We start from the raw sequence: 56575 nt of genomic DNA, 5'->3' as shown, positions 1-56575 counted from the left end.
TGCGGGAACTCCCGGCGCAGGCCCTTGGCATACGCATACCAATCCAGCGGATGCCGGCTGACCGTGCTCAGCCCGTAGTAACGCTGGGTGTCCTGCAGCAGCGCCTGCATGCCGGCGGCGAGCAGCACCAGCCCCACTCCGGCTGCGATGGTCCGCGCCGGCGTGCGTGCGCGGCCGATCCGGCCATGCCGCCACGGCAGCTCCACCCAGCGGTACGAGGCCAGCGCCAGCAGCGCCACCAGCAGCAGCGCCGCGGCCCTGGTCGAGGCCGATTCCAGGCCGACGGTCCAACGCAGCAGCACGAACACCGGCCAGTGCCACAGATACAGCGAGTAGGACACGCGGCCGATCGCCACCGGCACGCGATGGGCCAGCGCGCGGCGGGTCCAGCCGGCGGGGGCACCGTGCAGCAGCGCCAGCAGACCGAGCGTGCCCAGCACCAGCCACAGCCCGTCCGGCCACGGCGAGTGGCCGGGACGCGCACGCCACAGGCCGACCGCGACCGCGCCCAGCGCCGCCGCCAGCAGCGGCGAGCGCCAGGTCCAGGCGCCCGGCGGCGGCGCCTGCGTGCCGGCGTCGAAGCGTCCGCGCAATGCCAGCACCTGGTACAGCAGCACGCCGCTGCCGAGTTGCCAGAAGCGTGCGGTGGTCAGGTAGAACGCCGCCGCGGCATCGCCGGCATCGCGACTGCGCAGCCAGGCGAACGCCAGCGACGCAGCCGAGGCCAGCGCCACCAGCAGTGTCGACCACAGCCGGCCGCGGCCGCCGCGGTTCCAGGCCAGGAACAGCAGCGGGAATAGCAGATAGAACTGCTCCTCCACGCCCAGCGACCAGGTGTGGGTGTACGGATTGAATTCGGCCTTGGGCGAGAAGTAGTCGTTGCCGGTCGCGGCCAGCACCCAGTTGCTGAGGCCGACGAAGGCCATGCGCCCGGTCTTGGCGCTGGTCTCGCTGAGCCAGGACTCGGGAATGAACAGGCCGCTGGCCAACGCCGTGAGCAGCAGGCACGCCACCAGTGCCGGCGCGATGCGGCGCATGCGCCGCGCGTAGAACTGCGCGAACACGCCCAGCTGTCCGGCCGCCGGCAGGCGCTGCAGCGAGGCGCTGACCACGAAGCCGGAGATCACGAAGAACATGTCCACGCCGGCGAACCCGCCCGGCAGCCATGCCGGGTCGAGGTGATAGGCGATCACCGCCAGTACCGCGATCGCGCGCAGCCCGTCCACGTATGGCAGGTAGCCGCCCGCGTGCGGCGGCGCGCGCAGACGCCCGGCGTCCTGCGTGCCCGTCCCTGGCAGCGCCACGCTTACCAGACCAGATCGTCGGGGATCTGGTACTTCGGGTCGGCGTAGGGGTCTTCCTCGGCAGGCGCGTTCGGGTCGACCCGCAGCGCCACCGCCGCCGGGAAGATCGCTTCGGCCTGGTCGAGCAGCGCCGCGGTCACCAGCAAGTAGCGGCCGTTCTGCTGCAGCACGCCCAGTTCGCCGGCGTTGAGCGCCTTGAGCTGGTCGGCGGTGACGTAGATGCGCTTGATCTTGCCGCCATAGGGGAAATGGCGGGCGATGTCGGCCTCGGCGTGGTTCAGCGCCTGGCCCTTGAGCAACTCGTCGAGCTTGGCCCGCGCCTCACGGCGCAGGCGCGCTTCTTCCTGTTTCTGCCGCTCGGCCTCGATGCGCTCGTCCTTCTCGCGCTGGGCGCGGATCGCGTAGGCCTTGGCCAGATCGATGTCCTCGCGGCTACGCGGCGGCCGCGCCGGCTGGCCAGCCGCGCCCTGCGGCTTGCCGTGGCCATTGCCGTGCGGACGGCCACGCCCGCCGCCGGGCTTGCCGGCACTGGGCGCGCCACCGGGAGCGCGCTCGCCGCGCGCCCCGGCCGGTGCCGGGCGCTGGCCCGGCCGTCCCTGCGGCCGCGGCGCGGCAGGCGGGGCCTTGCGTTCGGGTTTCGGCGCAGGCTTGAAGCCCAGGCCCAGCAATTGCTCGCGGAGGGTATCGCTCATCGGGACGGCATCGGTCGGTTCGGGGGATCAGTAATGCGGCGGCGGCGGTTCGTCGGCCGGGTCGGCGTAGAGCGTGCTGCGCACCTTGCCCAGATCCTCGAGCAGGTGACGCAGCAACTCGGCGTTGCGCTGGCTTTCGATCCGCGCTTCGGCCAGGGCATCGCTCATTTCCGCCAGCGCCTGCTCATGGAAGGAGAGGCGCGTTTCCAGCTCGATCAGGCGGTTCTCCAGCAACCGATCCTGGGTGGAAAAATCATGCTGCATGGATCGAACGTCCGCGGCCGATGCCGTAGTACGCCAGGCCGAAGCTCTCGATTTCCTGCGGATCGTAGAGATTGCGGCCATCGAACACCACCGCATCGCCGATCAGTTCCTTCATGCGGGTGAAGTCCGGGCTGCGGAACTGCTTCCATTCGGTGACCACGGCCAGCGCATCGGCGCCTTCCAGCGCGTCGAAGGCATCCTCGCAGAAGTGCAGATCGTCGCGCTCGCCGAAGATGCGCTTGGCCTCGTCGGTCGCCTCCGGATCGTAGGCGCGGACCGTTGCGCCCGCTTCCCACAGTTGCGCCAGCAGGCGGCGGCTGGAGGCGGCACGCATGTCGTCGGTGTTGGGCTTGAACGCCAGGCCCCACACCGCGAAGGTCTTGCCCTTGAGCGACTGCGCCGCGCCGTAGTGGCGCTGGATCAGTTCGTACAGATGGCCCTTCTGCGCCTCGTTGACCGCCTCCACCGCATCCAGCAGCCTGGGCGCGTGGCCGTACTGCTGCGCGGTGCGCGCCAGGGCCTGCACGTCCTTGGGGAAACACGAGCCACCGTAGCCGGCGCCCGGGTAGATGAAGTGCCAGCCGATGCGCGGATCCGAGCCGATGCCCTGGCGCACCTTCTCCACGTCGGCGCCGACGCGCTCGGCGATGTTGGCGATCTCGTTCATGAAACTGATCTTGGTCGCCAGCATCGCGTTGGCCGCGTACTTGGTCAGCTCGGCCGAGCGCACGTCCATCTCCACGATGCGGTCGTGGTTGCGGTTGAACGGCGCGTACAGGCGACGCAGGCGCGCGGCCGAGCCGGGCTTGCTGCTGCCGATGACGATGCGGTCCGGACGCATGCAGTCGGCGACCGCATCGCCCTCCTTCAGGAACTCCGGATTGGAGACCACGTCGAAGTCGATCGCTTCGCCGCGCGCCTCCAGTTCGGCGGCGATCGCCGCACGCACCTTGTCCGCGGTGCCCACCGGCACCGTGGACTTGTTGACCACGATGGTCGGCCCCTGGATGTGCTGGCCGATGGTGCGGGCCACCGCCAGGACGTACTGCAGATCTGCGCTACCGTCCTCGTCCGGCGGCGTACCGACGGCAATGAACACGATATCCCCATGCGCGATGGCGCTGGCCGCATCGGTGGTGAAGAACAGCCTCCGTGCGGCGTGGTTGGCCTTGACCATCGGCGAGAGGCCAGGCTCGTAAATCGGGACCACGCCCTTGTTGAGCCCATCCACTTTGGCCTGGTCGATGTCTACGCACACCACGTGGTGGCCGACTTCGGCCAGACAGGTTCCGGTGACGAGCCCGACATAGCCGGTGCCGAATATCGCTACGCGCATGTAATCTCCTTTCGGTTATTGAAGGATGTTCAAAAGTTCCACGTCGAAGGTCAACATCGCATCCGGGCCGATCGGGCCGCCCGGCGTTCCCTGCGGGCCGTAGCCCAGGTTGGACGGAATCCAGAAGCGGTACTTGGATCCCACCGGCATCAGCGCCACGCCCTCGCTCCAGCCCGGCACGACCTGGTTGAGCGCGAACTCGGCCGGCTGGCCGTTCTTGTACGAACTGTCGAAGACGGTGCCGTCGAGCAGCTTGCCTTCGTAGTTCACCCGCACCTTGCTGGTGGAGGTGGGCCGCGGGCCGCTGCCTTCGCGCAGCACCATGTACTGCAGGCCGGACGGGGTGGTGATCACGCCCTTCTGGTTCTTGTTCTGCGCCAGGAAGGCATTGCCTTCCTGCTTGTTCTTGGTCGCCACCGCGGCCTGCTTGGACGCACCGAAGGCCTGCAGCGTGGCCATCGCCTGCTCCTGGGTCATCGCGGTCTGGCCCTTGGCGAACACCGTGCGCACCGCGCCCATCAGCGTCGGCAGGTCGATGTCGTTCTGGATCCGCGCCAGCGACGGACCGACCGCACGGTCGCCCAGCATCAGGCCCACGTTCTCCTTGGACACCGGCGGCGGCTGCGTGCCCGGCGCCATGCCCGGCACCGGCTGGCCGTTGCGCGCGGCCAGCTGCGTGCGCAGCGCGGTATCGGTGGCCTGGGTCTGCTCATCGGACAGCAGCGGCTTGCCCTGCTTGAAGGCGTTCTCGATCGCGCGCTGCATCGCGTCCACGTCGATGTCCTGGGCGATGGGCTCGAACGAGCGCGCCACATCCATGCCGATCGCGTAGCTGACCTTCTGCTTTTCCGTGCTCAGCGTCGTCGCCGTGCTGCCGGCCGCCGGCGCCTGCGCGGACGCATGACCGGCGACCATCGCCATCCCCACCACCAGCGACGCCACGGCGCCGCGCATTCCCATCTTCATTCGCTACTTTCCCTGGAAGTGAACTGTGTACTGGATGCGCCGGGGTGGCGCGGAGGCCGGCATTGTCGCACGCGCGGCCGAGATGTTGACCCGCTTTCAGTGCGACGCCGGCTGCGCTTTCAGTTCGCGTTCGATGGCACTGCGCAAGGCCGGATCGTCGGGCGTGACCTTGCTCGGAAATTGCGCGACCACGCGTCCGTCGCGCGCGATCAGATACTTGTGGAAATTCCAGCCCGGCGCCACACCGGTGGCCTGGGTCAGTTGCTTGTACAGCGGCGTCGCGTCGTCGCCGATCACATGCACCTTCTCGAACATCGGGAACTTCACCCCATAGGTGAGCGTGCAGAATTCCTGGATCTGCTTCTCCGATCCGGGCTCCTGGCCCTTGAAGTCGTTGGACGGGAAGCCGAGCACGCTGAAGCCCTGCGCCGCGTACTGCTGCTGCAGCTTCTCCAGGCCGTCGTACTGCGGGGTATAGCCGCACTTGCTGGCGGTGTTGACCACCAGCAGCACCTTGCCGCCGTAGGTCTTGTTCAGGTTCACCTTGTCCTTGCCGGCCAGCGGGCGGTAGTCCCGGTCCAGCAAGGAGCCCGCCCAGGCACTGCCGACGGTGCCGGCAGCGGCCAGGATCGCGAGGAAAAACAGACGCTTGGAAATTTTCATGAGGCACCGTCAGAGAAAAGGGGAAGTCGCGGGCAACCAGGTCGGAAGTTGGGTCCGCAGCGTGTTGACATGCCGTGTAACGGTGTTATAGTTAAATACAACACCACTCACCCAGAGCAGGTCCCACGATGAACCTCAAACGCCTCCAGCGCAGTCTTCCGGCCCTGGTCATCGTCGGCACCCTGCTCTGCGCGAGCTGGATCGGCGCCCAACGCCACCAGGGACGGCCGCTGGATTATGGCGCCAGCACGCCGCACGACGACAGCGCCGCCGGCGCCGCACCCACCACCGTCCCGGCGGTGCGGCGTCTGCGGGCCTCGCTGTCCGTGCCTTATTTCTCCTTCGCGCGCACCCTGCGCCCACGGAGCTGACCATGAGCGATATCCAATGGAGCGACGGCGCTCCGATCTACCGCCAGCTGAAGGACCGGGTCATCGCGATGATGCTCGACGGCATCCTCAAGCCCGGCGACGCTCTGCCCTCGGTGCGCCAGGTGGCCGCCGAATACCAGCTCAACCCGATCACCGTCTCGCGCGCCTACCAGGAACTGGCCGACGAGGCCCTGGTCGAGAAGCGCCGCGGGCTGGGCATGTTCATGACCGAGGAAGCGGCGCAGAAGCTGCGCGGCAGCGAACGCGACCGCTTCCTCAACGAAGAGTGGCCCCTGGTGCTGGAACGCATCCAGCGCCTGGGCCTGACATTGGAAGACTTGTTGCCACCGGGGAAAACGCCATGACTGCCGCTGTCGCCGCATCCGAATCCGTCGTCTACGCGCAGGGGTTGCGCAAGACCTACAACCACAAGCCGGCCCTGGCCGATGCGTCCTTCACCATCGCGCCCGGCCGCATCGTCGGCCTGATCGGCCCCAACGGCGCCGGCAAGACCACCGCATTGAAGGCGGTGCTGGGCCTGACCGCCGTGGAAGGCGAACTGCGCGTGCTGGGGATGGACCCGCGCAAGCAGCGCGACGCGCTGATGAACCAGGTGTGCTTCATCGCCGACGTGGCGGTGCTGCCGCGCTGGATGCGGGTGAGCGAGGCGATCGACTTCGTCGCCGGCGTGCATCCGCGCTTCGATCGCGCCAAGTGCGAGCGCTTCCTGGCCAACACCAAGCTCTCGCCCAAGCTGCGGGTGCGCGAGATGTCCAAGGGCATGATCGTGCAGTTGCACCTGGCGCTGGTGATGGCGATCGACGCGCGCCTGCTGGTGCTGGACGAGCCGACCCTGGGCCTGGACATCCTGTACCGCAAGGAGTTCTACCAGCGCCTGCTGGAAGACTACTTCGACGAGCAGAAGACCATCGTCATCACCACCCACCAGGTGGAGGAGATCGAGCACATCCTCACCGACGTGCTGTTCATCCGCGACGGCCGCATCGTGCTCAGCGCCGACATGGAGCACATGGCCACCCGCTACACCGAACTGCTGGTGCCGGCCGAGCGCATCGAGGCGGCGCGCGCCTTGCAGCCGATCGACGAACGCGGCCTGCCGTTCGGCAAGTCGGTGTTCCTGTACGACGGCGTGCCGCAGGCGCAGCTGGCCGCACTCGGCGAAACCCGCACTCCCGGCCTGGCCGACCTGTTCGTCGCCATCATGAAGGGCACCTACGCATGAACGCTCCCGCCAAGACAATCTCTCCCGTGTCCACCTTCACGTGGTTGCTCAAGCGCGAATTCTGGGAACACCGCGGCGGCTTCCTGTGGGCGCCGGTCATCACCGGCGGCATCGTCGCCACGCTGTACACGGTACTGTCGATCATCGGCAGCATCGCCGGCCGCAACCATGGCGGCAGCTCGCGCCTGAACGACGTGCAGTGGGACGGCCAGGCCCAGAACGCCCACCAGATCATCGGCGCGGTCGGCGACGGCACCATGCTCGCCGGCGTGGTCCTGGCCTGCATCGTGGTCGGCTTCGTGGTGTTCTTCTATGCGCTGGGCGCGCTGTACGACGACCGTCGCGACCGCAGCGTGCTGTTCTGGAAGTCGCTGCCGCTGTCGGACACCAGCACCGTGCTGTCCAAGGCCGCCTGGGCGCTGTTGCTGGCGCCGCTGCTGGCGATCGGCGTCGGCCTGCTGATCGGCCTGGCGCTGTGGGTGGTCACCGCCCTGACCCTGTCGGTCAACGGCATCCCGCAGAGCACCGCGGTGTTCACCGAATCGCACCCGCTGCGCATCATCGGCATGGTCCTGGCCGCGCTGCCGGTGCAGGTGCTGTGGTCGTTGCCGGCGATCGGCTGGCTGATGCTGTGCTCGGCCTGGGCGCGCAGCAAGCCGTTCCTGTGGGCGGTGCTGATCCCGATCCTGGGCTGCGTGACCGCCAGCATGATGGGCATCCTGCCGATGCTCAACGTCAACCACAACCTGATCTGGTACACCGTGGTCTATCGCGGCCTGCTCAGCGTGCTGCCGGGCAGCTGGGGTCCGGTGCTGAACGAACAGGTGGCCGAAACCCACATCAGCGGTCCGCAGGACCTGGTCAACGCGATCCATCTCGGCGACACCTGGGTGCTGTTCCGCGATCCCGACCTGTGGATCGGCGCCGCGGTCGGCGTGGCCTTCATCGTCGCCGCGATCTACGTGCGCCGCTGGCGCGACGAAGCCTGATCGCAACGCCGTCTCTCTTCCCATTTCCGCAAGGAGTTTCCCGATGTACAAGACCCTCGCCGTGTGTGCCCTGCTGTCGCTGCCGGCCATCGCCATGGCCGACGACTGCAAGTATTCCGAACCGCGCGAACTGAAGCTGGACCTGGCCGGCGTCAAGTCGGTGCTGCTGGACGTGCAGCAGAACGACCTCAAGCTCACCGGCGCCAGCGGCGGCGACTCCACCCTGCGCGGCCGCGCCTGCGCCTCCGACGCGGACATGCTCAAGGAGTTGACCTTGCGCCAGCGCCACGACGGCGACACCCTGGTGGTGACGCTGAAGCACGAGGGCAAGATCCACGGCATCAGCGTCGGCAACCGCTACGCCTATCTCAACGTCGCCGGCAGCATCCCGGCCAACCTGCCGGTGCAACTGCAACTGGGCTCGGGCGATGCCGAGATCAGCGGCGTGGCCTCGCTCGACGCCAAGATCGGCTCCGGCGACCTGCATGCGCAGAACATCCGCGGTGCGGTCAGCGCCACGGTCGGCTCCGGCGACATCGAACTGCGCAATGTCGGCAGCGTGGCCCTGCCGACGCTGGGCTCGGGCGACGTCAAGGCCGACCAGGTCGGCGGCGACGTCAAGGTCGGCACGGTCGGCTCCGGCGACCTGACCGTGCACGGGGTGCGCGGCGGCGTGCAGGTCGACAGCGTCGGCTCCGGCGACGTGCAACTGCGCGATGTCAGCGGCAGCGTCGCGGTGCAGACCGTGGGTTCCGGCGACCTGGATGTCGGCACCGTCGGCGGCAACCTGAGCGTGCAGAAGGTCGGCAGCGGCGACGTCACCCATCACGGCGTGCGCGGCAGCATCAACCTGCCCAAGCCGCGCTGATCCGACGCGCCACTTTCTCCCTTCCGCACGAGGACCCGCCCATGCAATTCCGTTCCCTGTCCCTGGCCGGTGTCGCCCTGGCCGTGCTGTTCTCGCTCAGCGCCTGCCAGCGCTCGGCCTCGTCGAACGACCGCGTCGTGGTCGACCACGGCGGCGCGCAAAGCCTGACCTTCCTCAACGGCGACCTCACGCTGAAGGCCAATGGCCAGCCGCCGGCCACCATCACCCGCGACGGCAAGCTGCTGATCGACGGCAAGCCGGTCGCCCTGGACGCCGAGCAGCAGCGCCTGCTGCTGGCCTACCGCGGCCAGATCGAAGCGGTGGGCAAGCAAGGCGTGGAGGTCGGCAAGGCCGGTGCGGCGCTGGGCGTGAAAGCGGCCGGCGATGCGATCAGCGGCGTGCTCAGCGGCGACACCGACCATATCGGCGAGCGGGTCGAGGCGCAGGCCGACAAGATCAAGCAGGCCGCGCTGAAGATCTGCGACCAGGTCGCCGCGCTGCGCGCCGCGCAGGATGCACTGATGGAAAAGGTGCCGGCGTTCCGTCCGTATTCCACGCTGGAAGACAGCGACGTGCGCGACTGCAAGCATTCGGCGGCGTAATCGGCGGCAGCCACGCTGCCGCGACCATCGTCCACGAGCGCCCGCTGAGTCCGCGCTCCACCCGGCAGTCGTGCAATCGCCGGGCGGGTCGCGGTCTCAACGGGCGTAGCGTTTTGCGCCGGCCACGCAGACCATCGCGACCAAGGTCACCGCCAGCATGGTCCAGCTCACCGTTTCGTGCAGCAGCAGCGCGGCCAGGCCCAAGCCGATGAAGGGCTGGAACAACTGCAGTTGCCCGACCGCCGCGATCCCGCCTTGCGCCAGGCCGCGGTACCAGAACACGAAGCCGATCAACATGCTGAACAGCGAGACATAGCCAAGGCCGAGCCACGCCGGCATGCGCACAGTGCCGAACGACGCGGGCTGCGTCAGCAAGGCCAGGGACACCATCAGCGGCAGCGATAGCACCAGTGACCAACAGATGACCTGCCATCCGCCCAGCGTGCGCGACAGGCGCGCGCCCTCCGCATAGCCCAGCCCACACAGCACCACTGCGGCCAGCATCAGCAGATCGCCCTGCCACGAGGCGTCGATCCCGCCGATCGCCGCATAGCCGACGACACTGCAGGCACCGGCAAGCGAGAACACCCAGAACGGTGGACGCGGGCGTTCGCCGGCGCGCAACACGGCGAAGACGGCGGTGCACAACGGCAGCAGGCCCACGAACACGATGGAATGCGCCGAGGTCACATGCTGCAGCGCCAGTGCGGTCAGCAGGGGAAATCCGGCCACGACCCCCAGCGCCGTCATTGCCAAGGCGGGGAGCTCGGCGCGGCGCGGACGCGGTTGCCGAAACCCGAGCAGGAGCGCCAGCCCAAGCGCGGCGGCAATGCTGGCGCGTGCGCAGGTCAGGAACACGGGGGAAAAATCGGCGACCGCGACGCGCGTTGCGGGCAACGACCCCGCAAAAATCATCACGCCGATACATCCATTGATCCAGTCACCGGTGGTTTTTTCCATGCGCTTCTCCTTCTGCATCGCCGCTGCAGTAGACGCCCCGCGGGACCGATCCGGCCAGATACGATCCAATACGGTTTCGCAGTACTGTTATGGCTCAAGACCCAGTACAGCTGACGACAGTGGACAGACCTGAAGCGCCCGGCACGCGCATCGATGCGGTGATGGCCGACATCCGCGCCCGCATCGCCAACCGCACCAGCCTGCCGGGAGCGCGCCTGCCCTCCGTGCGCGCGCAGGCGCGCGCGCTGCGGGTGTCGGTGTCGACGGTGGTGGAAGCCTATGAGCGGCTGGCGGCCGAGGGCGCGATCACGGCGCGCCCCGGGTCGGGCTTCTATGTGGCCGGGTCGGTGGCCCCACTGGCGCTGGCGCAACTCGGCCCGAAGCTCGACCGGCAGATCGATCCGCTGTGGGTGTCGCGGCAGTCGCTGGAAGCGGATGCGCGCGTGCTCAAGCCCGGCTGCGGCTGGCTGCCACCCGAATGGCTGTACGGCGCGGGCATGCGCCGCGCACTGCGCACGCTGGCGCGCGCCGACACGCAGGAACTGACCGAGTACGCCACACCCCTGGGCCACCCCGGCTTGCGCCAGTTCCTGTCGCGACGGCTGGCGGGCAATGGCGTGCAGGCGCCGCCCGAACAGATCCTGCTCGCCGAATCGGGCACGCATGCGATCGACCTGATCGGCCGTTTCCTGCTCTCGCCCGGCGACACGGTGCTGGTCGACGACCCGTGCTACTTCAATTTCCATGCCTTGCTCAAGGCGCATCGCGTGCAGGTCGTGGGCGTGCCCTATACGCCGAACGGACCGGACGTGGCGCACTTCGAAGCGGCGCTGCGGGCGCATGCGCCGCGGCTGTACATCACCAATTCGGGTATCCACAACCCCACCGGCGCGACGCTGTCCGCGACGACGGCGCACCGGCTGCTGCTCCTGGCCGAGGGCTCGGACCTGGTGATCGTCGAGGACGACATCTTCGCCGACTTCGAGACCAGCCCCGCCCCGCGGCTGGCGGCCTTCGACGGCCTGGCGCGGGTCATCCAGCTCGGCAGCTTTTCCAAGACGGTGTCGGCGTCGCTGCGTTGCGGCTACATCGCCGCACGTGGCGACTGGATCGAAAGCCTCGCCGACCTGAAGATCGCCACCAGCTTCGGCGGCGGCCGGCTGGCGGCCGAGGCCGTGCTGATCGCCCTGACCGACAGCGGCTACCGCAGGCACATGGAGACCTTGCGGCGACAGTTGGCGGAACAGATGGCCAAGACCGTGGCGCGGCTGCAGGGCCTCGGCATCCGGCCTTGGCTGATCCCGCAAGCAGGCCTGTTCCTCTGGTGCAGGCTGCCCGAGGGCATGGAGGCCGCCGCCATCGCGCACGCCTGCCTGCAGGAGGGCGTGGTGCTGGCGCCGGGCAATGCGTTCAGCCAGTCGCTGAGCGCGGGCGATTTCCTGCGCTTCAACGTCGCGCAATGCACCGACGAGCGGATGTTCAGCGTGCTCGCGCGCGCCATGCAGTCCGCTTCGAACTCACGCAGCTGATGCGCGGCCCGCGCGCCTCGGCACGACCGCAGCCGCCGCACGTTCTAGAATGCCCGCACTCCCCCACTGCATCGCCTCCATGAAGAAGACGCTGTTCGCCTGGTTCTCGCTGCTGTCGCTGTGCCTGCTGCTCGCCGCCTGCGGCGGACGCGGCGGCGAGACCGCCTCCTCGCGCGCCGAGCGCAGCAAGCCGCGGGTGGCGGTGGACAGCATGAACGTGATGCTGCGCCGCGCCCCGGCCGCCAACGCCACCATCGGCCCTGATGGCAGCCTGCGCATCGACGACATCGAGCTGCCGCTGCCGCCCGCGCAGCGCACCGAACTGCAGCAGTTGTTCATGCACCTGCAGATGCAGCGCCAGCGCACCCTGGAGACCGCGGCGCCGGACCCGAACATGCGCTCGGTCGGCTTCGCGCCGACCCAGGAGATCACCGAAGCGCAGGCGGCGGTGTTGCGCGACATTCCCTCGCTGCAGCCGTACCGCGACAGCTTCGGCAACCTGCAGGCCGAGCGCCGCTGAGGCGTGCTCGCGCGCGCAAGTGCCGGCACAAGAGCGCCTCCAGTAACGATGGAGGCCTTCCTGTAGGAGCGGCTTCAGCCGCGATGGGCCTTCCCGATAACGCCCATCGCGGCTGAAGCCGCTCCTACACAGGGGCTTGCGATGCGGTGTCTGGGCGCGATGTGGGAGGGACTTCAGTCCCGACGGCTGTCAGGTTCAACCGCCAGCATGCGCTCCGTCACGGCTCAGCCACCGCCCCCCGCACCGGCATGAATACCGCCTTCGGTCAGCGCAGCCGGATCCAGCAACCGGCGCAGTTCGTCCTCGCCCAGGCCGCTGTCTTCCTTCGCCACCTCCAGCACCGGCCGGTTCTCCTTGTAGGCGCGCTTGGCGATCGCCGCGGCCTTCTCGTAGCCGATGATCGGATTCAGCGCGGTGACCAGGATCGGGTTGCGGTCCAGCGCCTCGCGCACCCGCTCCTCGCGCACCTTGAGCCCGGCGATCGCCGAATCGGCCAGCAGCACCGACACGTTGCCCAGCAACTGGATCGACTCCAGCAGGTTGGCGGCGATCAGCGGCAGGGTCACGTTCAACTGGAAGTTGCCGGTCTGCCCGGCCACGGTGATCGCGGTGTGGTGGCCGATGACCTGCGCGCAGGCCATCACCGTGGCCTCGGGAATCACCGGATTGACCTTGCCCGGCATGATCGAGCTGCCCGGCTGCAACGCCGGCAATTCGATCTCGCCGAGGCCGGCCAGCGGCCCGGCATTCATCCAGCGCAGGTCATTGGCGATCTTGATCAGCGCCACCGCCAGCGCATTGAGCTGGCCGGACAGTTCCACCGCATCGTCCTGCGCGGCCAGGCCCTCGAACTTGTTCTCGGCGCTCTCGAAGCTAACGTCGGTCAGCGCCGACAGCGCCTTGGCGACCTTGCCGCCGAAGCGCGGATCGGCGTTGATGCCGGTGCCGATGGCGGTGCCACCCAGTGGCAGCCGGCGCAGGCGCTTGAGGCTGTCGTCGATGCGCGCCTGCGCCGACACCAGTTGCGCCGACCAGGCACCGAACTCCTGGCCGAAGGTCAGCGGCATCGCGTCCATCAGGTGGGTGCGCCCGGTCTTGACCACGCCCTGCAGTTGCTTGGCGCGCTTGTCGATGGTCTTGCGCAGGTGCTTGAGCGCGGGGAGCAGGTGCTCGCGCGCAGCGAGCAGCGCAGCGACGCGGATCGCGGTCGGCACCACGTCGTTGGAACTCTGGCCGAGGTTGACGTGGTCGTTGGGGTGCACCATCGGCAGCGCCTTGCTGCCGTTCTTGCCCTCGCCCTTGGCGCTGCGGTTGGCCAGCGTGGCGATGACCTCGTTGGCGTTCATGTTCGACGAGGTGCCCGACCCGGTCTGGTAGATGTCGATCGGGAAGTGCGCGTCGTGGCGGCCGTCGGCCACCTCCAGCGCCGCGGCCTGGATCGCCTTGGCGACGGCCTTCGGCAGCAGGTCCAGGTCAGCGTTGACCCCGGCCGCGGCGGCCTTGATCAGGCCCAGCGCGCGGATGAAGCCGCGCGGCATCGGGCGCCCGGACACCGGAAAGTTCTGCACCGCACGCTGGGTCTGCGCTCCCCACAAGGCCTCTGCAGGCACCTGCAGTTCGCCCATGCTGTCGTGTTCGACCCTGAATGTGTCACTCATCGCGCAATCTCCGCATCTGCAAAAAGGAATCCATCGGCGCCGTCGTCGGACGTCCGGGGAGGCAGGCTGGCGGGATGGCGGCTGGCGCACGCATTATCCGCGGCGCAGCGCCCGGCGTCAGCAGTGTGCGCCGGCGGATGTTAGGAATGTCTGGAGGCGTGCCTGGTGCGCGCCCGCGGTGATCGGCGGATGCAGGCAGCCAACGCGGTGCCCGCCGACGGTCCGCAGTGGCCGGCCGAAGCGCCGGCAAGACGCGGCGACACTCGGGCGGCCATGGCGACCGCCGCGGCAGGACCGGCGGCATTGCGCCGCCGGCCAGGACGCTTACTGCTGCCGATTGCTCTGGAACACCAGGTCGTTGTAGCTCTTCATCAGGCGTGCCGGCGAGCCTTCCGGAGCGACGATCGGATTGTCCAGGGTGCGCTGCTCGAAGGCGCTGTACGGAACCTTGTCCGCCACCCGCTTGATCCGCGCCTTGGATTCCTTGCGGAAATCCTCCGCGGCTCTCTCGAAACCGCTCCAGTCGGACTTGCCCGGCTCCTGGTTGGCGACCTTGGCGTGCGCCTCGTCGGACAGGCGGTTGAAATCGGCCACCAGCGCCGTGGCCTTGGCGGTGTCGAAGTCGTCGTCCTGCATCAGCCCGACGATGTCCTTGGCCTCGAGCATCATCGACAACCGGTAGAAATCGCGGGTACGGCCCTCGGCCTTCTCCATCGCCTTCAACTGCTCGCGCTGCGCGGCGTCGTTCTGCGCCTCCAGTTCGTGGCTGAAGGCGTCGCTGGCCTCGTGGAATTCGGACAGCGCGGCCATCAGCGGCGCATGCAGTTGCTTGCCCTTGGCGAACTGATCGTCCTGGTAGTCCTCACGGTCGTAGTAGTCGCGGGCCTGGTTGGCCAGCGGCTGCAGCGTCTTCAACGCGGCCAGATAGCGCTTGGCCGCCGCATCCAGCGCCGGCAACGCCGGCTTGGCCGCGATCGCCTCGGTCATCGGCGCGTCGCACTGCTTCATGGCGTATTCGTCGATCGGGGCGGGCCCGTACACGCTGGTTTCCTTGCCGGTGGGGCCGGCCTTGGGGTCGGCCATCCAGCGCACGTACTGCTGCGCACCTTCGTGGATGGATCCGTCGACCTTGTTGAAGCACTCGATGTAGGCGTTGAGCTTGCGGGTCAACGCCTGGTCCGCTTCGTCGGCGGCGGCGTCTGCGGGAGCATGGCTGGCATCGGTGTCGGTCGGCGTGGCCGAGGGCTTGCCGCCACAGGCGGTGAGGAAAACGGACACAGCGGCGGCCAGCGCCGCAAGACGCAAAGAAGATGTCATGGGGAAATAGCGAGGTTGAAAACGGTTACAGAAAGTCTAGCAAACGAAAAGATCGTCGCGGCGTGATGGTTGAGTGCGGGGATTCGGGAGTGGGGATTGGGGATTGGTAACAGCGGTTCTGCGCGTCGATCCATGGTGCATGTCGCTGCGCTGCCTTGTGACCGAATACGCGAGACGGCGCGTGCGGGCGCCGCCATCGCGGCGCATCGGCTAGACTCCGATGACGTATCACCGACGGAACTCTCACGCCGCCATGGGCGACGATTCAGACTGTAGATGCCGGCGCACGCTGCGCCGGGCCACGCTCCCCGCCGTTTCGATCCTGCCCGCCTGGCGCTCTGACGCTCCAGCGACGCGCGCTGGGGAACGCACATGATCGGCAACCTGCTGCTGTTGGCGCTGGCGATGCTGCTGGTGCTGCTCAACGGCTTCTTCGTCGCCGCCGAGTTCGCCCTGGTCAAGCTGCGCCACACCCAGGCGGTGGGGCTGGCCGAGCATCACGGCTGGCGCGGGCGCCTGCTGCTCAACGTGCACGGCCACCTCGACGCCTACCTGTCGGCCTGCCAGCTCGGCATCACGCTGTCCTCGCTGGGCCTGGGCTGGGTCGGCGAGCCGGCCTTCGCGCACCTGCTGCAGCCGTTGTTCGACCTGCTGGGGCTGAGCGAAGAGGCGGCGCGCCTGAGCGCCTTCGTCATCGCCTTCAGCGTCATCTCGTTCCTGCACATCGTGCTCGGCGAACTCGCCCCCAAGTCGATGGCGATCCGCCGCCCGGAGCGCATGTCGCTGTGGACCGCGGCGCCGCTGTACCTGTTCTACTGGGCGATGTATCCGGCGATCTGGCTGCTCAACACCAGCGCCAACGGCTTGCTGAAGGCCGTGGGCTGGGGCGAGGTCGAGCATGCCTCGCACCGCTATTCGCGCGAGGAACTGAAGCTGATCGTCGGCCGCCAGCACCCCGCCGGCGGCGCACCCGACCACGAACTGACCCTGATGAGCCACGCGCTGGAGCTGCCGGAACTGGTGGCGGGCGATCTGATGCGCGCGCGCGACCACCTGCGTGCGCTGCGCGAGGGCATGCCGCTGGAGGCGGTGATGGCCGAGTTCGCCGACAGCCGCTACAGCCGCTATCCGTGGTTCGACCGCCACAGCGAGCAGGTGCTGGGCATCCTGCACATGAAGGACCTGCTGGTGGAGATCGCCCGCGGCCGCCGCAGCGACGACCTGCGCCCGCTGCTGCGCCCGGCCAACCTGATCGCCCTGGAGACGCCAGTGCCGCTGGTGCTGGAGCGCTTCCGCACCGGCGCCACGCACATGGCGCTGTGCGTGGACGAGCACGGCCGCATCCTCGGCTACTTCACCCTGGAAGACCTGCTGGAAGTGGTGGTCGGCGACATCGAGGACGAGCACCCGCACGTGGTCAAGGACGCGCCGACCCGCGGCGCCGACGGCAGCGTGCTGGTGGCCGGCTCGACCTCGATCTTCCGCCTCGAACGCCTGCTCGGCCGCGACCTGCGCGCGCCGGAGCACCTCAACTCGGTGGGCGGGCTGATCGTGCACCAGTTGCAGCGCCTGCCCGAGGAAGGCGAGCGACTGGAGATCGACGGCCACCTGTTTACGGTCAAGCGCATGGCCGGTCACCGCATCCAGGCGGTGACCGTACGCCTGGCGCCGGCCGAGGCCGCGCCGACGTAGAATGGCGCCCCCGCCGACACCACCCCACGCCCCCGCCATGTCCGATTCCGCCCTGCTCGCCCTGTCCCCGCTCGATGGCCGCTATGCCGGCAAGGTCGACGCCCTGCGGCCGATCTTCTCCGAATACGGCCTGATCAAGGCGCGGGTGAAGGTGGAGATCGAATGGCTGCTGGCGCTGGGCGCCGAGCCGGGCATCGCCGAGCTGGCCGCGTTCTCGCCGGCGGCGGCGCAGCGCTTGCGCGCGCTGGCCGAGGGCTTCGGCGTGGAGCACGCGGCGCGGGTCAAGCAGATCGAGCGCACCACCAACCACGACGTCAAGGCGGTGGAGTACTTCATCAAGGAGCAGCTCAAGGACGACGCCGAACTCGGCCCGGCCCTGGAGTTCGTGCATTTCGCCTGCACCAGTGAGGATATCAACAACCTCAGCTACGGGCTGATGCTGGAGCAGGCCCGGCGCGAGGTGCTGCTGCCGACCCTGGACGCGGTGATCGCGACGCTGCGCGCCCTGGCCCATGCGCAGGCCGCACAGCCGATGCTCTCGCGCACCCACGGCCAGACCGCCTCGCCGACCACCCTGGGCAAGGAGATCGCCAACGTGGTCGCCCGCCTCGAGCGCCAGCGCCGGCAGATCGCCGCGGTCGAGCTGACCGGCAAGATCAACGGCGCGGTCGGCAACTACAACGCCCACGTCGCCAGCTACCCCGACGTCGACTGGCCGACCTTCGCGCAGCGCTTTGTGGAAAGCCTGGGCCTGGTGTTCAACCCCTACACCACCCAGATCGAGCCGCACGACAACGTCGCCGAACTGGGCGACGCCACCCGCCGCGCCAACACCGTGCTGATCGACCTGGCGCGCGACATCTGGGGCTACATCTCGCTGGGCTATTTCAAGCAGAAGCTCAAGGAAGGCGAAGTCGGCTCCTCGACCATGCCGCACAAGGTCAATCCGATCGATTTCGAGAACGCCGAAGGCAACTTCGGCATCGCCAACGCCCTGTTCGAGCACTTTTCGGCCAAGCTGCCGATCAGCCGCTGGCAGCGCGACCTCACCGACTCCACCGTGTTGCGCGCGCTCGGCACCGCCTTCGGCCATACCCAGGTGGCACTGGACTCGCTGGCCAAGGGCCTGGGCAAGCTGACCGTGAACCCGGAGCGCCTGGACGCCGACCTGGATGCCGCCTGGGAAGTGCTGGCCGAAGCCGTGCAGACGGTGATGCGCCGCCACGGCCTGCCCAACCCCTACGAACAACTCAAGGCGCTGACCCGCGGCCAGGGCATCACCGCCGACTCGATGCGCGCCTTCGTCGAGACCCTGGACCTGCCCGAGGACGCCAAGCAGCGCCTGCGCGAGCTGACCCCGGGCGGCTACGTCGGCCTGGCCGAACGGCTGGCGCGCGACATCTGAGCCGCGTCCCGTCCATCCTGGGTTAATCGGCCAGGGGCATGCTGGTGACTCACAGCAGAGCCCCGCGATGAAACGCACCCCGTTGTTTGTGTTGCCGCTGCTGGCCCTGGCCGGCTGCGCGCAGGCGCCACGCCCGCCGGCCGGCGATGGCGCGCACACCGCCGCCCCGCGCACCGTGGTCATGCAGGCCGCGCCGCCGATCGCGGCGGCGCCGTCGGCCGGCGACATTGCCGATGGCGACGAGCGCGACGCCGAGGCGCCGATCCGCATGGCCGCCTCGGCCAGCGGCGACATCGATTGCGACGGTCGTGACCTGAACATCGTCGGCCGCGACGCCACCCTGGTGCTGCACGGGCACTGCGCCACCGTCAGCCTGTTCGGCCGCAACGGCAACCTGCAGATCGAACGGGCCGACACCCTGCGCGTGCTCGGCGACAACGCGCAGGTGACGGTGCACGGCGACGCCGGCCAGGTCGCGCTGTTCGGCCGCCACGGCCGCTTGCAGATGGCGCGCATCGCCACGCTGGAGGTGTCGGGCGACCAGAACCAGTTGCAGGCCAGCGCGATCGGCGCCATCGCCCTGCAGGGCAACGACAACGCCATCGTCCAGCGCAGCGGCACGGCCCAGGTCGACGACAGCGGCCGCGACAAGCGTATCCTCGACCAGTAACGCCCAGCGCCTCGCCCGCTGCGACGCGGCCGCCACGCGCCGCGGACGTCCCGAACCGCCGGCGGCGCACACCCTGCATGCACGCATGCGCCAGAACCGGATTGCCGGATCGCCACCGCCTTGGCCGACGGCGATCCGCCAAGCCCGCCGCGATGGCCCCACGGGCCAAACCGGCGGACAATGGCCGGGTCCGGCCGGCGCCGCCGCGCGCCCGCCCTTTCCTTCCGCGTTGCAAGGACCCCACCGCACATGGCTGCCCGCAAGACCGCCGCTCCCGCCTTCGAACTCCACGCCCGCCCCGGGCAACCGCTGGGCATGCCCGCCGCGACCTTCCTGCGCGATTACTGGCACAAGCGCCCGCTGCTGATCCGCAACGCCTTCCCCAACTTCGTCTCGCCGATCGAGCCCGGCGACCTGGCCGGCCTGGCCTGCGAAGAGGCGGCGCTGTCGCGGCTGGTCGAGCACGACCGCGCCAACGACCGCTGGCGCGTGCGCAGCGGCCCGTTCCAGGAGCACGAGTTCCCCGGCATGCCCGACCACGACTGGACCCTGCTGGTGCAGGACGTGGACAAGTGGGACCCGGACATCCGCGCCCTGCTCGAGCAGTTCCGCTTCCTGCCGCGCTGGCGGGTGGACGACGTGATGGTCAGCTTCGCCGCGCGCGGCGGCTCGGTCGGCGCGCACGTGGACCACTACGACGTGTTCCTGCTGCAGGCCCACGGCCACCGCCGCTGGCAGATCGACGCCAGCGCCGCGCTGGGCCGCCCGGCGCCGCCGACCGACTTCCGCGACGACGTGGAACTGAAGCTGCTGCGCCAGTTCGAGCCGACCCACGACTGGGTGCTGGGACCGGGCGACATGCTGTACCTGCCGCCGCTGGTGCCGCACCACGGCGTCGCCGAAGACGCCTGCCTGACCTTCTCGGTGGGCATGCGCGCGCCGTCCTCGGCCGAGTTGATCGCCGATTACCTGGACACGCTGATCGACGGCGCCGACGAGGCATTGCGCTACCACGACGAAGACCTGCAGGCGCCGGCCGATCCCTACGAGATCGATGCGGCGGCGATGGGCCGGGTGGTCGAGGCGCTGAACGCGCTGCGCATGAACGACCCGGACAAGCTGGGCGCCTGGTTCGGGCGCTTCATCACCACCTACCGCGCCGCCGGCGAGATCCTGCCGCCGGCCGGGCTGCCGCCGGCGGCGGAGATCGCCGCAGCGCTGGAACAGGGCTTGGTCCTGCAGCGGCATCCCTGGGCGCGGCCGGCGTGGCGGCGCGCCAGCCGCGGCGCCATGCTGTTCTGCAGCGGCCTGGAGTTCGCCCTGCCGGTCAAGGACGCCAAGCGCCTGGCCGCGGCCGAGCACATCGACGGCAGCGACTACGCGGCGCTGTCGGCAGCCGGCAGGCAGACCCTGCTGGAACTGATCGAAGGCGGCTTCTACCAGCCGCTGGAGGCCGAGGACGCCACCGGCGAGGACGCCGACGCGGCCTGATCCGACCATGCCCGGTCCCGGTTTCCGCATCGCTGCGCTGGATCCCGTCCACGACGGCGCCGAACTGCGCGCGCTGCGTGCCGCGGCCGGCACCGTCGCGGACCCGGCCGACCCCACACGTGGAGCGCAGGACGCGCTGGGCGAGCACCTGGTCGCGCGCAGCGACGACGGCCAGCTGGTGGGTGCGGCCCGGCTCGGCGCGGACCGGCGGATCGCCGCGCTGATCGTGTTGCCGGCCTGGCGTGGACGCGGCGTCGGCGGCGCGCTGCTGCGCGGCCTGATCGCGCAGGCACAGCAGCGGGGCTGGCCACAGCTGGAGCTGCATGCGCCCGCCGCGACACTGGCATTCCATGCCCGCCACGGCTTCCTGCCGCCGCCGGGCGGCGTGGCCGCCTCCGCGGAGGCGGTGCCGCTGCGCCGCCGCTTCGACGGCGCGGTGGCGGTGGAGGACGCGGCGATGGCGATCGCCGCCAGCATCGCGGTGCTGGCGCAGGCCCGCCGCCAGGTGCTGATCCACAGCCGCATGCTGGATCCCGGCCTGCTCGACGATGCCCGCGTGGTGGAACAAATGCGACGCTTCGCGGTCGCCGCGCATGCCAAGCAGGTGCGCGTATTGCTGCACGACGCGGCCGCGCCGCAGCGTGCCGGCGCCCCCTTGCTGGCGCTGGCACAGCGCTTGCCCAGCGTGTTCCAGTTCCGCGAAGTCAGCGATCCGGTGGACCGCAGCGACGCCACCGCCTACCTGGTCGACGACGGCGGCGGCTACTACTTCCGTGGACTCGGTCACCGTTACGACGGCGAGACCGACCTGCTCGGTGTCGGCCGCGCGCGCCAGTTGCGCGCCACCTTCGACCGGGTCTGGGAGCGCGCCCGGCCCTGCAGCGAACTGCGCGCACTGGGCTGGTGAGGCGGCGGCGACCGCACCGCCGCAACTGCCACGGATGAACCGGGATCGGCCTTGACCACGCCGAATGCACACCCCGGCTGGTTCATGGGGGTATAATTTTTGCGCTTGATTACGCCCGCGCGGCCCTCGCGTCCGCCGGTTCCTGCCGCAAGCCACCCCAAACAAAGCGACCGCACCCCACCATCGTGGACAATCTACTCAAGCAGTTTGCGCAGTCATCGCAACTCGCCGGCGGCAATGCCGCCTATATCGAAGACCTGTACGAACAGTATCTGGTCTCTCCCGACAGCATCGATCCCAAGTGGAAAACCTACTTCGACGGCTTCCAGGGCCGCGATGCTGGTGACGTTCCCCACTCTGCGGTCATCGCCCACATCGCCAGCGCCGCGCGCCAGGCCGCCAACAGCGGCACCGGCCCGAGCGGCGACGAGCGCGAGCGCCATGTCGGCCGCCTGATCACCGCCTACCGTTCGCGCGGCCACCTCGGCGCGCGCCTGGATCCGCTGGGCCTGACCCCGCCGGTGAACCCGCCGGACCTGGGCCTGCCGTTCCACAGCCTGTCGGAAAGCGATCTGGGCAGCGAGTTCAGCACCGGCGGCCTCGGCGGCCAGCCGCGGATGAAACTGCGCGACCTGCTGGCGCGGCTGAAGGCGACCTACACCGGGTCGGTCGGCAGCGAGTTCATGCACATCTCCGAGTTCGAACAGCGCCAGTGGATCTACCAGCGCCTGGAGAACGCGGGCGGCAACATCGCCGGCGACGCCGCCAGCCGCCGCCGCACCCTGGAGCGGATCACCGCCGCCGAGGGCCTGGAGCGCTACCTGCACACCAAGTACGTCGGCCAGAAGCGCTTCTCGCTGGAAGGCGGCGACTCGCTAATCCCGATGATGGACGTGCTGGTGCAGCGCGCCGGCAACGACGCGGTCAAGGACATCGTGGTCGGCATGGCCCACCGCGGCCGCCTCAACGTGCTGGTCAACACCCTGGGCAAGAACCCGCGCAAGCTGTTCGACGAGTTCGAAGGCAAGTTCGAGCACGCCCACGACGACCGCGCCCACACCGGCGACGTGAAGTACCACATGGGCTTCTCCGCCGACGTGGCGGTGGCCGACGGCAAGTCGGTGCACCTGGCGCTGGCGTTCAACCCCTCGCACCTGGAAATCGTCGACCCCGTGGTGGTCGGCAGCGTGCGGTCGCGCCAGGAGCGCTACGGCGACGCCGCGCGCAAGTCGGTGCTGCCGGTGATCATCCACGGCGACGCCGCGTTCGCCGGCCAGGGCGTGGTCATGGAGCTGTTCCAGATGTCGCAGGCGCGCGGTTTCGCGGTCGGCGGCACCGTGCACATCGTGGTCAACAACCAGATCGGCTTCACCACCAGCGCCCGCGACGACGCCCGTTCCACGCTGTACTGCACCGACGTGGCCAAGATGATCGGCGCGCCGGTGTTCCATGTGAACGGCGACGATCCGGACGCGGTGGCGTTCGTGGCCAACCTGGCCTACGACTTCCGCCAGCAGTTCAACAAGGACGTGGTCATCGACCTGGTCTGCTACCGCCGTTGGGGCCACAACGAGGCCGACGAGCCGGCGGCCACCCAGCCGGTGATGTACCAGACCATCCGCAAGCACAAGACCACCCGCGAACTGTACGCCGCCCAGCTGGAAAGCGAAGGCGTGCTGCAGGCCGGCGAGGCGCAGGCGCTGGTCGACGGCTACCGCAACAAGCTCGATTCGGGCGAGTACACCACCGAGCTGGCGACCCGCAAGCCCGACGAATTCGCCATCGACTGGTCCAAGTACCTGTCGGGCAAGCTGTCGGACAAGGTCGACACCACGGTCAAGCGCAAGACCCTGGACCAGCTGGCCAAGATCATCACCACCATCCCGGGCGGCGTCGAGCTGCACCCGCGTGTGGCCAAGATCTACGAGGACCGCGTGAAGATGGCCGCCGGCGAACTGCCGGGCGACTGGGGCTTCGCCGAGAACCTGGCCTACGCCACCCTGCTGGGCGAAGGCCACAAGCTGCGCCTGGTCGGCCAGGACGCGGGTCGCGGCACGTTCTTCCACCGCCACGCGATCCTGCACGACCAGAAGACCGACAGCTACTACCTGCCGCTGCGGCAGCTGGTGGAGAACCCGGAAGACGCCACCGTGATCGACTCGCTGCTCAGCGAAGAGGCGGTGATGGGCTTCGAGTACGGCTACTCCACCACCGATCCCAACGCGCTGTGCATCTGGGAAGCGCAGTTCGGCGACTTCGCCAACGGCGCGCAGGTGGTGATCGACCAGTTCATCGCCGCCGGCGAAGCCAAGTGGGGCCGCATCTCGGGCCTGTCGCTGTTCCTGCCGCATGGCTACGAAGGCCAGGGCCCGGAGCACAGCTCCGCACGCCTGGAGCGCTTCCTGCAGCTGTGCGCGCTGGAGAACATGCTGGTCTGCGTGCCGACCACTCCGGCCCAGGCCTTCCACATGATCCGCCGGCAGATGCGCATGTCCACGCGCAAGCCGCTGGTGGTGATGACGCCCAAGTCGCTGCTGCGCCACAAGCTGGCGGTGTCGACCCTGGAGGAACTGGCCGGCGGCGAGTTCCAGCACCTGATCCCGGACGCCAAGGCCGATCCGAAGAAGGTCAAGCGCGTGGTCGCGTGCTCGGGCAAGGTCTACTACGACCTGCTCGAGGACCAGACCAAGCGTGGCCAGGACGACGTCGCCATCCTGCGCGTGGAGCAGCTGTATCCGTTCCCGCGCGAGCTGCTGTCGGCCGAACTGAAGCGCTACGGCAATGCCACCGACCTGGTCTGGTGCCAGGAAGAGCCGCAGAACCAGGGCGCCTGGTACCAGATCAAGCACCACCTGCAGGCCTGCCTGGCCGACGGACAGAGCCTGCACTACGCCGGCCGTGCCCGTTCGCCGTCTCCCGCCGCCGGCCACTTCGCCGAGCACGTGGAAGAGCAGCTGAAGCTGGTCGCCGATGCGCTGTTGAATCCGTTCAACGACCAAGTCGCTGAATAAACACCCTTTCACACTTCAAAAAAGACACCACTAGGACGCCCCCTGCAATGGCCACCGAAGTCAAAGTTCCGGTACTGCCCGAATCCGTATCCGATGCCACCATCGCCAGCTGGCACAAGAAGGCCGGCGAGGCGGTCAAGCGCGACGAGAACCTGGTGGACCTGGAGACCGACAAGGTCGTGCTGGAAGTGCCCTCGCCCGTCGATGGCGTGCTGAAGGAGATCAAGTTCGAGACCGGCGCCACCGTGACCAGCTCGCAGATCCTGGCGATCATCGAGGAAGGCGCGACCGCCGCTGCGGCGCCTGCCGAGGCCAAGGTCGCCGAGGCACCGAAGGCCGAAGCGCCCAAGGCCGCCGCCGCGGAAGCGCCGAAGGTCGCCAAGGCCGACGCGCCGAAGGCCGCCGGCGATGTGTCCAGCCTGCCGCCGGGCGCGCGCTTCAGCGCCATCACCGAAGGCGTGGATCCGTCGCAGGTCGAAGGCACCGGCCGCCGCGGCGCGGTGACCAAGGAAGACATCCTCAACTACGCCAAGAACGGCGGTGCCGGCAAGGCCAGCGGTGCGCGTCCGGAAGAGCGCGTGCCGATGACCCGCGTGCGCAAGCGCATCGCCGAGCGCCTGATGCAGTCGAAGAACTCGACCGCGATGCTGACCACCTTCAACGAAGTCAACCTGGCCAAGGTCTCGGCGGCGCGCAAGGAACTGCAGGACGAGTTCCAGAAGGCCCACGGCATCAAGCTCGGCTTCATGAGCTTCTTCGTCAAGGCCGCGGCCAACGCGCTGCAGCGCTTCCCGCTGGTCAACGCCTCGATCGACGGCGACGACATCATCTATCACGGCTACAGCGACATCTCCATCGCCGTGTCCACCGACAAGGGCCTGGTCACGCCGGTGCTGCGCAACGTCGAGCGGCAGTCCTTCGCCGACATCGAGCAGGGCATCGCCGACTACGCCAAGAAGGCGCGCGACGGCAAGCTGAGCCTGGAAGAACTGCAGGGCGGCACCTTCACCGTGACCAACGGCGGCACCTTCGGCTCGCTGCTGTCGACCCCGATCATCAATCCGCCGCAGAGCGCGATCCTGGGCATGCACGCGATCAAGGAGCGCCCGATCGCCGAGAACGGCCAGGTCGTGATCGCGCCGATGATGTACCTGGCGCTGTCCTACGACCACCGCATCATCGATGGCAAGGACTCGGTGCAGTTCCTGGTCGACATCAAGAACCAGCTGGAAAACCCGGGCCGGATGCTGTTCGGTCTGTAAAAGCCGGGAATCGGGAATGGAGAGTGGGGAATGGGACAAGCGCCCATTTCCCTGCCCTGTTCCCGCCTGGACCTGGATGGGAGGCGGCAGGCGCATGCGCTTTTGCGATTCCCCATTCCCTATTCCCCATTCCCGTGTGAGCGAATGAAATGAGCGAACAATACGACGTCGTCGTCATCGGTGCCGGTCCCGCCGGCTATCACGCGGCCATCCGCGCCGCCCAGTTGGGCCTGAAGACCGCGTGCATCGACGCGGCGCTGGGCAAGGACGGCAAGCCGGCGCTGGGCGGCACCTGCCTGCGCGTGGGCTGCATTCCGTCCAAGGCGCTGCTGGATTCCTCGCGCCAGTTCTGGAACATGGGCCACCTGTTCGGCGAGCACGGCATCAGCTTCAAGGATGCCAAGATCGACGTCGCGGCGATGGTCGGGCGCAAGGACAAGATCGTCAAGCAGTTCACCGGCGGCATCGCGATGCTGTTCAAGGCGAACAAGATCACCCCGTACTACGGCTTCGGCGAACTGCAGCCGGGCAACGTGGTCAAGGTCAAGCAGCACGACGGCAGCGAAGTCGAGCTGAAGGGCACCAACGTGATCCTGGCCGCGGGCTCGGATTCGATCGAGCTGCCGTTCGCCAAGTTCGACGGCGAGACCATCGTCGACAACGTCGGCGCGCTGGATTTCACCGAAGTGCCCAAGCGCCTGGCGGTGATCGGCGCCGGCGTGATCGGCCTGGAACTGGGCAGCGTGTGGAAGCGCCTGGGCGCCGAGGTCACCATCCTCGAGGCGCTGCCGGACTTCGTGGCCCTGGCCGATGCCGAAGTGGCCAAGACCGCGCTGAAGGAATTCAAGAAGCAGGGCCTGGACATCAAGCTCGGCGCCAAGGTCTCCAAGACCGAAGTCACCGGCAAGGGCAAGAAGCAGGAAGTCGTCGTCACCTACAGCGATGGCGAAGGCGAGAAGACCCTCAACGTGGACAAGCTGCTGGTGGCCGTCGGCCGCCGCGCCGCCACCAAGGGCCTGCTGGCCGACGGCACCGGCGTCAAGGTCAACGAGCGCGGCCAGATCGAGGTCGATGCGCACTGCCACACCGGCGTGGACGGCGTGTGGGCGATCGGCGACTGCGTGCGCGGGCCGATGCTGGCGCACAAGGGCTTCGAGGAAGGCATCGCGGTCGCCGAACTGATCGCCGGCCTGCCCGGCCACGTCAACTTCGACACCATCCCGTGGGTCATCTACACCGAGCCGGAAATCGCCTGGGTCGGCAAGACCGAGCAGCAGCTCAAGGCCGAGGGCGTGCCGTACAAGGCCGGCAGCTTCCCGTTCGCGGCGATCGGCCGTGCGGTGGCGATGGGCGAGCCGGCAGGGTTCGTCAAGGTCATCGCCCACGCCGAGACCGACCGCGTGCTGGGCATGCACCTGGTCGGCGTCGGCGTCTCCGAACTGGTCCACGAAGGCGTGCTGACCATGGAGTTCAACGGTTCGGCCGACGACCTGGCGCGCATCTGCCACGCCCACCCCACCCTGTCCGAAGCGATCCACGACGCGGCCATGGCGGTGAGCAAGCGGGCGATTCATAAGGCCAATTGAGGCCGGGATTGGGGATTCGGGAGTGGGGATTCGCCAAAGCCGCTTCCCTGCCTCCATCCCCGATCCTTTATCCCACAGCGCCGGGCACATGCCCGGCGTTGTGCTTTGCGGATCGCCCCACGCATGAAGCCGATCAAGCGATGATCCGCGCCCACTCCGGCATCATCAGCACCCCGACCCACTCACCGCTTTTACGAATCCCCAATCCCGAATCCCGAATCCCGAATCCCATGAAAAGCATCTGCGTCTACTGCGGCTCCAACGCCGGCAACAAGCCCGCCTATGTCGAACGTGCCACCGAATTGGGCACCCGCATCGCCGAGCAAGGCCTGCGACTGGTCTATGGCGGCGGCAATGTCGGTCTGATGGGCACCGTGGCCAATGCAGTGCTCGCTGCTGGCGGCGAGGTCACCGGCGTGATTCCCAAGCAACTGGCCGACTGGGAAGTGGCGCACCGCGGCCTCACCGAACTGGAGATCGTCGGTTCGATGCACGAGCGCAAGTCGCGCATGTTCGATCTGTCCGATGCCTTCGTCGCCCTGCCCGGCGGCTTCGGCACCATGGAGGAAATCTTCGAGATGCTGACCTGGCGCCAGCTCGGCATCGGCAACAAGCCCTGCGCCTTCCTCGACGTGGAAGGGTTCTACGCGCCGCTGATCGGCATGATCGATCGCATGGTCGAAGAGCGCTTCCTGCACCCGGACCAGCGTGCCGACCTGTGGTACGGCAGCGACATCGACACGATGCTGGGCTGGATGCGGGACTACACGCCGGCGCAGGCTTCCAAGTGGATCGACGAGAAGCGACGCAACGCGTTGCGCTGAGACTCCGAGAGCAGCAACGTCATGACGCGTGGCGACGCGTCATCCATCTCGGCGCCCGATTGTTCCCGCGGCGCGGATCGACGAAAAGCGGCGCAGCGCGTTGCGCCAAGGGAATCGGATCCACTGCAAGCGCTTGGGGCGTGGCAGCCCGTTAGGTCACCGACGTGTCCTGTAGAAGCGGCTTCAGCCGCGACGGGCGTTCTCGGTAAAGCCCATCGCGGCTGAAGCCGCTCCTACGCGGCGACCCGCCATGGCGACACCTTCAGTCGCTCCAGCGTCGGAAGCGCGAATCCAACAAACGCGCCATAACGCATCGCGCTGCGCCCAACGAGCGCGTGGGGACAGCGTGTGCCGGGCGCATGGCGCCGCACTCCACGTTCGATCGCCTCAAAGCTGCTGCGGTGCGGCGGCCGGGCGGCCCAGCAGATAGCCCTGCCCGTAATTGCAGCCCAGCTCGCGCAATGTCGCCAGTTGCTGCTCGGTCTCGATGCCCTCGCCCACCGTCTCGATCCCCAGGGTGCTGGCCAGGGCAAGGATGCCGCGCACCAGCGCGTGGCTGCCGGTGCCGCGTTCGTCCTGCAGGCCGGCGACGAAGCTCTGGTCGATCTTCAGCACCGAGATCGGGAAGCGATGCAGGTAGGACAGCGCCGAGAAGCCGGTGCCGAAGTCGTCCAGCTGCGCCAGCACGCCGCGCTCGCGCAGTGCCTGCAGGATGGCCAGGGTGCGCGGGGCGTCGTCGAGCAGCGCCACCTCGGTGATCTCCACGCGCAGGCGGCGCGGGTCGGCGCCGGCGCTGTCGATCAGCCCGAACAGCCGCTCGGTGAAGTCCGGCGAGCGAAAGTGCCGCGGCGAGACGTTGACCGAGACGTAGCCGCCCTCGCTCTGTGCCAGGCGCCGGATCACCTGCGCGTACAGCAGCCAGTCCACCTGCTCGATCAGGCCGCTCTCCTCGCCCAGATCGATGAACTGGCTCGGCACCAGCAGCCCACGGCTTTCGTGGCGCCAGCGCAACAGCGCTTCGTGGCCGATCACCTCGCCGTCGTGCAGGCGCACGATCGGCTGGTAGAACGGCTCGAAGTCGCGATTGTTGATCGCACGGCGCAGGTCCGCCTCCAGATCGAGGCTGCGCAGCGCCGCCTCGCGCATGGCCTCGTCGAACACCACGCAGCGGTCCTGGGTCTGCGCCTTGGCCCGGTACATCGCCGCGTCCGCGTCGCGCAGCATCTCCTCGCCGTTGTGGTAGCGCGGATGCCAGGCCGCGATGCCCAGGCTGCCCGAGGGGAACAGTTCGCGGCCAGCCACCCACATCGGCTGGCCGAGCACATGCAGCAGGCGCCGCGCCAGTTCGCGCGCACCGTCCAGGCCGTGCTCGCTCGGCGTCAGCACCGCGAACTCGTCGCCGCCCAGGCGCGCCACCACGTCCTGGCCGCGGATCGTGGAGACGATACGCTTGGCCACCTGCACCAGCATCTCGTCGCCGGCGGCGTGGCCGATGCTGTCGTTGACCAGCTTGAACCGGTCCAGATCCAGAAAGAGCACGGCGAAGGTCTTGCCGCCGCCGCGGGCACGCGAGATCGCCTCGCTGAGCCGGTCCAGCAGATGCGAGCGGTTCGGCAACCCGGTCAGCGCATCGTGCAGCGCCTGGTGGGTCAGCCGCTGCTCGGCGCGCCAGCGCTCGGCGATCTGCGCCAGCAACTGCTCGTTGACTTCGGCCAGTTCGCGGGTGCGCTCCTCCACGCGCTGCTCCAGTTCCGCGTGGGCCAGCCGCAGCCGTTCCTGCGCGCGTTGCCGCGCCAGGCCGCTGCCGACGTTGTGCGCGACGAAGGTGAGCAGGCGCTGGTCGTGTTCGGTGAAACGCACCTTGGCGATGTAGCTCTGCACCACGATCGCGCCAATCACCTCGCCTTCGTCGAACAGCGGCACGCCCAGCCAGCTGTAGGGGCGCTGGCCGTATTCCTGCACCTCGCCCTGCGCCAGCAAGGCGTCGATGTCGGGAAGCTCCAGCAGTTGCGGGCGCCGCACCCGCATCACGTACTCGGTCAGTCCGCGGCCGCGGCGCCGCTGCGGCCGGTACGGGGTGAACTCGTCCAGCGAGTACACGAACTCCAGCATCGTGTCGTCTTCGGACAGCAGCGCGATGTACAGATTGCGCGCGTCGATCAGCCCGCCGACGATGGCGTGCACCTCGGTATAGAACTGCTGCAGGCTCTCCGAGCGGATCGCCAGCTCGGCGATGCGGAACAGCGCCAGTTGCAGGGTCTCGGCGCGCTTGCGCTCCTGGATCTCCTCCTGCAGGTCGTGGTTGGCACGCTGCAGTTCCTGGGTGCGCAGGTGCACGCGCCGCTCCAACTGCACCTGCGCATGCCGCCGGTCCATCGCGGTCTGCACGTGCTGGGCCACGTAGGCCAGCAAGGCGCGGTCGGCATCGGTGTAGCGCAACGCGTAGTCGTAGTTCTGCGCCACGATGGCCCCGCACACGCGGCCCTCGCGCAACATCGGCACGCCCAGCCAGTCGCGGCTGTCCGGGCCGTGTTCGGCGTTGTAGCCCACCTGCAGGCGCTCGCGCACCTGTTCCGACGGCCCACGCACCGCACGGCCGTGGCGCAGCAGCCCCACGGTGAGGCTGTTGGGCATGTCGCGCAGCAGGTAGGTCTTCTCCGGATCGGCGACGAAGTCGTCGTGACGGTCGGAGAAATACAGGAAGCGCATGCTCTGCTGGTCTTCGTCGTATTCGACGATGTAGCAGTTCTCCGCGTACATCAGCGATTCCAGCACCGCATGCACGCGCTGCAGCATCTGGCCCATTTCCAGATCGGCGCCGGCCAGGTCGGCGATCTCGTACAGCGCCTGCTGCAACTGCTTGGATTTTTCCAGGCCCGCGATGCGCGCGCGCATGCGCTCGGTGTCGAGCAGGTTGAGACCGAACGCGACCGCGGCCTGGCACCAGGCCGCGCGATACGCCGCATCCAGCGGCTGTCTCGCCTGCGCGCCAATGACCACGCAGGCCCCCTCGGCGGTGCGGTGCACGTGCAGCACCGTCGGTGTCGTCGACGGCGGCAACTCGGTGGCGGCCAGCGTCTGCGCGACCAGCGCCTGCAGCCACTCCGGCGCGTCCGCGCTGGCGCCGTGGAGGCGCCCGACCACACCGTCGCCGCAGCCGATCACCACGGCGCTGCCGGGCGGCAGCAGCCCGCACAAGGCCTGCGCCGTGCGGGCGGGCGCATGGCCGCCGGATGCGTCTTCGCGGGCGGTGGCGGACGAATTGAACAGCATCGACAACGATTCTCCTGCAGGGCCCCCCGGAACCGCTCCACGCTCGCCCTTCATCATCAGCATACCTGTTGCATGGACCGATCGACGGCAGATCGACCCCGACGCGACGAGATAGGCGTTTGTCTACACATGTTGTCAGAATTTCCGCCGTCGCCACTCTCTGCCGGCCCCTCGCCTCCCGACTATGCGGCGGCCCGGCGAACGCTTAGGCTTGCCGCCGTGGACGCCCCGGTCGAAGCGAGCGACGAAGCCCTGATGCTGGCCTACGCGGCCGGCGACGCGCGCGCGTTCGAGACCCTGTACCTGCGCCACCGTGGCCGCCTGTACCAGTACCTGCTGCGACAACTGCGCGACCGTGCGCTGGCCGAAGAGCTGTTCCAGGACGTGTGGCAGCGGGTGATCGCCGCACGCCTGGAGTGGCAGCCGCAGGCCGCGTTCACCACCTGGCTGCTGCGCATCGCCCACAATCGGCTCGGCGACCACTGGCGCGCGGCCAAGCATCGCCCGCCGGCGCCAGCCGACGCCGACCTGCGCACCGCACGCGTGCAGGACCCCGACACGCCGGAGCGGCAACTGTCCGCCTTCGAGCAGCGGCGCCAGCTGCAACTGGCGCTGGATGCGCTTCCCGAGGAGCAACGCGACGTGCTGCTGCTGCGCCTGGAGCAGGAATTGAACCTGGACGAGATCGGTCAGATCACCGGCGTCGGCCGCGAGACGGTCAAGTCGCGGCTGCGCTATGCGATGGACAAATTGCGTGCGAGGTTGGGCGGATGAGCGCCGACGAACCGCTGACCCCGGAAGAACGCGCGCTGGCCGAACGCCTGCGCCTGGGCCGGCAGGCATTGCCGCCGCCGGCGCTGGATGCGGCGATCCTGGCCGCCGCGCGCGCGGCGGTCGCACCGGGTGCCGCCGAGGTCCCGGAGTATCCCAGCAGCGCCGCGGAGCGCGCGCGGGCGCAGGCCGCCGCGGCGATGACCGCGGCCGCGCCCGCCTCCATCGCGACCGCCGACCCGGCCGAGCCAGGCCCGGCGCCTGCATCGCGTGCCGCCCCGCCTGCGTCGCGTGCACGCTGGCCGACCTGGCTCGGCCTGGCCGCCTCGCTGGTGCTGGTGGCCGGCATCGCCTGGCGCGCACGTCCACCAGCACCCTCCGCGCCGGCGTCGGCATCTGCCGCGGCCCCGGCAGCCACGTCCGCCGCCGACGCCCCCGCCACACCCGTCGCCTCCCCGGCCCCACCCTCCAAGGAGCCAGCACCGGCGACCGCTGCGCCGGCAGCCCCTGAGACAGCGGCCCCCGCCCCTGCGGCCTCCGCGCGCATCGCGACGGAGACAGCCGACGCGCCGCTGTCCGAGCGTGCGCAGGCGCCGATGCACAAGCCAGCGCCCACGCGCAGCATGCCTTCTCCCGCGCCAGCGGCCATGGTGGCGCCCGCCGCTCCACCGGCCCCGGCCCCGCCACCGCAGGCTTTTGCGGCCGACAGCAATGCGTCTGCCGCCGAGCAGCAAGCTACGCCGGCCGCAATGCCGCTGCGTGCACCCACGCGCGCGGAAACGGCGCAGGACGCCTTGGCGCGCAATGCGCCCGCCGACACTCCCACCCCGTCCAGGCTGGCGACCTCCGCGCGCGCGAAGGCCGCTGCGGCCGAGACGGCGGACACCCTCTCGCTGCGCCCTTCGACATCCGCTGCGGCCCCCGCCGCGGCATTGCCGGAGTCCGGCACCAGCGCCCTGGCGGCCGCGGTGGAGGCCGATGCGCAGCTATCGCCGCGCAGCTGGCTGCAGCGGATCCGTGAGCGCCGCGACCAAGGCGAACTCGAGACCGCACGCGCCAGCCTGCTGCGCTTCCAGCATGCGCATCCGCAGCGGTCGATCCCGCAAGATCTGCGCCCGCTGCTGCCGGACTGAGCTGCGCCGCGACCGCCACGGCGGGCCGAGGCCGCACCTCGTCTACAATGCCGCCGATGCCCGACACGCTCCCGCACCCCGTCAGCCACAGCGTGGAGATCAAGCACAGCCGCTTCATTGCCCACGCCGCGCCGATCGCCGACGCCGGCGCAGCGCTGGCGTTCGTACAGCAGGTGATGGTGGCCGACGCCACCCACAATTGCTGGGCCTACCGCCATGGCGACGAATACCGCTCCAGCGACGACGGCGAGCCCGCCGGCACCGCCGGCCGGCCGATCCTGGCGGCGATCGACGGCCAGGGCTTCGACCGCGTGGTGGTGGTGGTCACGCGCTGGTACGGCGGCATCAAGCTCGGCGCCGGCGGCCTGGTCCGCGCCTATGGCGGCAGCGCGGCCGAATGCCTGCGCCTGGCGCCGCGGCAACCGTTGCTGGCCTTGAGCCTGCTGACCCTGCACTGCGGCTTCGACGACCTGGGCGCGGTGCATGCCGCGCTGAGCGCCTGCGCCGCGGAAAAACTCGATGAACGCTTCGATGCCGGCGGCGCCGAACTGCGCCTGCGCCTGCCCCGCGATCGCGTCGACGCCTTGAAAACCCGCCTGCGCGACGCCACTCGCAATCGGGTCCGCTGTTCGGAACCCGCCCCCGCATGAACACCCCGTCGGCCGACCAGGCCAAGTCGCTGCGCAGACTCGGCAGCCTGCGCACCCTGTGGCCGTTCGTGCGTCGCCGGCGCGGGCTGCTGATCGCCTGGCTGGTGGCGCTCGCGATCTCCTCCAGCGCCACGCTGAGCCTGCCGGTCGCGGTCCGGCAGATGATCGACCACGGCTTCGAGGACGTCGGCCTCATCAACCAGTCGTTCGCCCTGTTGTTCGCGGTCTCGGTGGTGCTGGCGGTGGCCACCGCCACGCGCTTCTACTTCGTGTCGCTGCTCGGCGAGAAGGTGGTCGCCGACCTGCGCGAACGCCTGTACACGCATCTGATCGGGCTGCATGCCGGTTTCCACGACCGCAACCGCAGCGGCGAACTGGTCTCGCGCCTGTCGGCCGACAGCGAACTGCTGCGCGGGGTCATCGGCAGCACCATGTCGGTGGCGCTGCGCAGCACGGTCACCGCGGTCGGCAGCGTGGTGATGCTGTGCGTGACCAGCCCGCACCTGGCCGCCTACACCCTGCTCGGCATTCCGGTGGCGGTGCTGCCGATCGTGCTCGGCGCGCGGCGCCTGCAGAAGATCTCGCGCGCCAGCCAGGACCGTGTCGCCGAGGCCAACACCCTGGCCGCCGAGACCCTGGGCGCGGTGCGCACGGTGCAGGCGTACGCGCGCGAAGGCTACGAACGCGGCCGCTTCGGCGAAGCGCTGGCGCAGACCGTGGCGGTGGCGCGGCGCCGGGTCCGCGCGCAGGCGCTGATCACCGCCGCGGCCATCGTGTTGGTCTTCGGCGCCATCGTGCTGGTGCTGTGGTTGGGCGCGCACGAGGTCGCCGCCCACGAACTCAGTGCGGGCGCGCTCGGCCAGTTTTTGCTGTACGCGATGTTCGGCGGCGGTTCGGTGGCCTCGCTGGCCGAAGTCTGGAACGACCTGCAGCGCGCGGCCGGCGGCATGGGCCGCATCGCCGAACTGTTCCAGGAACATCCCGAGATCGTCGCCCCGGCCCAACCGCGTGCGCTGCCGCAGCCGCTGCGCGGCGAGGTGCGCTTCGACAACGTCAGCTTCCGCTATCCGCAGCGCCCCGATCAGCCGGCGCTGGACGGCTTCGACCTGCACGTGCGGCCCGGCGAGAGCGTGGCCCTGGTCGGCCCCTCCGGCGCCGGCAAGAGCACGGTGCTGGCACTGTTGATGCGCTTCCACGATCCGCAATCGGGCAGCGTGCAGGTGGACGGCCTGGACCTGCGCACGCTGGACCCGTCGCAACTGCGCGCGGCGATCGGACTGGTGCCGCAGCACCCGACCCTGTTCGCCGCCAGCGCCGCCGACAACATCCGCTACGGCCGGCTCGAGGCCAGCGAGGCCGAGGTCGAGGCCGCCGCGCGCGCGGCCGAAGCCGACGCGTTTCTGCGGCGATTGCCCGACGGCTATGCCAGCGAACTGGGCGAACGCGGCGCGCGCCTGTCCGGCGGCCAGCAACAGCGCATCGCCATCGCCCGCGCCCTGCTCAAGGACGCGCCGATCCTGCTGCTGGACGAGGCCACCAGCGCCCTGGACGCGCAGAGCGAACACGCCGTGCAGCAGGCGCTGGAGCGGCTGATGGCCGGGCGTACCACCCTGGTGATCGCGCATCGCCTGGCCACCGTGCTGAAGGCCGACCGCATCGTGGTGATGGACCATGGCCGCATCGTCGCCCAGGGCACCCATGCGGAGCTGCTGGCGCAGGACGGGCTGTACGCCGAACTCGCTCGCCTGCAATTCATCGACTGAGCACGCCGCGCTAACGACGCCGGGGCTACGGTCGGACCGCGTCTGCGCTGCGGCCGCGCGCCCGCGGCCGCCGCTCCGGCGTCCCGCATTCGATGCAGCGTTCGACAGGAGGCTTCCGATGTCCTTTCGCCAATTGCCCGCCCTCGGTCCCGACGGCGAGGCCTATCTGATCACCGAGTTCCAGGACGATGCGCCTCGCCAGCAACAGGCGCAGCACGACCCGCACGCCGACAGCGGACTGCGCTACGAACTGGCCGACGGCCGCAAGCTGATCCGCCGCGGCCAGCAGTTCGTCACCACCGGCGGCGAGTTGACCCTGACCGCGGTCTAGCATCGCCACCACAGTGTGCCGCCGTGCCGTGTCATCGCCACTGGCGTTCGGGGTGCTGGCGGCAAGCTGGTGAATTTTTCGCCACCTCTCTTGACAGGCTTGCCCCGCAAGGCGCGCCGACAGTTATCCACATGTTTGCGCAGTGGCCATCCACATGCGCTGTGGATGAATTGCGGCAGGCGTTGGTGGTTCCCGTGCACGCGTCTGGCGAGTTGCACGGTCGCGGCTGAAGCCGCTCCTACGACGGGTGTTGCGTGCTTTCGTAGGAGCGGCTTCAGCCGCGACGAGCGAAGCGGCATGCGTCCTCATGGCGCACCGCGTCGGGACTGAAGCCCCTCCCCACAGTGCCCCAGCCAACTCGCCGCAAGTTCTTGTAAGAGCGGCTTCAGCCCCGACGGCGTGCGATGCAATTCACCCCGCCAGCACCCGCCCGATCCCACTGGCATCGATCTCCGCCGCCGCGCCGCGCACCGCCCCCGCATCGCTGGCCGGATCGAAGCCGAGCCGGAAATGCAGCTCGCCCGCCTGCGTGCGCGAGGAATGGATCGAAGCGAGATTCACCCCATGGCGCTCGAACACGTGCAACAGCGCGCGCAGCGAACCGGCGCGGTCCTCCGGCAGGTAGACGCTGAGCGTGGACTGCTCGGTCAGGTCGGCCAGCAGATAACCGACGCGCTCGTAGCTGTAGTTGCCCTGGGCGATGGCCGCCTCGCCCAAGGCCTGCCGGTTTGCGTCGAGGAACTCGGCGCGGAATTGCGCGCGCGCCGCATCGTCGCCGCGACCGACCTGATCGCGCAGCCGCGACAGCTGCGCGATCAGCCCGTCCAGCACATCGCCTACATGCGGATTGCCGAACTGGATGTCTTCGTAGATGGCCGGATTCAGGGCCAGGATGCGCGCGATGATCGCGGTATCCAGTTCGAACGAGGCCGAGCGGTACGGCAGCAGGGCCTGCAACGGCCCCAGCGCCGGCGCATGTTCGCGCAGCACGCCCGCCTGGGCCAGGTGCGTGGCGTGGACCATGGCCTGCACCAGCGCCATCACCTGGTCGTGGTGCGCGGGCGTGGTGTGCACGCACTCGCCTTCCAGCGCGGCGCACATGGTGTGCAGCCAGGGCTGCCACTGCGCCACCCGCGTCTCGCACACCACCAGCACGCGGCCCTTGAGCGTGGGCGACTTGGGCGGCGCGGTCATCGGATGCAGCCCGGCCACTTCCGCCTGCGAGGCCAGCATCGCCGCCACCGGCGCGGCCTTGACCGAGGTGACGTCCAGCCAGAGCTGGTCGCGCTCGCGGCCGCCGGCGCGCTGCACGTACTCGCCGATCAACGCCGGCGTGTGCCGGATCGGCGCGGAGAAGATCAGCACCTGCGCCTGCTGCAGCAGCGCCTCCGGCGCCAGCGACTGCGGGTCGGCCGGATCGTGGCCGATCACCTGCAACTGCATGCGCTCACGGAAGAAGCGGCTCAGCCAGCGGCCATAGGCGCCGGCACTGCCGACGATGCCGACGACCGGGCGCAGGCTCACGCCAGGCGCTCGGCGGTAAAGCGCAGCGGCGTGGCCAGCGCAGCCGGTGCCGCCGCCAGCACGTCCAGTTCTTCCACGTCCGCGGCCAGGGTCGCCTCCAGCGCCGCGTGCACGCCGGCGATGGCGCGGCCGATCGCCGCCTCGAAGCTGTCGCCACGCAACAGGAATGCCACCAGCAGCGCCATCAACACATCGCCCGTACCGGCCACGTCCACCGGCAGCAAGGGCGAGCACCAGCGGTAGACCGCCTCGCGACTCACCGCCAGCGTCACCAGTTGCCCGGCATCGCCGCCGACGCTGTGCGCAAGCACCCATTCCGGTCCGCGCGCCAGCAGCACGCGTGCTGCGGCGATCGCGTCGTCCTGCGCCAGTGCCGGCATGCCGGTCAGGCGGCCGAGCTCGAACGCGTTTGGCGTCACCAGCCACGCGTGGGGCAACAGGCGCTCGGCGAAGATCGCCTCCAGGCCCGGCTCCACGTAGGGACCGGTGTGCGTATCGCCGATCACCGGATCCAGGCAGTAGCGCAGCGTCGGGCACTGCGGCAGCGTCGCGTCGAGCCAATCGGCGAAGGCGGTGCCATTGCCGACGCTGCCGAAATAGCCGGACACCAGCATGCGCGCACGCTGCGGCAGGCCGCGTTCGCTGGCGCCGAGCAGCAGATCGGCGAACCAGTCCGACGGCAGCACCTTGCCGCGCAGCGTGGCGTAGAACGGCGCATTGCTCAGCAAGGTGGTCGGGATCTCGGCCACGCGCAGGCCCAGCGCGCGCAACGGCGGCACAGCGGCACTGTTGCCGGCGTGGCCATAGACGAGTTGCGACTGCACGGAAATGACGTCGACCGGCACCGGTCCGTCGGGCCGCTGGCGGCGGCCATGGATGAGATGACGTGCGGTGGCGTTGTCGGCGGAAGCGTTCATCGCCGTAGTGTAGCGCCGGCGCAAGGACGCCCTGATGGGCGCGTGCCGGCGCGTTGCATGGCTTTCAGCAACAACGGCCTCAGCTGCGACGCTCCGACGAGAAAGCGTCGCGGCTGAAGCCGCTCCTACACAACAGGGAGTCCGGACGGATGCGGAAGAACGGCCGAACATCCGGAATCGAATCTTGATACCTCTGCTATAGGCAGCGGCCGAAACATTCCAGCACAACATTCCGCTGTAGGAGCGGCTTCAGCCGCGACGCTTTGACGGTAAAGCGTCGGGGCTGAAGCCCCTCCCACAAAAGCCTGGCAGCGACCAGGAACGCTTGGAAAATCCAGAATCCCGGCCTTCAACAGCCGCAGGCTGTCATCCCGAATCCCGAATCCCGAATCCCCGGCTTTTCAGCAGCCGAATGGCTGATCATCCCGGCCTCACGACGTCATCCGGTCCCAGAACCCCTTCACCCCATCGATGAAGGTCGCCGACTTCGGCGAATGCTTGCGCGCGTCCTCGCCGGTGAAGGTGGACTCGAACTGCTCCAGCAGCTTGCGCTGGTCGGCGGTGAGGTTGATCGGGGTCTCCACCACCACGCGGCAGTACAGGTCGCCTTCGCTGCGGCTGCGCACCGAGCGCACGCCCTTGCCGCGCAGGCGGAACAGCTTGCCGGTCTGGGTCTCGGCCGGGATGCGGATCTCCGCCTCGCCGCCCAGGGTCGCCACGCGCACGGTGTCGCCCAGCGCCGCCTGCGAGATGCGGATCGGCACCTCGCAGTGCAGGTCGTCGCCGTCGCGCTGGAAGATTGCATGCTCGCGCACCCGCACTTCCACGTACAGATCGCCCGGCGGGGTACCGGCAGGACCGGCCTCGCCCTCGCCCGACAGGCGGATGCGGTCGCCGTTGTCGACGCCGGCGGGGATCTTCACCGACAGCACCTTGGTCTCTTCCACACGCCCGGCGCCATGGCACTCGCCGCACGGGTTCTGCACGATCTGGCCGCGACCGGCGCAATGCGGGCAGGTCTGCTGCATGGCGAAGATGCCGCGCTGGATGCGCACCTGGCCGCGCCCGTGGCAGGTACCGCAGGTCTCGACCTTGCCATCCGCCGAGCCGCTGCCGTGGCAGTGCTCGCATTCGCTCAGGGTCGGGATTTCGATGCGGCGCTCGATGCCGGCCACCGCTTCTTCCAGGTCCAGCTCCAGCACGTAGCCGATGTCGGCACCACGCCGCGGCGCACGCCCGCCACCGCCGGCGCCACCGAAGATGTTGCCGAAGATGTCACCGAAGATATCGCCCATGTCCGGGCCGCCAGGGCCGCCGCCCATCCCGCCCATGCCGTGCTCGAACGCGGCGTGGCCGTGCGCGTCGTACATGCGCCGGCGGTTGCCGTCGGAGAGCACCTCATAGGCTTCCTTGCATTCCTTGAACGCGGCCTCGGCGGCGTGGTCGCCGGGATTGCGGTCCGGGTGGTACTTCATCGCGCAACGGCGATAGGCCTTCTTCAGCTCGTCGTCGCTGGCGGTGCGGGCCACACCCAGCACTTCGTAATAGTCGCGTTTGCTCATAGGGCGGGGATTGGGGAGTCGGGAGTCGGGATTCGTTCAATGCAAAAGCGGAGAGCCTCGGCTCTTCCGCTTTTACAAACTTGATGGACAGGGATGGGAGTGGGAACCAACAGGCCAAGGCCTTCGCGAATCCCCAATCCCGAATCCCCAATCCCGGCTTACTTCTTGTCGTCCTTGACCTCGGTGAACTCGGCGTCGACCACGTCGTCGGACGAGGCCGAGGACGCATGCGCGCCGCCGGCGTTGCCGCCCGGCTGCTGCTCGCCCGCCGCCGCAGCCGCGTACAGCGACTGACCGGCCTCTTCCAGCGCCTTGGTCTTGGCCTCGATCTGGCCCTTGTCGTCGCCCTTCATCGCGGTTTCCAGGTCCGCCAGCGCCGACTCGACCTTGCCGATCACGTCGCCGCCGACCTTGCTGCCGTGCTCGGTGATCGCGCTGCGGGTGGCGTGGATCAGGCCGTCGGCCTGGTTGCGCGCCTGCACCAGCTCGTGGAACTTCTTGTCTTCCTCGCGGTTGGCTTCCGCGTCGGCGACCATCCGCTGGATCTCGTCGTCCGACAGGCCGGAACCGGCCTTGATCTCGACCTTCTGTTCCTTGTTGGTCTTCTTGTCCTTGGCCGACACGTGCAGGATGCCGTTGGCGTCGATGTCGAAGGACACCTCCACCTGCGGCAGGCCGCGCGGCGCCGGCTCGATGCCGGACAGGTCGAACTTGGCCAGCGACTTGTTGAAGCGGGCCTGTTCGCGCTCGCCCTGCAGCACGTGCACGGTCACCGCCGACTGGTTGTCCTCGGCGGTGGAGAACACCTGCGAGGCCTTGGTCGGGATGGTGGTGTTCTTCTCGATGATCTTGGTGAACACGCCGCCCAGGGTCTCGATGCCCAGGCTCAGCGGGGTCACGTCGAGCAGCAGCACGTCCTTGACGTCGCCGGCCAGCACGCCGCCCTGGATCGCCGCGCCCAGCGCCACGGCCTCGTCGGGGTTGACGTCCTTGCGCGGCTCCTTGCCGAAGAACTCGGCCACCGCCTGCTGCACCTTCGGCATGCGGGTCTGGCCACCGACCAGGATCACCTCGGTGATGTCGCTGGCGCGCAGGCCGGCGTCGTTCAGCGCGGTGCGGCACGGATCGATGGTGCGCTTGACCAGGTCCTCCACCAGCGCCTCGAGCTTGGCCCGGGTCAGCTTGATGTTGAGGTGCTTCGGGCCCGACGCGTCGGCAGTGACGTACGGCAGGTTGACTTCGGTCTGCTGCGAGGAGGACAGCTCGATCTTGGCGCGCTCGGCGGCATCCTTCAGGCGCTGCAGCGCCAGCGGATCCTTGCGCAGGTCGATGCCCTGGTCCTTGTTGAACTCTTCCACCAGGTAGTCGATGACGCGCTTGTCGAAGTCTTCGCCGCCCAGGAAGGTGTCGCCGTTGGTGGCCAGCACTTCGAACTGCTTCTCGCCGTCGACGTTGGCGATCTCGATGATCGACACGTCGAAGGTGCCGCCGCCCAGGTCGTACACGGCGATCTTGCGGTCGCCGCCCTGGCCCTTGTCCAGGCCGTAGGCCAGCGCAGCCGCAGTCGGCTCGTTGATGATGCGCTTGACGTCCAGGCCGGCGATGCGGCCGGCGTCCTTGGTCGCCTGGCGCTGGCTGTCGTTGAAGTACGCCGGCACGGTGATGACCGCCTCGGTGACGGTCTCGCCCAGGAACGCCTCGGCGGTCTTCTTCATCTTCTCCAGCACCTGCGCGGAGATTTCCTGCGAGGCCAGCTTGCGCCCGTCCGCGGTGGCCACCCAGGCGTCGCCGTTGTCGTGCTGGACGATGCTGTACGGCACCAGGCCGATGTCCTTCTGCACTTCGGCGTCGGTGAACTTGCGGCCGATCAGGCGCTTGACCGCGTAGAAGGTGTTCTTGGGGTTGGTGACGGCCTGGCGCTTGGCCGAGGCGCCCACCAGCACTTCGCCGTCCTTGGTGTAGGCGACGATCGAAGGCGTGGTGCGGTCACCCTCGGAATTCTCGATGACGCGGGCCTTGCCGCCGTCCATGATCGCCACGCACGAGTTGGTCGTGCCCAGGTCGATGCCGATGATCTTGCCCATTGCAATGACTCCTGAAAGGTCGTGTAGCCGGCCAGTGCCGGGATCTGGTTCGGATATAGGGATGGCTGCGGGTCATTCAAGCCATCGCCGCAAATTAGCGTTCCACGGCTGCCGCGCCGGGTTCAGGCGCGGCGGCCGGCGCTCAGTCGTGCTTGGCCACCACCACCAGGGCGGGCCGCAGCAGGCGGTCGTTGAGCAGGTAGCCCTTCTGGAACACCTGGATCACGTGCCCCGGGGCGACGCCCTCGGCCTCGGCCTGGCTGATCGCCTGGTGATGCTCGGGGTTGAACGGCTCACCGGTCGGGTCGAGCAGGGTCAGGCCGTTGTCGGCGGCGACCTTGAGCAACTGCTTGTAGGTCAGCTCCAGGCCGTCGCGCAGCGGGCTGGGCTCGCTGCCGGCGGCGCTCAGCCCCGCATCCAGACTGTCGAACACCGGCAACAGGTCGCCGAGCAGGCGCTCGTTGGCGAACTTGCGCGCCTGCTCCACGTCGCGGGCGATGCGCTTGCGCTGGTTCTCCAGGTCGGCCCGCTCGCGCAGGACGTCGGCCTTGACCAGGGCCAGTTCACTGCGCAGCGTCTCGATCTCCGCCTGCAGCGGATCGGTCGAGGGCTGCTGCGCCTCGGTCAGGTGTTCGGAATCGAATTCGGGGTGCTCTTGCGTCATGTCCGGGTCCCTGGCGGGGTACGTCCCGCCTTACCGGACCACCTATGTGGGCGGTGCGGGCGGATTCAAGTGAATCCAGGGATTGGGGAGTCGGGATTGGGGATTCGCCTTGTACGGCGGGACGGTCGGCTGGCGGAGGGCGCTGCGGGCGCCCCGTGCGCGTGGGTCAGCGGTCGCCGGGCGGGGATGGGTCCAGGCGGGCGCCGAGGACGTCGGCGGCGGTCTGGACCAGGGGGATGACCCGGTCGTAGTCCATGCGCTTGGGGCCGATCACGCCCAGCACGCCCAGCACCTGGCCCCCGGCCATGTACGGGGCGGTCACCAGCGACACGCTCTCCAGCGGCACCATGCCGGTCTCCTCGCCGATGAAGATGCGCACGCCCGGCGCGCGGATGGTGCGTTCGAGCAGTTGCAGGATCTCGCGCTTGCTGGCGAAGACCTCGAACAGTTCGCGCAGCCGCTCCAGGTCCGACAGGTCCTGCACGCCCATCAACTTGGTCTGCCCGGCCAGCACCATGTCGTCGCCGGCCGGAGCCAGCGCCTGCTCGGCCAGTTCGACGCTGTGCGCCAGCAGTTGCTCCATCTCGTCGCGCGCGTGGCGCAGGTCGCGCAGCAGGCTGGCGCGGATGTCGGCCAGGGCGCGCCCGGCGAAATGCCGGTTCAGATAGTTGGCCACGCGCTCCAGTTCGGCCGGCTCGTAGGCCTTGCGCGGCTCGATGACCCGGTTCTGCACCTCGTTGTCGGCGAACACCAGGATCGCCAGCACCCGCCGCGCATCCAGCGGCAAGAAGTCGATGTGCCGGAACGCGAACTGCTCGCGCTTGGGCGCGCTGACCACGCCGACGAAGTGGGTCATCGCCGACAGCAGCTCCGAGGCGCTGCCCAGCAGCGCCTGGGTGCCGGCGGCATTGGCCATCTCCGCGCGCAGCCGTGCCACCTCGCCTTCGGCCGGCGGACGCATCTGCACCAGGCTGTCGACGAACACCCGGTAGCCGGTGGCGGTGGGCACGCGCCCGGCCGAGGTGTGCGGCGAGCTGAGCAGCCCGGCGTCCTCCAGGTCGGCCAGGATGTTGCGGATCGTCGCCGGGCTCACGTCCAGCCCGGCATGCCGGGCCAGGGTCTGCGAGCCGACCGGCTCGCCGTCGCGGATATAGCGCGAGATCAGCGTGCGCAGCAGCTGCCGGGCACGCGGATCGAGGCTGGAATGGACCGGGGAAGCGCGCATGGAATCAACCCGTGAGACTGGTCCTTAGATAATGTCTGCACGCCGGCTTGGCAAGTCATTGGCCCACCTACCCGCGCATGCTAGCGTTGCGCGGCTCCGGATGCAGACCCCATGCTCAGACATCTCTCGATCAAGGATTTCGCCGTCGTACGCGGCACCGAACTGGAATTCGGCCCCGGCATGACCGTGGTGTCCGGCGAAACCGGCGCCGGCAAGTCGCTGATGGTGGACGCGCTCGGCTTCCTGTCCGGGCTGCGCGCCGACAGCGGCGTGGTCCGCCACGGCGCCGACCGCGCCGAACTGTCGGCCGAGTTCGTGCCCCCCGCCCAGGCGCGCGCCTGGCTGCGCGAGAACGAACTCGACGACGACGAACACTGCCAGCTGCGCCGGGTGATCCGCGCCGACGGCGGCTCCCGCGCCTGGATCAACGGCCGCCCGGTGACCCTGTCGCAACTGGCCGAGCTGGCCGGCCACCTGGTCGAGATCCATGGCCAGCACGAACACCAGGCCCTGCTCTCGCGCGGCAGCCAGCTCGGCCTGCTCGACGCCTACGCCCGCAACGAAGCCGAACGGGCCGCGGTGCGCGCCGCCGCTGCCCGCTGGCAGGGCCTGCTCAGCGAGCGCGAGACCCTGCTGGCGCAGGGCGACGTCAGCGACCGCATCGGTTTCCTGCAGCACCAGTTGGCCGAACTGCAGCGCGAGGACCTGGACCCGGCGGCGATCGCCGCCCTGGACGTCAACCACCGCCGCCAGGCCCACGCCGCCGCGCTGATCGGCGCCTGCGAGGGCGCGGCGCAGCGGCTCAACGGCGACGAGGCGCCGGCGGTGCTGGACCTGCTGCAGCAGACCCGCCACGAGCTCGGCAAGGTCGGCGAGTACGACCCGCGCCTGGCCGAGGTGCAGGCGCTGATCGACAGCGCCGGCATCCAGCTGGAGGAAGCGCTGGCGCTGATCGACCGGGTCCGCGACGACCTGGATGCCGACCCGGCGCAGTTCGATGAGATGGAACGCAAGCTCGGCCGCCTGCACGACTTGGCACGCAAGCACCGGATCGGGGTGGACGCGCTGGCCGGCCACCGCGACGCCCTGCTGGCCGAAGTGGAGAGCCTGCGCGGCGCCGGCGAGCGGCTGGACGTGCTCGACGCCGAGATCGCCCAGGCCACCCAGGCCTGGCGCGACGCCGCGGCCGCCCTGACTGCGACCCGCGAGCGCGGTGCGCAGGCGCTCTCGCACGACACCACCGCGTTGATCGGCGAACTGGGCATGGGCGGCGGCCGCTTCCTGATCCAATTGGAACCGCACGAGACGGAGCGGCCGGACCCGGCCGGCGCCGAGCGGGTCGAGTTCCTGGTCGCGGCCAACGCCGGGCAGCCGCCGCGCGCCCTGCGCAAGGTGGCTTCCGGCGGCGAACTGTCGCGCATCTCGCTGGCGATCGAGGTCGCCGCGCTGGGCCTGGACGCGGTGCCGACCATGGTCTTCGACGAAGTGGACTCGGGCATTGGCGGCGCCGTCGCCGACATCGTCGGCAAGAAACTGCGCGCGCTCGGCGAGCAGCGCCAGGTGCTGTGCGTGACCCACCTGCCGCAGGTCGCCGCGCAGGGCCACGCCCACTACCGGGTCAGTAAGGCGCCGGTCGAGGGCATGACCCAGAGCTCGGTGGAACTGCTGGCCCCACGCCAGCGCGAGGAAGAACTGGCGCGGATGCTGGGCGGGGTCGAGGTCAGCAAGGAAGCCCGCGCCGCGGCCAAGCGCCTGCTGCTCAGCGCGGGCTGAGCGGCTGGCGATCGGGCAGCGCTGCCAGCGCCTGGCAATGCAGCCCCACCCAGGCGCCGCAGGTCACTGAAAGCATCAAAGGCCCCTCTCCCACCGGGAGAGGGGTTGGGGTGAGGGTCAGGCGCAGAGCAACCCGCTGACGTGATCCACACGGCGACACCCCACACCCTCATCCGCCCCTGCGGGGCACCTTCTCCCGATGGGAGAAGAGAGAAGCCTTAGCCCCTCTCCCGTCGGGAGAGGGGTTGGGGTGAGGGTACGGCGCGGAGCGACCCGCTGACCTGATCCAACGCGGAGACACCCGGACCCTCATCCGCCCCTGCGGGGCACCTTCTCCCGGTGGGAGAAGGGAGAAGCCTCAGCCCTTCTTGCCGCTCGGCCGCTTGCTGCGCACGTACAGCACCAGGGAGTGCTCTTCCAGCTCGTAGCCGTGATCGGCGGCGATCTTGCGCTGCAATTCCTCGATCTCCGCGCTTTCGAACTCGATGATCTTGCCGGTGTCCACGTCCACCATGTGGTCGTGGTGGCCGCCGCGGTCCAGCTCATACACCGCCTGGCCGCCCTCGAAGTTGTGCTTGAGCACCAGCCCGGCCGCCTCGAACTGGGTCAGCACGCGGTACACGGTGGCCAGGCCGATCTCGTCGCCGTGGTCCAGCAGCTGCCGGTAGATCTCCTCGGCGGTCATGTGGTGCCGCGCCGATTTCTGCTCCAGCAGCTCGAGGATGCGCATCCGGGGGTGCGTGACCTTCAGGCCGACTTTGCGCAGATCGTGGGATTCCATGGCGTCTCCGTTCATAGCTGGTTTATCGCCAGCTGCCTGGGAATGGGTCGCGGCGGTCGCCGGGAGTGTATCATCGACGTGATTTCATTCAGCCATGTCCCCGATGCGCAATTTCCTGCTGGTCGCCGCTGTTGCCCTGTCCACCGCTGGCTGCGGCATCATTTACAAGCAGCCCATCTACCAGGGCAATCTGATCAAGCCGTCGGCCGTGGAGCAGCTCAAGGTCGGGCAAAGCAAGCAGCAGGTCAGCGCGCTGCTGGGCAGCCCCTCGATCCCGGATCCGTTCCATGCGCAGCGCTGGGATTACACCTCCACCGAGCGGATCGATCGCGTCGGCCATACCGAGATCAAGAACTTCGTCGTGTTCTTCGACAACGACATGGTCACCCGCTGGGAAGGCGACTACTTCCCGGATCAGGACGAAGAACTGGCCAAGAACAGCGTGCGCCAGTTCGGCCGCAACCTGGCCAAGGACAAGAAGAAGCAGCGCCGCGGCGAATGAGCCGGCGGCCGCGTCGCGCCCCGCCGCTCAGCGCGGCTTGGCGCGGCGCCGCCTGGCGTCCTTGGGATCGATCAGCAACGGCCTGAGCAGTTCCACCCGGTCCCCATCCTGCAACAGCCGCGTCGGCGCGGCGACTTCGCCGTAGACCGCACATGGCATGTCGGGCGTCGCACCGGGCAACGCGGCGGCGGCCAGCGCATCGGCGACGGTCGCGCCTTCCGGCAGATCCAGCTGCTGCGACACGAAGCGCTCCGGCCAGGCCAGCACCACCTCGATCTGCATGGCGGCTAGGCCTGTTCCCGGTCGGCCACGCGCACGAAGTCGTTGACCATGCGATCGGCCAGGCTCTGGAAGCCCAGCGCCAGCGCCGGCCCCAGCAGGCGCGAGGCCGGTTCGAAGTCGAGCATCAGGCTGACCTTGCTGGCATGGTCGTTGAAGCCCTGGAAGGTCCACTGCCCCTGCAGGCGCTTGAACGGGCCGTCGCGCAGCTGCATATCGATGCGATCCGGGCGCTGCAGGCTGTTCTCGGTGGTGAACCAGGTGCGGAACGAACCCAGGCCCAGGTCCAGCCGCGCGACCAGGACGCGGTCGTTCTGCTCGAGGATATGCGCCGCATCGCACCAGGCGAACCGGCGCGGATAGGCGGCGACGTCGTTGACCAGATCGAACATGCGCGTTGCGGCGTGTTCGACCAGAGCGCTGCGGCGGATGATAGGCATTCGGGACGGAAGTGGGACCAAGACGTTCGGGAGGCCCCGAATCGGAGACAATAGCAAGATGAGCAAGAAACCCGCCAAGGATAAAGCAAACGGCGCGACGGCCAATAAGACCATCGCTCTGAACAAGCGCGCGCGCCACGAATACCACCTGGAGGACCGCTACGAGGCCGGCCTGGCCCTGCAGGGCTGGGAGGTGAAGTCGATCCGCGCCGGCCGCGCCAACATCGGCGAGAGCTACGCCTTCGTGCGCCAGGGCGAGCTGTTCCTGTTCGGCGCGCAGATCACCCCGTTGATCCAGGCCTCCACCCACGTGGTGGCCGACGACCGCCGCACGCGCAAGCTGCTGCTGCACCGGAACGAGATCGACAAGCTGATCGGCCGCGTCGAACGCGACGGCTACACCCTCGTGCCCACCGCGATGTACTGGAGCAAGAACAAGATCAAGCTCGAGATCGCGCTGGCCAAGGGCAAGCAGGACCACGACAAGCGCAACGCGGCCAAGGACCGCGACTGGGCCCGCGACAAGCAGCGCATCATGCGCCGGCACAACAAGAATGCCTGAGGGGCTGGGAGTGGGGATGATCAGCCATTCGGCTGCTGAAAAACCGGGGATTGGGGATTCGCAAGAGCGAGTCTCCTGCCCCGCCTCAGCACTCTCGCCCGCCTCTCCTTTCCCGTAGGAGCGGCTTCAGCCGCGACCCGGTGAGATCGGGAATCGGGAATCGGGAATAGCAAAAGCCGCTTAAAGGCGCACCAATTCAGCCGCACCCAGCGCAACAACGCCGAAATTTCGGCAATAGCAAAACCTCCGGTAGCGCATGAATGCCCTCGTGGGAGCGGCTTCAGCCGCGACGCGATGACGCCGGAATCGCGACGTGATTCGGAGGCGCCCGTCGTACAGAGCACCCCAGCCGTCTCAAGCACCGCTCCTGAAGCGTTGACATTCAACCATGTCGGCGCAAGCAGATTCTCGAATGAAAAACGATGCGGCCTGGAAACGGCTGTTGCGAATCCCCAATCCCCAATCCCAGGCTTTTCAGCAGCCGAATGGCTGATCATCCCCGCCCCACTCACGTCCCGCCAAGCATCCGCATCAAACTCGGCAACCCGCTGCCCTGCATGTAGCGATCGCGCTGCAGGTCCAGGCACTGCGCCAGCACCAGTTGCTTGACCCGGTCCGGGGCGCCGATGAACTCGCGGCGTACCGACAGGAACGCGGCGATCAGCCCGGACACATGCGCCGCGGCCATGCTGGTCCCGCTCATCTCCACCATCCAGGTGCCGGGATCCTCGACCAAAAACCCGTGGTGCGCCGACAGGATCTTTTCGCCCGGCGCGACCAGGTCCGGCTTGTAGCGGCCATCGGCCGTCGGGCCGCGCGAGGAGAAATACGAAATGCCGTAGCTGTGCGGGCTGCTCTTGTGCACCGAACCCACCGCCAACGACTCCTCCAGGTTGGCCGGGTCGCCGATGCTCAGGTCCAGGTTCAGCGGGTAGGCCTCGCCGTCGCCCTGCATCAGCCAGGCCAGACCGTCGTTGCCGGCCGCGATCACCACCACCACGCCCTGCCGCCACAGCCGGCGCAACTCGTTGCACAGCGGGGTGAAGCCGCAGCCGTAGCTCTCGGCGTCGAAGTAGCCGCCCAGGCTCAGGTTGACCCCATGCACCACCAGCTCGCCGGCACGCTCGTTGAGTTCGGCCACCTGCTGCACGCCCTTGATGATCCAGGAGTCGCGGCCGTTGCCGTCGTCGTCCAGCACCTTCAGGCCGTACAGCCGCGCCAGCGGCGCCATGCCGGCGAACTGCAGCGGCGCAGTGGCCGGCAAACCGGGCAGCGGCGCCTCGCACTGCCCGGCGATGATGCCGGCCACGTGGGTACCGTGACCATTGCCGTCGAGCGCATCGAAGCCGGCCTCGCCCAGGCGCAGCGCGCGCGGGCGCCCGCGCTGGGTGCAGTCCCACTGGGCGAGCACGGTCGCCGGTTGCCCGGCGGCATGGAAGTGCGGATGCGCCGCGGCGATGCCGCTGTCCAGCACTGCCCAGCCGATCCCGGTGCCGAGTGCGCGATAGGCCACCTGCGCCGCGTCCACCTGGATCGTGCTGCGCGACTGGTAGATCAGCGCGCGCTTGCCCGCATCGCGCCACAGGCGTTTCAGATTGAGGTCGCGATAACGCTCGCGCAGGCTCTCGATCTCAAACCGGGTCAGCCGTGCCGACACGTAGCGCTGCATCGTGTCCTCCAGTTCGATCTGCGCATCCAGCGCCTCGCCGTGCAGGCCGGTGGAGGCCTCGGTCAGCGCACGCAACGCGGCGATCAACTCATGCTTGCGTTGCGCCGGATCGCCGGCGTCGGACAACCGCTCGAGTTCGATCAGCACCTCGTGGCGATAGTCCGGCGCACGCGCCTCCAACTGGTCGGACAAATCCTTGATCAACACCGGGTGCGCGATCGGCTGATCGAAGCCCACGCCCACCGCACGCCGCACCTCGGCCCGCACGTCTGGGATGGACAGGTAGCCGGCCGCCGAATGCGGGTTGTGCTGCCAATCCGGATTGATCTTCGACCCGGCGATGTTGTGGAAGCGCTCGCCGGCATCGGCGATGTCGTCGCTGAGATCGGCGTCCAGGGCCACCGGGTCGCGCCGCTCGGCGACGTTGACCCAGCGCGCTACGCAGGGCGGGAACGGCAGCTTCGGCGTACCGGTCCACTCCTTGAACATGCTGCGCACCACCGGCAGCCCCAGCGGCGAGCCGAGCGTGAGTAGCAGCGACACCTCGCAGTCCTGCGGCTGCAACTCGCGCAGCACGTCGTAGGCGATCAGCGACCCCTGGCTGTGCGCGACGATCACGAATGGGCCGCCGCCGGCGCGGATGCGCTGCAGCAGGCTGTCGCGCATCTGCTCGCGTCGCGCCGGCACGAAGAAGAAATCGTGCACGTCCTGCAGCAGCGCCGCGGAGATCAGCTTGAGCAGTGCGCGGTTGAACACGTCGATCACGCCCTGCGCATGCACCTCGGCCGTCCCCGCCGCCGATGGCGGCGCCGCCGTCTCCACCTCGTCCAGCACCTGGTGCAAGCGCGCGCGCTCGGCGTCGCTGCTGGCCAGGGTGTCGGCGAGCTGGCGCAGATCGGCCAGTTGCGGCGCCACGCCGAGCGCGCTCAGCATGCGTTGCTCGGCCTGGTTCAATACCGGGCCGCGGTCCTGATCCTGGCAATCGCCCGGCTCCGGCGACGGATAGCGTTCGCGATTGACCCAGTAGGCCATGCGCGTGCGCTCGCCCATCGCGCGGCCGAACAGCGCGCGATCCCACTGGCAGCGCAACACCTCAGCCGGTGGCTTGTTGCCGATGCCATGGATGTAGACGACCGTGCGCGCCTGCCCCTGCGCCAGCGAGCCTTCGCCGGTGGCCTTGGGCCGCAGCGCGGTACGCACTGGCGGCGTTGCGGCGCGCGTCGCCGAGGCAGGCCTGCTGGCGCCGGGAGCCGGAACATTGGAACTGGACGCTGTTGCGGGCCTTGCCGACGCAGCCTCTCCTGCCGGCGTCGTCTTCTGCGCCCGCTTGGCAGCACCTACGCCGCCTGCCGCCGTCTTGCGCGCTGCCGCCTTTGGCTTGGCGGCGGATGTCGGCTGCGCCTTGGCCGGCGTCTTGCCAGGCTTGGAGATCGGGGAGGTGACGGGTGCCTTGGGCGCGCGCCCGTTGCTGCGGCCACGCGGCTGTCTGCTTGCCATTGCGCTGCTCCATGCCTGGGGGAATGCCTGGGGACGGCGGCGTGACGGGCCGGCGTCGCAGTGAAGCCAGCTTAAGCGCGGCCTGTCTCAAGACTTGTGACTGCCCTCCCCGATCCCTACACTGTGCAGGTCAGCGTTTGACGTTGTCCCCGGGGGTGCACTGGTTTCGACGGGGGTTGCAAAATCGCTTGGCGCATGCCGAGGGGGCAGCTTTCCTCGTAAATCCAGCCGCAAACTTATAGTTGCCAACGACGACAACTACGCTCTGGCCGCTTAAGGCCTAGCCCCGAAATCGCTTGTGTCCGTGCTCGCGACGTAGGGTCATTATCACGGAATCGCCGGTGGTGGCTGCCTGTCAGCCATTGGCTAAATCAAGCAGGCTGGTCCCGGGATGCGCTTCGCACATCGTGCTGTTCCGGGGCGAGATCCAACGATGAGCTAAGCATGTAGTGCCGGGGATGGAGTGCCTTCGGACGGCGGTTCGATTCCGCCCACCTCCACCATCCAAACGTCCATGGACGTGCAAACAAAGCTGGAATCCCGATTGCATCGAGGTTTCCGGCTTTTTTTGTGCCTGATGACGGCCGGCAACCCACGGAACGGGTCCTACGCAAAGCGCCACGTTCGCCAACCTTGGCTCGGTCGATCACGCCGTCGCATGCCATGATGAGCGGAACGCCAAAGGCCCAGCAGTCTTACCGGGCGCCGCGATCAATCGCTGAGGAAGGCCCATGAAGCGCATTCTTTTCGTGTCCCTGCTATGGATGGCGCTGACCGGCACCGCGCAGGCCGGTGAACCAGAGTTTGCGCAGGTGTCACCCGGCGTGTGGATGGTGACGGTCAAGAACCACGCCGGCATCTTTGCCAGCGCTGCGACGACCAAGCGCAAAGCGCTTCTCGCCGCCAACGCATTCGCCGCCGCCAAGAACATGCAGGCGGTACCGGTGGCAATGGAAGCGGTGGACGCAGGCGGACCGGGCCAGTGGCCATACGTGGAGTATCAGTTCCGTCTAGTTCCGCAAGGTTCCGATGAGACCGTCGGGCTGCAGCCGCGAGCCGACATGCAAATCGAGGTGAACGCGAGCGCGACATCGCCGGCCGCCACCGGCGATGCGCCGCGCGCACTCGGCGCGCAGCCCGATCTATACGCCGAACTGCTGAAGCTGGACGACCTACGGAAGAAAGGTCTGCTCACCGATGCCGAGTTCCAGGCGCAGAAGGCCAAGCTGCTGTCGCGCTAGCCGCGTCGAAAGCAGCACTCACGCGCTGTGCCTCGTACGACTCACCCCGCGATGGTCTGCACCGATCCCGAATCGACCCGGAGGCCGGCGCCATTGATGAAGCTGGCGCGCTCGGAGCACAGGAACGCGACCGCCGCCGCCACCTCTTCCGGTCGGCCACGCCGCTTCAGGACCATGCCGGGACGCTCTTCGTCCAGGAACGACGCCACCGCTTCATCGAAGGTCATCCCCTTCTCCTTGGCGCGCTTGTGCATCATCGCGTCGGTCATCGGGGTATGGATGAATGCGGGCGAGACCGTATTGACCAGCACGTTGTCGCCGCCGTACGCCTTGGACAGGCCCTTTGCCAGGCTCAGGATGCCCGCCTTCGACGCGCAGTAGGCCAGTTCGTCCACATAGGGCTGCACGGCGTCCTCGGACGCGAACAGCACGATCCGCCCCCAGCCGTTTCGGCGCATCGCGGGAATCGCTTCGCGGCACATCCGCACCGCGCCCATCAGGTTGATGTCGAGCGTTTCCAGCCAGCCGGCATCGCTCACGTCGAGGAAGTCGCCGGTCGCGCCGGTGACGCCGGCCGCGTTGACGTAGATGTCCGGATCGCCCAGTTGCGCCCGGACCTGCGCCCAGATCTTCGCGACATCGTTCGCACGCGTCACATCGCCCGCCACCGCGATGACTTCGCCCAGGCCCGACAGCTCGGACAGCGCCTGATCGAGCGTGCCGTCCGCACGGTCGGTGATCGCCACGCGCACGCCGGCCTGCAGCAGGTGGCGGGCGGTCTCCTTGCCCATGCCCGAGTCGGCGCCACTGATCAGGGCAATCCGCTGGTTGATTTCAAGGTCCATGTCGTTTTCCTCGTTGGGTAAAAGGGAAAGCAGCCGTCTAGTGCGCGAGAAACCGCTCGGCCGTGCGCAGGCCGAGTGCCATCTGCGTCAGGGCCGGATTGGCCGCCAATGCGCTGGGAAAGACCGAGTTGTCGCAGACGTAGAGATTGCCGATGTCGAACGAACGGCCATCCGCATCGACCACGGCCTGCGCGGGATCGCGGCCCATGCGGCAGGTGCCGAGCGTGTGCGCCGAGCGCGCGGCGGCAAAGATGTCCTCGGCACCGGCCGCCTCCCAGATCGCCTGCAGCGTGCGCCTGGCGTGGGCATCGATCGCCTGTTCGTTGGGGCCGTAGCTGAAGTCGACCCGCGCCTTGCGCATTCCGAAGGCATCTCGCTCGTCGGCCAGCGTCAGGCGATTGGCGTCTTGCGGCAGGCATTCGCCATTGATGCCGATACCGGCCAGGCGGTTGTAGCGCGTCATGGTCTGCACCAGCGCCGCGCCCCAGCGACCGGCGCCGCGCGCCAGCGTATTGGCCAGGGTCACGGGCTGCACGCCCAGGCTCTGGATCAGATAGCCGCCGGCAAACTCGGCCTGCGCGGGGCGTAGCATGTCCTCGCTCATCAGCGAGGAGGGGTAGCCGCGGTTCATGCGCATGTCCATGTCGAACGTGCCCCAGACCTGGGTCGCGATATGCGCCATGAAATTGCGCCCGACCTGTCCACTGGAATTGGCCAGTCCCAGGTTCAGCAGCAAGCGCGGCGTTTCCACGCCGCCGGCGCACAGGAACAAGGCCGCGCAACGCTGGCGTAACTCGCGCTCGCCCTGCCGGTAGACCACGCCGGTGACGGCACCCAGGCCGTTGCGCTCGATGCCGACGACCCGGCAATCGCTGCGCAGGTCCGCACCGTGCGCACGCGCCAGCGGCAGCCAGGTCGTGTGCACGCTGACCTTGGCACCGTTGCTGCAGCCCTGATGACAGGCACCGCAGTTGTTGCAGGCCACGCGCGTGCCCCAATGCGGCTGCTCGTGCGTGCGGGTGACCAGCGCCGCCGGCGCATCGGCGGCGGTGATGCCGAGGGCACGGCAGCCGCGCTCCATCGCCTCGGCGGGCGCGTTGCGCTGGGCCGGCGGGAACGCATGGCAGCGCTCGCCGTCCCAGGGGTAGACCGCCGGCCCGGACACGCCGATGAAGCGTTCGACGCGCTGCAGGTAGGACAGCAGTTCCTGGTGCGGGATCGGCCAGTCTTCGCCCTGGCCAGTCTGCGTGCGCAGTTGCAGATCGCGCGGGTCCGGACGCGGGCAGAACGCGCCCCAGTGCAGCGTCGATCCGCCGAGCCCCGTCCCGGAGTTGTTCGGGCCGAACGCCGTCGGCGTGCGCCCGCCGCTGAGGCGTTCTTCCATCCAGTAGATGTCCGTCGCCAGTTCGTCCGCGAGGTGCGCGTCCGGCCCGAACGCGGCGCCGGCTTCCAGCACCACCACCGAGACGCCGGCCTGCGCCAGCCGCGCGGCCAGCGGGCCGCCGCCGGCACCGCTGCCGACCACCACCGCATCCACCGCCGCAGGCGATGCGGCAGTCATGGATGCGCCTTGGGCAGCAGTTGCCAGGCCTCGCGCCGGTCGGCGGCGGTTTCCTGGTAGCCGGGGCTGCCCGCGCCCAGTCCGCCGACGGCGAACCCGTCGTAACCCAAGGCGGCCATGGTGGCGGGAAGGCTGGTCCAGACCCGCACCGTCTCGGCGCGCACGTCTTCGAACCAGGCGGCGAGTTGCGCCGCGCTCCATCCGCACTCGCGACAGTCGCCTGCTCCGTGCACGGAGATGGCGTGCAGCCAGTGGTCCTGGTCCTGGGCGGGCAAGGCGGCGAAGCCGCCGGACAATGCGTCCAGCGCATCCAGCCCCGTCGGCCAGGCGAGACGATCGGGCGGCAGGTCGGCGAACCGCCACCCGTCTCCCACCCCGTTGGCGAGATCGACGTCGATGCGGCGTGCGATATCGCCGGCGTCGCCCGCACCATCCAGCACGCGCTCGATCACCGCGGCAAGCGTGCGGGACTGATGCGCGCTCAATATCCCTCTCGCCGCACTGGACGGCCCAGCATGGCGATGCAGCAGCGTCTTGCGCATCCTCGGGGCGACACGCTCGGCGTTGAGCAATGCCACGAAGTCGTCGGGCAGCCGGCGTGCCGCGGTGCCATCGACATGCGCGGCGATCAGCGCCGCGAGTGCCTGCGGTCGCTCGTAGGGAATCAGGTGCGCCGCCTGCGCCACCACGGTCAGGTGCGCATCGCGGTAATGCGGGAGGTTCCAGCGCCGCTGCGCTGCCTCGTCGAGATCGCCGTCCTCGCTGCCCGCGACAACGAGCGCGGGCACCTCGATGCAGCCAGCCTGCGTCGCGCAATCCTCGCGGCTGCCATGGGTGAGCCAGGCGTTCCATGCGCGCGCACTGCTGCGCAGGACATCGTCGACGGCGCCGTCGCGCGGCGGCGTCGGCAATGGCGCCGCGCAGTTGTCGTCGATGAACTGCTCGGCTTGCTGCCTTGTAGGGCCGGCGGCGTCGAACCACGACAACATGGTCTGCCGCCGGGATTCGTCCATCGGCTCGGGCGCGGGCGGCGATGCGGCCACCATCACGACGCCGGCCAGGCCGGCGAGTCCGGCCACGCCATCGCGGGCGCGCGCGGCGGTCAGCGTGGCGATCTTTCCGCCCATGCTGTGGCCCACCACATACCAGCAATCCGGCCTGTCCCGCGCGACCTCGCCTGCGAACCAATCGACCAGCGCCGTGACATCGGGACGGTCCAACGCCGGCGCATCGCCGAAGCCGGGAATATCCAGTGCGATGCAATCGAAGCGCGCGCCCAGGAGATCGATCACCGAAGACCACTCGCGTCTGCTCGAACCGAGGGCGTGCAGGAAGTACAGGACCGGTGTTGCCATGGCGCACCTCGATGACGGTCACGCACGATGGAACAGCCCTCGT

The 56575-nt window shown here is 68.9% G+C and carries 49 protein-coding genes and 1 other RNA gene (1 of these 50 only partly in view); 27 read left to right on the top strand and 23 right to left on the bottom strand.

The annotated features are described in order from the left end of the window. From AC1G9L_RS09995 to AC1G9L_RS09970, 6 genes are all read right to left on the bottom strand, one after another. A protein-coding gene (locus AC1G9L_RS09995; RefSeq protein WP_481070899.1) for an acyltransferase family protein crosses the window boundary here: on the bottom strand, positions 1-1304 show its 5' portion. 832 nt of this gene lie to the left of the window's left edge; only the first 1304 of its 2136 coding nucleotides appear in the window; its start codon is at positions 1302-1304; its stop codon lies off the left edge, out of view. A 2-nt stretch (positions 1305-1306) separates the two neighbouring features. Further along, on the bottom strand, positions 1307-1996 hold the full coding sequence (locus AC1G9L_RS09990; protein ID WP_481070897.1) for a DUF2058 domain-containing protein: 690 nt from the start codon (positions 1994-1996) through the stop codon (positions 1307-1309). Between the two features lie 27 nt (positions 1997-2023). Then, a complete protein-coding gene (locus AC1G9L_RS09985) occupies positions 2024-2260 on the bottom strand; it encodes a SlyX family protein (protein WP_481070896.1) in 237 nt (78 codons plus the stop codon). Beyond that, the gene (locus AC1G9L_RS09980) at positions 2250-3596 is read right to left on the bottom strand and encodes a nucleotide sugar dehydrogenase (RefSeq protein WP_019799763.1); all 1347 of its coding nucleotides are present in this window, start codon (positions 3594-3596) and stop codon (positions 2250-2252) included. Before AC1G9L_RS09980 ends, AC1G9L_RS09985 begins: the two co-directional genes overlap by 11 nt. A gap of 15 nt (positions 3597-3611) precedes the next feature. After that, entirely contained in the window at positions 3612-4562 is a 951-nt protein-coding gene (locus AC1G9L_RS09975; RefSeq protein ID WP_019799764.1) for an FKBP-type peptidyl-prolyl cis-trans isomerase, read from the bottom strand. Positions 4563-4658: 96 nt separating this feature from the next. Continuing rightward, positions 4659-5225, bottom strand: coding sequence for a glutathione peroxidase (locus tag AC1G9L_RS09970; RefSeq protein WP_010344228.1), 567 nt, complete (start codon positions 5223-5225; stop codon positions 4659-4661). 128 nt (positions 5226-5353) lie between these two features. On the opposite strand from AC1G9L_RS09970, the gene AC1G9L_RS09965 reads away from it, so the two are divergent. From AC1G9L_RS09965 to AC1G9L_RS09940, 6 genes are read left to right on the top strand one after another with little or no spacing between them, the layout of a single operon-like run. Further along, complete coding sequence (locus AC1G9L_RS09965; protein ID WP_019799765.1) at positions 5354-5596, top strand: hypothetical protein; 243 nt, start codon at positions 5354-5356, stop codon at positions 5594-5596. 2 nt (positions 5597-5598) lie between these two features. Next, complete coding sequence (locus AC1G9L_RS09960; RefSeq protein ID WP_010344230.1) at positions 5599-5961, top strand: GntR family transcriptional regulator; 363 nt, start codon at positions 5599-5601, stop codon at positions 5959-5961. Next, entirely contained in the window at positions 5958-6839 is an 882-nt protein-coding gene (locus AC1G9L_RS09955) for an ATP-binding cassette domain-containing protein (RefSeq protein WP_019799766.1), read from the top strand. The genes AC1G9L_RS09960 and AC1G9L_RS09955 overlap by 4 nt, the downstream gene beginning before the upstream one ends. After that, a complete protein-coding gene (locus tag AC1G9L_RS09950; RefSeq protein WP_209244774.1) occupies positions 6836-7828 on the top strand; it encodes an ABC transporter permease in 993 nt (330 codons plus the stop codon). Before AC1G9L_RS09955 ends, AC1G9L_RS09950 begins: the two co-directional genes overlap by 4 nt. A gap of 43 nt (positions 7829-7871) precedes the next feature. After that, positions 7872-8696, top strand: coding sequence for a DUF4097 family beta strand repeat-containing protein (locus tag AC1G9L_RS09945; protein ID WP_019799768.1), 825 nt, complete (start codon positions 7872-7874; stop codon positions 8694-8696). 41 nt (positions 8697-8737) lie between these two features. Then, complete coding sequence (locus AC1G9L_RS09940; protein ID WP_019799769.1) at positions 8738-9298, top strand: DUF2884 family protein; 561 nt, start codon at positions 8738-8740, stop codon at positions 9296-9298. Positions 9299-9394: 96 nt separating this feature from the next. Here the strand turns inward: AC1G9L_RS09940 and AC1G9L_RS09935 are convergent, their stop codons facing one another. Continuing rightward, on the bottom strand, positions 9395-10258 hold the full coding sequence (locus AC1G9L_RS09935; protein WP_481070892.1) for a DMT family transporter: 864 nt from the start codon (positions 10256-10258) through the stop codon (positions 9395-9397). Positions 10259-10419: 161 nt separating this feature from the next. Here AC1G9L_RS09935 and AC1G9L_RS09930 point away from each other — a divergent pair, with 161 nt between their 5' ends. Next, positions 10420-11787 carry an aminotransferase-like domain-containing protein gene (locus tag AC1G9L_RS09930; protein ID WP_481071089.1) on the top strand — a complete coding sequence of 456 codons (1368 nt, stop codon included), beginning with the start codon at positions 10420-10422 and terminating at the stop codon, positions 11785-11787. Positions 11788-11866: 79 nt separating this feature from the next. Beyond that, positions 11867-12307, top strand: coding sequence for a hypothetical protein (locus AC1G9L_RS09925; RefSeq protein ID WP_019801612.1), 441 nt, complete (start codon positions 11867-11869; stop codon positions 12305-12307). A gap of 224 nt (positions 12308-12531) precedes the next feature. On the opposite strand, the gene AC1G9L_RS09920 is transcribed toward AC1G9L_RS09925, so the two are convergent. Both AC1G9L_RS09920 and AC1G9L_RS09915 read right to left on the bottom strand, forming a co-directional pair. Beyond that, entirely contained in the window at positions 12532-13965 is a 1434-nt protein-coding gene (locus AC1G9L_RS09920) for a class II fumarate hydratase (protein ID WP_481070891.1), read from the bottom strand. Positions 13966-14289: 324 nt separating this feature from the next. Next, complete coding sequence (locus AC1G9L_RS09915) at positions 14290-15282, bottom strand: YiiG family protein (RefSeq protein ID WP_481070889.1); 993 nt, start codon at positions 15280-15282, stop codon at positions 14290-14292. A 372-nt stretch (positions 15283-15654) separates the two neighbouring features. Between AC1G9L_RS09915 and AC1G9L_RS09910 the strand changes: the two genes are divergently transcribed. The 9 genes from AC1G9L_RS09910 (at position 15655) to AC1G9L_RS09870 (ending at position 28130) form a co-directional block, all read left to right on the top strand. Continuing rightward, positions 15655-16974, top strand: a complete 1320-nt coding sequence (locus tag AC1G9L_RS09910) for a CNNM domain-containing protein (protein WP_019800137.1) — start codon at positions 15655-15657, stop codon at positions 16972-16974. 37 nt (positions 16975-17011) lie between these two features. Beyond that, positions 17012-18379 (top strand): adenylosuccinate lyase, encoded by a 1368-nt coding sequence (gene purB / locus AC1G9L_RS09905; protein WP_019800138.1) that lies wholly within the window; start codon positions 17012-17014, stop codon positions 18377-18379. Between the two features lie 67 nt (positions 18380-18446). After that, positions 18447-19049, top strand: a complete 603-nt coding sequence (locus AC1G9L_RS09900) for a DUF3060 domain-containing protein (protein ID WP_481070887.1) — start codon at positions 18447-18449, stop codon at positions 19047-19049. Between the two features lie 249 nt (positions 19050-19298). Then, positions 19299-20540 (top strand): ribosomal protein uL16 3-hydroxylase, encoded by a 1242-nt coding sequence (locus AC1G9L_RS09895; RefSeq protein ID WP_481070885.1) that lies wholly within the window; start codon positions 19299-19301, stop codon positions 20538-20540. A gap of 7 nt (positions 20541-20547) precedes the next feature. Then, on the top strand, positions 20548-21447 hold the full coding sequence (locus tag AC1G9L_RS09890) for a GNAT family N-acetyltransferase (RefSeq protein WP_481070883.1): 900 nt from the start codon (positions 20548-20550) through the stop codon (positions 21445-21447). Positions 21448-21632: 185 nt separating this feature from the next. Beyond that, on the top strand, positions 21633-24458 hold the full coding sequence (locus AC1G9L_RS09885; protein WP_019799369.1) for a 2-oxoglutarate dehydrogenase E1 component: 2826 nt from the start codon (positions 21633-21635) through the stop codon (positions 24456-24458). Between the two features lie 47 nt (positions 24459-24505). Beyond that, a complete protein-coding gene (gene sucB, locus AC1G9L_RS09880; RefSeq protein WP_019799370.1) occupies positions 24506-25720 on the top strand; it encodes a dihydrolipoyllysine-residue succinyltransferase in 1215 nt (404 codons plus the stop codon). 149 nt (positions 25721-25869) lie between these two features. Then, complete coding sequence (lpdA, locus tag AC1G9L_RS09875; RefSeq protein ID WP_019799371.1) at positions 25870-27306, top strand: dihydrolipoyl dehydrogenase; 1437 nt, start codon at positions 25870-25872, stop codon at positions 27304-27306. Between the two features lie 230 nt (positions 27307-27536). Next, positions 27537-28130 (top strand): LOG family protein, encoded by a 594-nt coding sequence (locus AC1G9L_RS09870; protein ID WP_010344248.1) that lies wholly within the window; start codon positions 27537-27539, stop codon positions 28128-28130. Between the two features lie 387 nt (positions 28131-28517). Here the strand turns inward: AC1G9L_RS09870 and AC1G9L_RS09865 are convergent, their stop codons facing one another. Further along, the gene (locus AC1G9L_RS09865) at positions 28518-31403 is read right to left on the bottom strand and encodes a bifunctional diguanylate cyclase/phosphodiesterase (protein WP_481071087.1); all 2886 of its coding nucleotides are present in this window, start codon (positions 31401-31403) and stop codon (positions 28518-28520) included. Positions 31404-31622: 219 nt separating this feature from the next. On the opposite strand from AC1G9L_RS09865, the gene AC1G9L_RS09860 reads away from it, so the two are divergent. The 5 genes from AC1G9L_RS09860 (at position 31623) to AC1G9L_RS09840 (ending at position 36051) form a co-directional block, all read left to right on the top strand. Next, complete coding sequence (locus AC1G9L_RS09860; protein ID WP_019802177.1) at positions 31623-32177, top strand: RNA polymerase sigma factor; 555 nt, start codon at positions 31623-31625, stop codon at positions 32175-32177. After that, positions 32174-33307 carry a hypothetical protein gene (locus tag AC1G9L_RS09855; RefSeq protein WP_481070881.1) on the top strand — a complete coding sequence of 378 codons (1134 nt, stop codon included), beginning with the start codon at positions 32174-32176 and terminating at the stop codon, positions 33305-33307. Before AC1G9L_RS09860 ends, AC1G9L_RS09855 begins: the two co-directional genes overlap by 4 nt. 56 nt (positions 33308-33363) lie before the next feature. Continuing rightward, positions 33364-33957 carry an IMPACT family protein gene (locus AC1G9L_RS09850; protein ID WP_017908536.1) on the top strand — a complete coding sequence of 198 codons (594 nt, stop codon included), beginning with the start codon at positions 33364-33366 and terminating at the stop codon, positions 33955-33957. Then, positions 33954-35720, top strand: coding sequence for an ABC transporter transmembrane domain-containing protein (locus tag AC1G9L_RS09845; RefSeq protein ID WP_481070879.1), 1767 nt, complete (start codon positions 33954-33956; stop codon positions 35718-35720). Before AC1G9L_RS09850 ends, AC1G9L_RS09845 begins: the two co-directional genes overlap by 4 nt. A 118-nt stretch (positions 35721-35838) precedes the next feature. Continuing rightward, a complete protein-coding gene (locus tag AC1G9L_RS09840; protein WP_010344257.1) occupies positions 35839-36051 on the top strand; it encodes a hypothetical protein in 213 nt (70 codons plus the stop codon). A 411-nt stretch (positions 36052-36462) separates the two neighbouring features. Here the strand turns inward: AC1G9L_RS09840 and AC1G9L_RS09835 are convergent, their stop codons facing one another. The 6 genes from AC1G9L_RS09835 to hrcA all read right to left on the bottom strand — a co-directional run bounded on the left by AC1G9L_RS09835 (position 36463) and on the right by hrcA (position 44027). Further along, positions 36463-37575, bottom strand: a complete 1113-nt coding sequence (locus AC1G9L_RS09835; protein ID WP_019801037.1) for a prephenate dehydrogenase — start codon at positions 37573-37575, stop codon at positions 36463-36465. Then, on the bottom strand, positions 37572-38492 hold the full coding sequence (gene pdxY, locus AC1G9L_RS09830) for a pyridoxal kinase (protein ID WP_019801036.1): 921 nt from the start codon (positions 38490-38492) through the stop codon (positions 37572-37574). Before pdxY ends, AC1G9L_RS09835 begins: the two co-directional genes overlap by 4 nt. 431 nt (positions 38493-38923) lie before the next feature. Then, the gene (dnaJ, locus tag AC1G9L_RS09825; protein ID WP_019801035.1) at positions 38924-40054 is read right to left on the bottom strand and encodes a molecular chaperone DnaJ; all 1131 of its coding nucleotides are present in this window, start codon (positions 40052-40054) and stop codon (positions 38924-38926) included. A 158-nt stretch (positions 40055-40212) separates the two neighbouring features. After that, positions 40213-42138, bottom strand: a complete 1926-nt coding sequence (gene dnaK, locus AC1G9L_RS09820) for a molecular chaperone DnaK (protein WP_010344262.1) — start codon at positions 42136-42138, stop codon at positions 40213-40215. Between the two features lie 142 nt (positions 42139-42280). After that, positions 42281-42802: a nucleotide exchange factor GrpE gene (gene grpE, locus AC1G9L_RS09815; RefSeq protein ID WP_019801034.1), complete on the bottom strand. Its 522-nt coding sequence runs from the start codon at positions 42800-42802 to the stop codon at positions 42281-42283. Positions 42803-42968: 166 nt separating this feature from the next. Next, complete coding sequence (hrcA, locus tag AC1G9L_RS09810) at positions 42969-44027, bottom strand: heat-inducible transcriptional repressor HrcA (protein WP_019801033.1); 1059 nt, start codon at positions 44025-44027, stop codon at positions 42969-42971. Positions 44028-44138: 111 nt separating this feature from the next. On the opposite strand from hrcA, the gene recN reads away from it, so the two are divergent. Further along, on the top strand, positions 44139-45800 hold the full coding sequence (gene recN, locus AC1G9L_RS09805) for a DNA repair protein RecN (protein WP_481070877.1): 1662 nt from the start codon (positions 44139-44141) through the stop codon (positions 45798-45800). 358 nt (positions 45801-46158) lie between these two features. Here the strand turns inward: recN and fur are convergent, their stop codons facing one another. Further along, a complete protein-coding gene (fur, locus tag AC1G9L_RS09800; protein WP_026143876.1) occupies positions 46159-46581 on the bottom strand; it encodes a ferric iron uptake transcriptional regulator in 423 nt (140 codons plus the stop codon). Between the two features lie 103 nt (positions 46582-46684). On the opposite strand from fur, the gene AC1G9L_RS09795 reads away from it, so the two are divergent. After that, positions 46685-47083, top strand: a complete 399-nt coding sequence (locus tag AC1G9L_RS09795; protein ID WP_019802487.1) for an outer membrane protein assembly factor BamE domain-containing protein — start codon at positions 46685-46687, stop codon at positions 47081-47083. Positions 47084-47110: 27 nt separating this feature from the next. Here the strand turns inward: AC1G9L_RS09795 and AC1G9L_RS09790 are convergent, their stop codons facing one another. Continuing rightward, on the bottom strand, positions 47111-47365 hold the full coding sequence (locus tag AC1G9L_RS09790; protein ID WP_019802486.1) for an RnfH family protein: 255 nt from the start codon (positions 47363-47365) through the stop codon (positions 47111-47113). A 5-nt stretch (positions 47366-47370) separates the two neighbouring features. Beyond that, positions 47371-47802 (bottom strand): type II toxin-antitoxin system RatA family toxin, encoded by a 432-nt coding sequence (locus AC1G9L_RS09785; RefSeq protein WP_148828116.1) that lies wholly within the window; start codon positions 47800-47802, stop codon positions 47371-47373. 58 nt (positions 47803-47860) lie between these two features. On the opposite strand from AC1G9L_RS09785, the gene smpB reads away from it, so the two are divergent. Further along, the gene (gene smpB, locus AC1G9L_RS09780; protein ID WP_010344270.1) at positions 47861-48364 is read left to right on the top strand and encodes an SsrA-binding protein SmpB; all 504 of its coding nucleotides are present in this window, start codon (positions 47861-47863) and stop codon (positions 48362-48364) included. A gap of 508 nt (positions 48365-48872) precedes the next feature. Here smpB and AC1G9L_RS09775 read toward each other — a convergent pair. Then, the gene (locus AC1G9L_RS09775) at positions 48873-51122 is read right to left on the bottom strand and encodes a S8 family serine peptidase (RefSeq protein WP_481071085.1); all 2250 of its coding nucleotides are present in this window, start codon (positions 51120-51122) and stop codon (positions 48873-48875) included. 559 nt (positions 51123-51681) lie between these two features. Here AC1G9L_RS09775 and ssrA point away from each other — a divergent pair. Together ssrA and AC1G9L_RS09765 are read left to right on the top strand one after the other, a co-directional pair. Next, positions 51682-52033, top strand: a transfer-messenger RNA (tmRNA) gene (gene ssrA, locus AC1G9L_RS09770). 228 nt (positions 52034-52261) lie between these two features. Next, positions 52262-52771: an SHOCT domain-containing protein gene (locus tag AC1G9L_RS09765; protein ID WP_371181755.1), complete on the top strand. Its 510-nt coding sequence runs from the start codon at positions 52262-52264 to the stop codon at positions 52769-52771. Positions 52772-52812: 41 nt separating this feature from the next. Here AC1G9L_RS09765 and AC1G9L_RS09760 read toward each other — a convergent pair whose 3' ends face one another. The 3 genes from AC1G9L_RS09760 to AC1G9L_RS09750 are packed head-to-tail and all read right to left on the bottom strand — an operon-like array spanning position 52813 to position 56532. After that, entirely contained in the window at positions 52813-53616 is an 804-nt protein-coding gene (locus tag AC1G9L_RS09760) for an SDR family oxidoreductase (RefSeq protein ID WP_019802482.1), read from the bottom strand. A 37-nt stretch (positions 53617-53653) separates the two neighbouring features. Further along, a complete protein-coding gene (locus AC1G9L_RS09755; protein ID WP_481070875.1) occupies positions 53654-55177 on the bottom strand; it encodes a GMC family oxidoreductase in 1524 nt (507 codons plus the stop codon). Next, positions 55174-56532 carry an alpha/beta fold hydrolase gene (locus AC1G9L_RS09750; protein ID WP_019799309.1) on the bottom strand — a complete coding sequence of 453 codons (1359 nt, stop codon included), beginning with the start codon at positions 56530-56532 and terminating at the stop codon, positions 55174-55176. Before AC1G9L_RS09750 ends, AC1G9L_RS09755 begins: the two co-directional genes overlap by 4 nt. Positions 56533-56575: the final 43 nt, after the last annotated feature.

The sequence above is a fragment of the Xanthomonas sp. NCPPB 1132 genome, from assembly GCF_056629235.1.
This window is presented reverse-complemented; position numbering and strand designations above follow the sequence as displayed.

Excerpts from the sequence above, each read along its gene's own strand:
- AC1G9L_RS09990 (WP_481070897.1), bottom strand. The coding sequence starts at position 1,996 with ATGAGCGATACCCTCCGCGAGCAATTGCTGGGCCTGGGCTTCAAGCCT.
- AC1G9L_RS09985 (WP_481070896.1), bottom strand. The coding sequence starts at position 2,260 with ATGCAGCATGATTTTTCCACCCAGGATCGGTTGCTGGAGAACCGCCTG.
- AC1G9L_RS09980 (WP_019799763.1), bottom strand. The coding sequence starts at position 3,596 with ATGCGCGTAGCGATATTCGGCACCGGCTATGTCGGGCTCGTCACCGGA.
- AC1G9L_RS09975 (WP_019799764.1), bottom strand. The coding sequence starts at position 4,562 with ATGAAGATGGGAATGCGCGGCGCCGTGGCGTCGCTGGTGGTGGGGATG.
- AC1G9L_RS09970 (WP_010344228.1), bottom strand. The coding sequence starts at position 5,225 with ATGAAAATTTCCAAGCGTCTGTTTTTCCTCGCGATCCTGGCCGCTGCC.
- AC1G9L_RS09965 (WP_019799765.1), top strand. The coding sequence starts at position 5,354 with ATGAACCTCAAACGCCTCCAGCGCAGTCTTCCGGCCCTGGTCATCGTC.
- AC1G9L_RS09960 (WP_010344230.1), top strand. The coding sequence starts at position 5,599 with ATGAGCGATATCCAATGGAGCGACGGCGCTCCGATCTACCGCCAGCTG.
- AC1G9L_RS09955 (WP_019799766.1), top strand. The coding sequence starts at position 5,958 with ATGACTGCCGCTGTCGCCGCATCCGAATCCGTCGTCTACGCGCAGGGG.
- AC1G9L_RS09950 (WP_209244774.1), top strand. The coding sequence starts at position 6,836 with ATGAACGCTCCCGCCAAGACAATCTCTCCCGTGTCCACCTTCACGTGG.
- AC1G9L_RS09945 (WP_019799768.1), top strand. The coding sequence starts at position 7,872 with ATGTACAAGACCCTCGCCGTGTGTGCCCTGCTGTCGCTGCCGGCCATC.
- AC1G9L_RS09940 (WP_019799769.1), top strand. The coding sequence starts at position 8,738 with ATGCAATTCCGTTCCCTGTCCCTGGCCGGTGTCGCCCTGGCCGTGCTG.
- AC1G9L_RS09935 (WP_481070892.1), bottom strand. The coding sequence starts at position 10,258 with ATGGAAAAAACCACCGGTGACTGGATCAATGGATGTATCGGCGTGATG.
- AC1G9L_RS09930 (WP_481071089.1), top strand. The coding sequence starts at position 10,420 with ATGGCCGACATCCGCGCCCGCATCGCCAACCGCACCAGCCTGCCGGGA.
- AC1G9L_RS09925 (WP_019801612.1), top strand. The coding sequence starts at position 11,867 with ATGAAGAAGACGCTGTTCGCCTGGTTCTCGCTGCTGTCGCTGTGCCTG.
- AC1G9L_RS09920 (WP_481070891.1), bottom strand. The coding sequence starts at position 13,965 with ATGAGTGACACATTCAGGGTCGAACACGACAGCATGGGCGAACTGCAG.
- AC1G9L_RS09915 (WP_481070889.1), bottom strand. The coding sequence starts at position 15,282 with ATGACATCTTCTTTGCGTCTTGCGGCGCTGGCCGCCGCTGTGTCCGTT.
- AC1G9L_RS09910 (WP_019800137.1), top strand. The coding sequence starts at position 15,655 with ATGATCGGCAACCTGCTGCTGTTGGCGCTGGCGATGCTGCTGGTGCTG.
- purB (WP_019800138.1), top strand. The coding sequence starts at position 17,012 with ATGTCCGATTCCGCCCTGCTCGCCCTGTCCCCGCTCGATGGCCGCTAT.
- AC1G9L_RS09900 (WP_481070887.1), top strand. The coding sequence starts at position 18,447 with ATGAAACGCACCCCGTTGTTTGTGTTGCCGCTGCTGGCCCTGGCCGGC.
- AC1G9L_RS09895 (WP_481070885.1), top strand. The coding sequence starts at position 19,299 with ATGGCTGCCCGCAAGACCGCCGCTCCCGCCTTCGAACTCCACGCCCGC.
- AC1G9L_RS09890 (WP_481070883.1), top strand. The coding sequence starts at position 20,548 with ATGCCCGGTCCCGGTTTCCGCATCGCTGCGCTGGATCCCGTCCACGAC.
- sucB (WP_019799370.1), top strand. The coding sequence starts at position 24,506 with ATGGCCACCGAAGTCAAAGTTCCGGTACTGCCCGAATCCGTATCCGAT.
- lpdA (WP_019799371.1), top strand. The coding sequence starts at position 25,870 with ATGAGCGAACAATACGACGTCGTCGTCATCGGTGCCGGTCCCGCCGGC.
- AC1G9L_RS09870 (WP_010344248.1), top strand. The coding sequence starts at position 27,537 with ATGAAAAGCATCTGCGTCTACTGCGGCTCCAACGCCGGCAACAAGCCC.
- AC1G9L_RS09865 (WP_481071087.1), bottom strand. The coding sequence starts at position 31,403 with ATGCTGTTCAATTCGTCCGCCACCGCCCGCGAAGACGCATCCGGCGGC.
- AC1G9L_RS09855 (WP_481070881.1), top strand. The coding sequence starts at position 32,174 with ATGAGCGCCGACGAACCGCTGACCCCGGAAGAACGCGCGCTGGCCGAA.
- AC1G9L_RS09850 (WP_017908536.1), top strand. The coding sequence starts at position 33,364 with ATGCCCGACACGCTCCCGCACCCCGTCAGCCACAGCGTGGAGATCAAG.
- AC1G9L_RS09845 (WP_481070879.1), top strand. The coding sequence starts at position 33,954 with ATGAACACCCCGTCGGCCGACCAGGCCAAGTCGCTGCGCAGACTCGGC.
- AC1G9L_RS09840 (WP_010344257.1), top strand. The coding sequence starts at position 35,839 with ATGTCCTTTCGCCAATTGCCCGCCCTCGGTCCCGACGGCGAGGCCTAT.
- pdxY (WP_019801036.1), bottom strand. The coding sequence starts at position 38,492 with ATGAACGCTTCCGCCGACAACGCCACCGCACGTCATCTCATCCATGGC.
- dnaJ (WP_019801035.1), bottom strand. The coding sequence starts at position 40,054 with ATGAGCAAACGCGACTATTACGAAGTGCTGGGTGTGGCCCGCACCGCC.
- dnaK (WP_010344262.1), bottom strand. The coding sequence starts at position 42,138 with ATGGGCAAGATCATCGGCATCGACCTGGGCACGACCAACTCGTGCGTG.
- grpE (WP_019801034.1), bottom strand. The coding sequence starts at position 42,802 with ATGACGCAAGAGCACCCCGAATTCGATTCCGAACACCTGACCGAGGCG.
- hrcA (WP_019801033.1), bottom strand. The coding sequence starts at position 44,027 with ATGCGCGCTTCCCCGGTCCATTCCAGCCTCGATCCGCGTGCCCGGCAG.
- recN (WP_481070877.1), top strand. The coding sequence starts at position 44,139 with ATGCTCAGACATCTCTCGATCAAGGATTTCGCCGTCGTACGCGGCACC.
- fur (WP_026143876.1), bottom strand. The coding sequence starts at position 46,581 with ATGGAATCCCACGATCTGCGCAAAGTCGGCCTGAAGGTCACGCACCCC.
- AC1G9L_RS09795 (WP_019802487.1), top strand. The coding sequence starts at position 46,685 with ATGCGCAATTTCCTGCTGGTCGCCGCTGTTGCCCTGTCCACCGCTGGC.
- AC1G9L_RS09790 (WP_019802486.1), bottom strand. The coding sequence starts at position 47,365 with ATGCAGATCGAGGTGGTGCTGGCCTGGCCGGAGCGCTTCGTGTCGCAG.
- AC1G9L_RS09785 (WP_148828116.1), bottom strand. The coding sequence starts at position 47,802 with ATGCCTATCATCCGCCGCAGCGCTCTGGTCGAACACGCCGCAACGCGC.
- smpB (WP_010344270.1), top strand. The coding sequence starts at position 47,861 with ATGAGCAAGAAACCCGCCAAGGATAAAGCAAACGGCGCGACGGCCAAT.
- AC1G9L_RS09765 (WP_371181755.1), top strand. The coding sequence starts at position 52,262 with ATGAAGCGCATTCTTTTCGTGTCCCTGCTATGGATGGCGCTGACCGGC.
- AC1G9L_RS09760 (WP_019802482.1), bottom strand. The coding sequence starts at position 53,616 with ATGGACCTTGAAATCAACCAGCGGATTGCCCTGATCAGTGGCGCCGAC.
- AC1G9L_RS09755 (WP_481070875.1), bottom strand. The coding sequence starts at position 55,177 with ATGACTGCCGCATCGCCTGCGGCGGTGGATGCGGTGGTGGTCGGCAGC.
- AC1G9L_RS09750 (WP_019799309.1), bottom strand. The coding sequence starts at position 56,532 with ATGGCAACACCGGTCCTGTACTTCCTGCACGCCCTCGGTTCGAGCAGA.